General features: G+C 61.5%; 21 protein-coding genes. 7 read left to right on the top strand and 14 right to left on the bottom strand.

Going from position 1 to position 47,836, the window contains the following annotated elements:
• Positions 1-209 precede the first annotated feature (209 nt).
• The 8 genes from RYB09_RS02480 to RYB09_RS02445 are packed head-to-tail and all read right to left on the bottom strand — an operon-like array spanning position 210 to position 6,413.
• Entirely contained in the window at positions 210-1,127 is a 918-nt protein-coding gene (locus tag RYB09_RS02480) for a metal ABC transporter substrate-binding protein (RefSeq protein ID WP_058402052.1), read from the bottom strand.
• Positions 1,128-2,027: a metal ABC transporter permease gene (locus RYB09_RS02475; protein ID WP_122258989.1), complete on the bottom strand. Its 900-nt coding sequence runs from the start codon at positions 2,025-2,027 to the stop codon at positions 1,128-1,130.
• On the bottom strand, positions 2,027-2,791 hold the full coding sequence (locus tag RYB09_RS02470) for a metal ABC transporter ATP-binding protein (RefSeq protein ID WP_058409697.1): 765 nt from the start codon (positions 2,789-2,791) through the stop codon (positions 2,027-2,029). The genes RYB09_RS02475 and RYB09_RS02470 overlap by 1 nt, the downstream gene beginning before the upstream one ends.
• Positions 2,788-3,720: a metal ABC transporter substrate-binding protein gene (locus tag RYB09_RS02465; protein ID WP_054071452.1), complete on the bottom strand. Its 933-nt coding sequence runs from the start codon at positions 3,718-3,720 to the stop codon at positions 2,788-2,790. The genes RYB09_RS02470 and RYB09_RS02465 overlap by 4 nt, the downstream gene beginning before the upstream one ends.
• Before the next feature lie 35 nt (positions 3,721-3,755).
• A complete protein-coding gene (locus RYB09_RS02460) occupies positions 3,756-4,322 on the bottom strand; it encodes a DUF6162 family protein (protein ID WP_316887354.1) in 567 nt (188 codons plus the stop codon).
• A complete protein-coding gene (locus tag RYB09_RS02455) occupies positions 4,319-4,651 on the bottom strand; it encodes a hypothetical protein (RefSeq protein ID WP_004664615.1) in 333 nt (110 codons plus the stop codon). The genes RYB09_RS02460 and RYB09_RS02455 overlap by 4 nt, the downstream gene beginning before the upstream one ends.
• Positions 4,648-5,190, bottom strand: a complete 543-nt coding sequence (locus tag RYB09_RS02450; protein WP_316887352.1) for a thiamine pyrophosphate-binding protein — start codon at positions 5,188-5,190, stop codon at positions 4,648-4,650. Before RYB09_RS02450 ends, RYB09_RS02455 begins: the two co-directional genes overlap by 4 nt.
• A complete protein-coding gene (locus RYB09_RS02445; RefSeq protein ID WP_002552924.1) occupies positions 5,187-6,413 on the bottom strand; it encodes a PepSY-associated TM helix domain-containing protein in 1,227 nt (408 codons plus the stop codon). The genes RYB09_RS02450 and RYB09_RS02445 overlap by 4 nt, the downstream gene beginning before the upstream one ends.
• Positions 6,414-6,709: 296 nt before the next feature.
• On the opposite strand from RYB09_RS02445, the gene RYB09_RS02440 reads away from it, so the two are divergent.
• From RYB09_RS02440 to RYB09_RS02420, 5 genes are all read left to right on the top strand, one after another.
• Positions 6,710-7,687, top strand: a complete 978-nt coding sequence (locus tag RYB09_RS02440; RefSeq protein ID WP_316887350.1) for a TauD/TfdA family dioxygenase — start codon at positions 6,710-6,712, stop codon at positions 7,685-7,687.
• A 355-nt stretch (positions 7,688-8,042) separates the two neighbouring features.
• Positions 8,043-11,453 (top strand): non-ribosomal peptide synthetase, encoded by a 3,411-nt coding sequence (locus tag RYB09_RS02435; RefSeq protein ID WP_058402059.1) that lies wholly within the window; start codon positions 8,043-8,045, stop codon positions 11,451-11,453.
• Positions 11,450-19,390, top strand: a complete 7,941-nt coding sequence (locus tag RYB09_RS02430) for a non-ribosomal peptide synthetase (protein WP_316887348.1) — start codon at positions 11,450-11,452, stop codon at positions 19,388-19,390. The genes RYB09_RS02435 and RYB09_RS02430 overlap by 4 nt, the downstream gene beginning before the upstream one ends.
• Before the next feature lie 14 nt (positions 19,391-19,404).
• Positions 19,405-25,860: a non-ribosomal peptide synthetase gene (locus RYB09_RS02425; RefSeq protein ID WP_316887345.1), complete on the top strand. Its 6,456-nt coding sequence runs from the start codon at positions 19,405-19,407 to the stop codon at positions 25,858-25,860.
• A gap of 1 nt (position 25,861) precedes the next feature.
• Entirely contained in the window at positions 25,862-34,489 is an 8,628-nt protein-coding gene (locus RYB09_RS02420; protein ID WP_316887343.1) for a non-ribosomal peptide synthetase, read from the top strand.
• A gap of 699 nt (positions 34,490-35,188) precedes the next feature.
• Here RYB09_RS02420 and RYB09_RS02415 read toward each other — a convergent pair.
• Both RYB09_RS02415 and RYB09_RS02410 read right to left on the bottom strand, forming a co-directional pair.
• The gene (locus RYB09_RS02415; protein ID WP_316887341.1) at positions 35,189-37,594 is read right to left on the bottom strand and encodes a TonB-dependent siderophore receptor; all 2,406 of its coding nucleotides are present in this window, start codon (positions 37,592-37,594) and stop codon (positions 35,189-35,191) included.
• A 478-nt stretch (positions 37,595-38,072) separates the two neighbouring features.
• Positions 38,073-40,313, bottom strand: a complete 2,241-nt coding sequence (locus RYB09_RS02410; protein ID WP_316887339.1) for a TonB-dependent siderophore receptor — start codon at positions 40,311-40,313, stop codon at positions 38,073-38,075.
• Between the two features lie 89 nt (positions 40,314-40,402).
• Between RYB09_RS02410 and RYB09_RS02405 the strand changes: the two genes are divergently transcribed.
• Positions 40,403-40,645 (top strand): hypothetical protein, encoded by a 243-nt coding sequence (locus RYB09_RS02405; RefSeq protein WP_160329167.1) that lies wholly within the window; start codon positions 40,403-40,405, stop codon positions 40,643-40,645.
• On the opposite strand, the gene RYB09_RS02400 is transcribed toward RYB09_RS02405, so the two are convergent.
• From RYB09_RS02400 to pvdM, 4 genes are all read right to left on the bottom strand, one after another.
• A complete protein-coding gene (locus RYB09_RS02400; protein WP_316887336.1) occupies positions 40,621-42,297 on the bottom strand; it encodes a cyclic peptide export ABC transporter in 1,677 nt (558 codons plus the stop codon). The two genes, RYB09_RS02405 and RYB09_RS02400, sit on opposite strands and share 25 nt — an antisense overlap.
• Positions 42,298-42,366: 69 nt before the next feature.
• Positions 42,367-43,233 carry a formylglycine-generating enzyme family protein gene (locus RYB09_RS02395; protein WP_316887334.1) on the bottom strand — a complete coding sequence of 289 codons (867 nt, stop codon included), beginning with the start codon at positions 43,231-43,233 and terminating at the stop codon, positions 42,367-42,369.
• A 48-nt stretch (positions 43,234-43,281) separates the two neighbouring features.
• Positions 43,282-44,562: an aminotransferase class V-fold PLP-dependent enzyme gene (locus RYB09_RS02390; RefSeq protein ID WP_316887332.1), complete on the bottom strand. Its 1,281-nt coding sequence runs from the start codon at positions 44,560-44,562 to the stop codon at positions 43,282-43,284.
• Positions 44,555-45,949 (bottom strand): pyoverdine-tailoring dipeptidase-like protein PvdM, encoded by a 1,395-nt coding sequence (gene pvdM / locus RYB09_RS02385; RefSeq protein ID WP_122258706.1) that lies wholly within the window; start codon positions 45,947-45,949, stop codon positions 44,555-44,557. The genes RYB09_RS02390 and pvdM overlap by 8 nt, the downstream gene beginning before the upstream one ends.
• Before the next feature lie 183 nt (positions 45,950-46,132).
• Here pvdM and RYB09_RS02380 point away from each other — a divergent pair, with 183 nt between their 5' ends.
• Positions 46,133-47,767, top strand: a complete 1,635-nt coding sequence (locus tag RYB09_RS02380; RefSeq protein ID WP_316887328.1) for a PvdJ/PvdD/PvdP-like protein — start codon at positions 46,133-46,135, stop codon at positions 47,765-47,767.
• Positions 47,768-47,836: the final 69 nt, after the last annotated feature.

The following is a 47,836-nucleotide window of genomic DNA, read 5'->3' as shown; positions in this document are numbered from 1 at the left end:
TAACTGACTATCGTGCGACGCTCCGCGTCGTCATGCCGTTCTGGACGCTCCGCGTCCTCTTGCGACGCAGAGCGTCGCAACCTGCATTCCCACGCTGTAGCGTGCGCAACGATAATCTCAACTATCGTGCCGATGCTCCGCGCGGCTATCGTGCGACGCAGAGCGTCGCGACCTGCATTCCCCACGCTGGAGCGTGAGCAACGATAAGCTCACCCCTTGCCAGCCAGCACCTCGATAACCCCCTGAATATCCCCCTGCAACTCCGCCAGCGGATCAGCGCCATCAATCCCCAACACCAGCAACGTGCTGCCTGCCGCTTCAATTGCAGACTTCACCGCTTCTGGCGGCTGACGATGATCAAGCACCAGCGCCACGTCGTTATCCTTGAGGGTCGCGCTCAGTTTGCTCAATGCCTCGGGCGTCCACTGTTCGTCGGTTAGTACCTGGCTGTCGATCAGCTCCAGATTCAGCCCGCTGATCAGGTAGCCGAAGCGGTCTGACAAACTCACCACACTCAAATTGTCGGCACCGGCCAGTGCCGCTTCGCTGCTGGCACTCAGCTTGAGCAGTTGCTGCTTGAACGCCGCCAGATTGGCCTCGATCTTCGGCTTTGCGCTCGGCGCCAGGCGCACAAGGTCCGCCGCCAGCACATCGGCCATGCGCCCCATGTTGTTGCTCGCCAGCCACGGCTGACTGTTCAGCCCGTCAGTGCCCTGGCCCGGCTGCACGGCAATCCCCGGTAAACCACCGTCCACCGGGCGGGCTGCATCAATTTCGACGATGCGAATATTACTGCGGCGTGCGTTCGGGTAAAGCGGGTCATCGGCCCAGATCGACCGCAAGCCGATTACCGCGTCGGCGTTGTTCGCCAAGCCGCGCAATGCGTCGGCACCGCGCCCTGTAAAGTAAGCAGTCTGGCGCGAGCCGGGCAGGTTGGCCGCGGCAGCGCGTTCCAGCATGACACCGCTGTCCTTGAGCAGAATTTCCCCCAGCCCGTAGGTAATCGGCAGGCTGGCCAGCACCCGTACCGGTTGAGCGCTGTCAGCTTTGGCGTCGGCGGCATACAGGCCGTTGCTGAACAGGCCGGTCATGGCCAGCGCCAGGGTCAATGTACGTAAAGTAGGCATTTATCCAATATTCCCTTTCAGGGCGGGCAGCGTGCCGCGGGCGATGGCGGCCAGGGCAAAGGCAATGCCAGCCACCAGAATGATCGCCGCGCCGGACGGCACAGGCAGGTCGAAGACGATAGGCAGCAGAATGCCGCACAGGGTGCTGACGGTAGCAATCGCCACCGATATCCAGAAAAAGCCTTTCAGCGACTGGCTCAACAGACGTGCCGCTGCCGCCGGAATCACCAGCAACGCTCCGACCAGAATCGCACCGATGACTTTCACGGCTGCAACAGTGATCAGCGTGACCAGAATCACGAACAGGTAATCCAGCGTCTTCACTGCCACACCGCGCACCGCAGCCAGTTGTGGATTAAAACTGGCCAGCATGATGCGGTTGTAAAGCGGCAGGCTCAGGCCCATGACCAGCGAACCGACGATCAGCAGCACCAGCAGGTCATTGCCGTTGACAGTCAGTACCGAGCCGAACAGCACGTTTTCCAGAATGTGTACGTTGATCTTGCCCGCCAGTACCAGCAGCAGGCTTGCGCCGAGCGCCAGCGACACCGAGAGGAACACACCGATCAGCGTGTCCGGTGCCAGTCCGGTGCGGTTGCGTAGGTAGTTGAGGACGATACCGAACAGCAGGCAATAGCCGAACAGCGCGCCATAAGGCCCGGTGTACGGTTCACCGAGCAGAATGCCGATGGCCACGCCGGTCAGTGCCGCATGGCCCACCGCTTCGGAGAAGAACGCAAAGCGCTTGACCACCACCAGCGTGCCCAGACCGCCCAGCACCGGGCCAATCAACAGGCCCGCAAGCAGGGCGTTGACCACAAAGCCATAGGCCAGCGCCTCCGGCAGATAGCCGGATGAAGCGAGGCCCTGAATGAACAGGCGAAACGTTTCGTAATCCATCACACGGCGCTCCCGTTAACGGCATCGGCAGTGCGCGGATGAGCAGAAAACAACGTCAGCAGGCGTTCCGGCGTCAGTGCCGTGGCGGCAGGCTCGTCGAACAATACGCGGCGATTGAGCCCGGTCACCTGATCCGCCAGACGCCGCACCGCATCCAGATCGTGCTCGATCCACAGCACCGTTATACCGCTTCGGCGCCAGTCACCAAGCAGGCGCTCGAAGACTTGAATCCCTGCTTCATCCAGAGCCGACATCGGCTCATCCAGCACCAGCAATTGCGGCGCAGGAATCAGCCCTTGCGCCAGCAGCACGCGCTGCCGTTCGCCACCGGACAGCGCGCCCATGCGCCGCTTGCGCTTGTCCTGCATGCCGACCCGTTCCAGCGCATCGCCAATCGCGGCCGCATAGTGTTTCGACAAGCCCAGAAACGCCGGCCGTCGCTGGCACATGGCAGCCATAAAATCGTCGACGGTCATCGGCAGGCCACGGTCGAACTCCAGCGCCTGCGGCACATAGCCAATCAGGCCCGGCGCGGCAGGCCATTGCAGGCTCAATTGGCCTTGATGCGGTGTCTGCCCGAGCAGGGTCTTGATCAGCGAGCTTTTGCCGCCGCCGTTCGGCCCTACCAGCGCGTGTACGCTGCCAGCGCGCACGTTGAAATGCACGCGGTCGAGAATCGTTGTGCGGCCCAGGGTCAGGCTCACCTGGTTGAACTCGATGCCTGGCCCCTGGCTGACGATGTCGAGGTTCTGCGCGACAGTCATGTGCCCGACTCCTGAATGGCCCGCACCACGGTGTCGAGGTTGCCGGCCATTTCCTTCTCGTACTTGTCTGCGGTGTATTCGCCATAGGAAATGTGCGACAGCGGGTACAGCTTGACCCCGGATTCACGCTGGATGGTGTCGACGTAGGTGGACGGGAAGTCCATCTCCGAGAAGATCACCTTCACGTCCAGTTCGCGCAGTTGGTCGATGGTCTTTTTCAACTGGCTCGGGCTGGGCTCGATGCCATGTGCCGGTTCCACCACTGCTGTCACTTCCAGGCCGAATTCGCGCAGCAGGTAGTCGTAGGCGGCATGTACCGTGGCCACGCGCAGGTCGGCGTTGGGGGCCTTGGTCAGTTTGGCGAGGGCGTCGGCGCGCATCTGCCGCAGGCGCTTGCCATAGGCGCGGGCGTTGGCGGTGTAGGTTTTGGCGTTGTCCGGGTCCAGCTTGCCCAGCTCGCGGGCGATGTTGTTGACCTGGGCGATGGACGCGCTGATCGATAGAAAGGTGTGCGGGTTGACCACCTTGCCTGCGCCACGCGCGGCAACCCCGGTGGCGGCCAGCAACGGCACGTCAGCGTTGGCTTCGATGGTCTTGATGTTTGGCGTTTCACTGGCGGCAATCATGCGGTCGGCGAAATCGTCGTGGCCGACGCCATTGAGCACAATCACGTCCAGCGAACCGATGCGCTTGATGTCCTCGGCGCGTGGCTCGTAGGCATGCGGGTTGAAGCCGGCCGGGATGAGCGGCACGACGTCGGCCTTGTCGCCGACAATATTGCTCACGTAGCTGTAATACGGGTGCAGGGTGATGCCGATGCGCAGGCGCTTGGCCGGGTCGGCGGCGTAGCTGGACGGTGCCAGCAGGGCGGCAAACAACCCCACCAGCAGGACGCGCAGCAAGGGACGGCGTTTGAATGAAATAGGCATGGGCAAGCGGTCTTCTTTCAAAGGAATGCGAAGTTTCAGTGCAGGTGCTGACGGGTTACGCCAGCATCGAATTGCGCGACGACCTGTTTCCAGCCCGCGTCGACCAGAGTCTTGTCGCCGAGGTCGCTGACAGGCGCGATCGAGGCGTTGCGGTTGATCCAGATGTCGGGCTGGTTGTCCGAATCGACACGCATCAGAAACGAACCGGCGACGCTCGGCGTCTGGCTCAGGCCCAGATAGGACTGCTCAACCATCTGCCAGACATGACCGCCACGGCTCACCGAACTGGCGTCCTGGGCGAACGGCGCAAAGCCCTCGTCACCCAGTTGCTGCGGGGTAACGGGCGTTTGCTGTTCAGTTGCCAGCAGGTGAATTTCGTCGAGGGTCACGCGCAGGTCGGCGTAGATGCCTTGTTCGGCAGCGGTCAGATCACGTCGCGCATCAAGTTGATGGCTGGCAAGGCTGTGTGTTTCCTGAGTATCACGGTGCAGGCTGACCACCCCGGCCGCGACGCCGAGGATCAGCAGGCACAGCAGCAGGACGTACAGGGTTTCATGCCCGGCGCCGGCCGGGCGGACGATTTGTCGGGTTGGCGCACTCATGGGCTGGGGATGTCCGCCTGATCGATTTCCACCACATGACCGGGGCCGGCATCGAACAGCACGTAGAACTCGGACGCCGGGCGCTTGAAGGTCACGGTCGAATCCTCACCCAGCTTGCCGGGCACCAGAATGGTTTCATCGTAGCCGATTACATCCAGGGTCACGCCCGGCGCGCCACTGCCGTCGGAAAAACCGCCGGTGCAGCGAATCTGCTCGTTGTCGATCTGTTTGCATTCGCACATCGGGTTGTGCGCCAGTGCGTTGCCGCTCAAGCCAAGCAGGCACAGGGCGCTGGCCGTCAGCCAGCGCAGGGAAGGGCGGGCACTCATGGTTTGGCTCCTTGTTTTTTCAGCCACGCCACGGTGGTGGGCGAAGCCTGTTGCAGCGTGATGGAAGTCTGATGCACAGCGCCGTCCCAGCCTTCCATGGTGATCCACAGGTCTGAGTCGGGGCTGGTGTTTTCGGGAATCTGCATGAACGCACTCATGCGGTAGCCACCGCCGAAGAAAATAACCCCGGCTGTGCGCAGGCTGCGTGGTTTGCCGATGCGCAGGTAAGTGGCCTTGACCCGGTCGATGCAGGCGTTGCACAGCGCGGCGTTGAAGCTTTTCATGTAGCCCGACGGACCGGACAGGCGCGGGGCTTCGTTACGGTCTTCGGCCAGACGCAGGCTCCACGGGCCGACCTGAATCTCGCCGACGTCGCGTTGGCCAAGGCCCTGATCGCCGCGATCCAACGCGTTGTCGGAGAAATACTTGGGCATGAAACCCAGCGGAATCAACACCAGCAACACGTTGATGTGGAAGCGCCACTTGTACCAGAAACGACTCAGCGACGACGCAGGTTTTGCAACAGCGGCCTTGCTCACAGGCTGTTCTCCGGGGTGCGGGTCGCCAGTGGCGAGCGGGTGGTGTCCGGAGTCGATGCCGGGGTGAAGGTAGCCGGGCTGGTTCTGGACTCACGCTTGAGGGCATTGAGCGTCGCCAGCGCGGTGCGCTTGCTCCAGATCAGCAGCCCGCTGAGCACCATCATGCTCAACAGCAGGCCGAAGAACGCCCAGATCAGCTTGATCCAGATACCGCCGAAGTCGCCGGTGTGCAGCGGGCGCATGGATTCGGTGACGAACTCCAGCTTGTTGCGGTCCGACAACAGGTGTGACGCTGCGATTTCGCCACTGTACGGGTTGATTTCGGCGGTCTGGAACATCAGTGGATACCAGCTGCGCCCGCCAACCTGCATGTTGCTGTAGGCATTGAAGGGCGGAGTGATGAAGCTGGCTTCAAGGCCTGGAATACGCTCCTTGGCGATTTCCACGGCCTTTTCCAGGCTGATGGTCGGTGCCGGGCGGCCGTCAGCGGTCAGCGGCACAGCGCTGTGTGGAATGATCGAGGCGACCTGGGATTTGCTCGAGATACTGATCTGGTTATCGCCAAGAATCGCCTGAATCAGAAACCATGTGCCGGTGATGGAAATCACCGCAATGAACCAGATCGACCACACGCCGCTGAGTCGATGCAGGTCGCCCCAGAAAATCCGCGGGCCCTGGCTGAAGCGTACCGGCTTGAAAAAACCACGCCAGAATTTCTTGTAGACCACCAGCCCGGTCACCAGCGACGCGAGCAGGGGCAGGCCGAGAATCGACACCAGGTACCAGCCCCACGAATAGCCATTGGTGAACGGCACCAGCCACCAGCCGTGCAGTGCGCGGGTGAAGCGGCGGAAGTCGAACGACGGCGTGAGGCCCTGAATCACCCCCGTGTAAGGGTTGACGTAAGCCGGCACCGAGCGGCCGTCCGGGTAGGTGACGAACACGCTCAGGGCGAAGTAATCGCCGTCAGGCTGCATGATCGTACCGACGATGAGGTCCGGCTCGTTGCGCTCGATGGTTGCGCGAATCTGCTCGAAGCTCATGCGTTGGGCGTCGTCGGAGGGGCGGTTGTCACGCATCTCCGGGTTGGCCAGCCACATGATTTCCTTGCTGATGACCGCCAGCGTGCCGGTCACACAGACGATCAGCACAAAGAACCAGATGGGCAGGGCAAGCCAGCTGTGGACGAGAAACCAGATTTTTGAACGGGACTTCTTCGACATGGATAAACAATCTCGATTCACGATGTAAAGCAGCCGCAAAGCGACTCCTTCTGTCTGTACGCGCGGGCGATATAAAGCCTCGCATTCAGTTAAAGACGAATGAGAACGAGATTCCTGTAGGAATATTTTGCGTTTAAATGAAAAAAATTGTTTCAGAGCTACCGGAAACCCCCGTATTGCGCAGGAAAAGGGCCTGGGCGGCTAATTTTCTCGTGGCGAAGTACGTTCAATCTGGACATTGGTGTTGCGCCAGGCCGCAGGGGCTCGGGCGCTTTTGCCATCAAGGGAGAGACATCATGAGTCACGCGTTGAGTTTGGATATCCGGCCGCTGCTTGCAGGGGCGGGCAGCTTGCCCATGTTGGTACAGGCGCCCGAGCCCGGTCTGGACTTGATGGAAGCGCTGGGCGAACTCAAGCCATTGGTGGCCGGGCACTTGTACAGTGCTGGCGGGATTCTGTTTCGCGGCTTCGAGGTCGGCGGTGCGGAAGCGTTTCGTGAGTTCGCCGCCGGTTTCGGTGATCCGCTGCTCAATTACGAGTTTGGCTCCACGCCGCGCAGCAATGTAACCAAGGGTGTGTACACCTCCACCGAATACCCGGCGCATCAGAGCATCCCGTTGCACAACGAGCAGGCCTACACGCTGGACTGGCCGATGAAGATCTGGTTCTACAGCATGATCGCGGCGCAGACCGGCGGCGAAACGCCGATTGCCGACAGCCGCGAGATCTACCGGCGCATTCCGGCGCGCATCCGTGAGCGCTTCATCGAAAAGAAGCTGATGTACGTGCGTAACTACGGCAACGGGCTCGATGTGGAATGGAGCCAGGTGTTCAACACCGAAGATGAAAGCGTGGTCGAGGCCTACTGCCGCGCGCACAACATCGAGTGCGAATGGAAAGACGACGGCGAACTGCGCACCCGGCAGATCTGCCAGGCCGTGTCCCGCCATCCAGTGACCGGCGATACCGTCTGGTTCAATCAGGCGCACCTGTTTCACATCTCCAACCTGCAACCGGAAGTGCGCGAAACCCTGCTGGATGTCGTGGATGAAGAAGACCTGCCGCGCAATGTCTACTACGGCGATGGTTCACCCCTCGAAGAAAGCCTGCTGGACGAGATTCGTGGCGTGCTTGACGACTGCACCGTCAGCTTCCCGTGGCTGGAAAACGACGTACTGATGCTCGACAACATGCTCGCCGCCCACTCCCGCGCACCGTTCACCGGCAAACGCAAAGTCGTGGTGGCGATGGCACAGGGGCATTCGGATAAGTAGCTGTTTATTGATTTCCGTGCCAACGCTCCGCGCCAGCGTTATACCCCGGTCCTGCAGAACTCAAGTAATCGTGCTTTTGTGGGAGCGGACTTGTCCGCGAAGACGGTAGTTCAGCCGGTACATTTTTGGAGAATGTACCTGCCCTTTCGCGAACAAGTTCGCTCCCACAAGATTTCAACTACCGTGCGATGCTCCGCGTAGGCATGCAATTCTGGACGCTCTGCGTCCTCGCTTGAGCGTGCGGTGCAATGCAGAGCACCAGCCTCGAGAAACCTTTCTAAATATTTCCCCGCCAATTCGTTCTTGTTGATACGACCCCGCCCGACGGTCAGCCCCATTCAGCAAGGATCGACCCATGAACCCCGAACACGCCCAGAAACTCGCTCGTCGTTTTGTCGAGTTGCCCCTTGAAAAACGTCGTCTGTTTCTCGATGGCATGCGCAAGGAGAACATGGATTTCTCGCTGTTCCCGATCCCTTCCTGCGCAGGGCTGGCCGAGCGTGACGGGCTGTCTTATGCCCAGCAACGCATGTGGTTTCTCTGGCAACTGGACCCGCACAGCACAGCCTACAACCTGCCGATGTCGGTGTGCCTGAATGGCCCGCTGGAGCTGCCGTTGCTGGAGCGAGCCTTCAGTGCGCTGGTCGAGCGGCATGAAAGCCTGCGCACCACCTTCGGTCAGGAAGGCGACCGGGCGTTTCAGCGTGTTGCGCCGCCGACACCCGTCAGCATCCGTGTGATCGACCTGAGCCAGCAGCCTCGCGAACAGCGCTGGGCGAGTGCGCGGCAGGCGATGGCCGAACAGTCGGCGCAGACCTTCGACCTGCAGCGCGGGCCGCTGTTTACCGTGCAGGTATTGCGCCTCGCCGAACAGGAACACCTACTGCTGCTCAACCTGCACCACATCATCACCGACGGCTGGTCAATGAACGTGCTGATCGACGAATGGCTGCGCGGCTATGACGCGCTGCTGGCCGGCAAACCGCTGCCTTTTCAGCCGCTGCTCGTGCAGTACCGCGACTATGCGTTGTGGCAACGCAGCTGGCTGGAGGCGGGCGAACAAGAGCGTCAGCTGGAATACTGGCGCAGCCATCTGGGCGAAGAACACCCGGTACTGGAACTGCCCACAGACCGCCCGTACCCGGCGCTGCCCAGCCACGAGGGCGCGCGTCTGGAACTGGCGCTGGAGCCCGAGCTGCTGCGCAACCTGAAAACCCTCGCGCAACGTCAGGGCGTGACCCTTTTCGTGGTCCTGCTGGCAACCTTCAAAAGCCTGCTGCATCGCTACAGCGGGCAGACCGACATTCGTGTCGGCGGCTTGATCGCCAACCGCACCCGCAGCGAAACCGAAGGGCTGATTGGCTGCTTTATCAACACCCAAGTGCTGCGCAGTGAAGTGACGGCGCAAACACGTTTTGTCGATCTATTGCACACCGTGCGCAATGCTTCGACCGGTGCTCAGGCGCATCAGGAGTTGCCGTTCGACGCGATCATCGACGCCTTGCAACCCGAGCGCAGCCAGAGCCACAACCCGCTGTTTCAAGTGATGTTCAATCACCAGCCGGTGGTTGCCGACCTGCTGGACAAACAATTGAGTGGTGGCCTGCGTGTGGCTAATCTGCCTGCCGAGCAACAGGCACTGGCCCAGCGTTCTCACGCCGCGGCCAGTGATCTGATGCTTGCCACCAGCGGCGAGGGCGAGCAACTGAATGCCGCTTTCACCTACGCCACCGATATTTTCGATCAGGCGACCATCACTCGTCTGGCTGATCACTGGCGTAACCTCTTGGCCTCGGTCTGCGTCGATCCGCTGCAAACCATCGGCGAACTGTCGATGCTCTCGACCGATGAGCGCGCGCACCTGCTGGATGTCGACAGCGCCATCAAGGCCGACACCACAACCCCCGCGCATCGCCAATTCGAAGCGCAAGTGCAGCGCACACCGGACGCCCCGGCATTGATCCTCGCCGGTGAAGGCCAGGCACCCAGCCTGAGCTACGCCGAACTGAATGAGCGCAGCAACCGTCTGGCCTGGCAACTGCGTGAGCAAGGCGTCGGCCCGGACGTACTGGTCGGCGTGGCGATGGGTCGTTCGCTGGACATGCCCGTCGCGCTGCTGGCCGTGCTCAAGGCAGGCGGTGCCTATGTGCCGCTGGACCTGAGCGCGCCGAGCGAGCGTCTACGTCATGTGCTGCAGGACAGCGGCCTGAAACTGCTGCTGACCCACAGCCAGCAAAAGACGACGCTGCCTGAGCTGGCGGGTATTCAGTGCCTGTGCATCGATCAGATGAGCAGTGCGGCAGCCAGCCCGCAAAACCCGGACATTGCCGTTGATCCGGCCAATCTGGCCTACGTGATCTACACCTCGGGCTCGACCGGCCGGCCAAAAGGCGTGGCGATCAGTCATGGCGCGCTGGCCGAATTTGTAACGTTGGGCGCGAACTACAGCGACCTGCGCGAAGGCGACCGGGTCCTGCAATTTGCCACCCATAGCTTCGACGGTTTCGTCGAGCAGTTCTACCCACCGCTGTGTCGCGGCGCGGCCGTGGTCTTGCGTGACGAGCGTTTGTGGGACAGCGCCACCTTCTATCAGGCTGTCGTCGAGCACGGCGTAACCCTGGCTGACCTGCCTGCGGCCTACTGGCTGACACTGGTTCAGGATTTCGCCGCCAGCCCGCCTGCGCATTACGGCGCGCTGCGGCAGATTCACGTCGGCGGCGAAGCGATGGCCGTCGAAGGCCTGCGCTTGTGGCAGCAGGCCGGGCTCGGGCATGTGCGCCTGCTCAACACCTACGGACCGACCGAAGCCACAGTGGTATCGAGCATTCACGATTGCAGCGCGCTGACCCCGGAGCAGGTGTCGTGGCGCGGCGTGCCGATCGGCAAAGGCCTGGCGGGGCGTCGTTTGTACGTGCTCGACGACCAACTGAACCTGCTGCCACAAGGCGCGGTGGGCGAGCTGTACATCGGTGGCCCCGGTCTGGCGCGGGGTTATCACGCCCAGCCCGGCCTGAGCGCCGAGCGTTTCGTGGCTGATCCGTTCGTGCCCGGTGAGCGCCTGTACCGCACCGGCGACCGCGCCCGACTGCGCGCTGATGGCGCTGTCGAGTACATCGGGCGGGTCGATCATCAGGTGAAAATTCGCGGTTTCCGTATTGAGCTGGGTGAAATCGAATCGCGCCTTCAGCAATGCACGGGCGTGCGCGAAGCGGTGGTACTGGCCGTCGAGCTGGCGGGCAGTACGCAACTGGTCGCCTACGTGGTGCCGCAGGTCATGGCGAACGGCGATGCCGAGCAACTGGCACTGCGCCAGGGCATCAAAGCCCAGCTGCAAGCCAGCCTGCCGGATTACATGGTGCCGACGCATTTATTGCTGCTCCCGGAACTGCCACTCACGCCCAGCGGCAAACTGGACCGCAAGGCACTGCCAGCGCCCGACGCAAGCCAGTTGCAGGCGTGTTATCGCGCGCCGCACAGCGAGGTGGAAATCTGCCTCGCTGCTATCTGGCAAGAAGTCCTGCACGCACCGCAGGTCGGCCTCGACGATCACTTTTTCGAGTTGGGTGGCCATTCGTTGCTGGCCGCGCAAGTCATCGCCCGGATCAAAACGCGACTGGGCATCAGCCTGCCGTTGCGCACCCTGTTTGAAAAACCGCTGCTCAGCGACCTTGCCGTCGAAGTGGCCGCGCTGACCGACAACACAACGGATAACGACTGGAGCGACATGGACCAGTTCATGGACTCACTGGAGGAATTTGGCGCATGACCGGGACCACCGCTGCACGTATCGCGAAACGTTTTGTCGGCCTGTCGCTGGAACAACGCCAACAGTTCCTCGCCCGCTTGCGCCAGGAAGGCAAGGATTTCAGCCTGCTGCCGGTGCCGGTCAGCCGTCATGATTTCAGCACGATTCCGCTGTCGTTCGCCCAGCAACGCCTGCTGTTCCTCTGGCAGCTCGACCCGCTGAGCGACGCCTACAAGATGACCACCGGCCTGCGTCTGCAAGGCCCGCTGAACGAGCCGGCCTTGCGCCGCGCCTTTGATCATCTGATCGAACGCCATGAAGTGCTGCGTACCGTGTTCCACACCGACGGTGATCAGGCGCAGCAAGTGCTGCTGCATGATCAGACCGTGGCGCTGGACAGCATTGATTTGTCCGGTCTGGCTGATGTCGAACTGCGCGATGCCGAACTGGCGTTGCGAGTTGCCACCGTCACCAGCCAGCCGTTTGATTTGCGCACAGGCCCGTTGCTGCGTGCGCACCTGTTCCGTCTTGCCAGTGACGAGCATGTGCTGGTGGTGAGCATGCACCACATCGTCTCCGACGGTTGGTCGATGGACGTCATGATTCAGGAGTTCGTGCACTGCTATCAGGCGTATTGCGAAGGTCGCGAACCTGCGCTGCCGGAGCTGCCGCTGCAATACGCCGACTACGCTATCTGGCAACGCAGCTGGCTGGAGGCGGGCGAGGGCGCGCGGCAACTGGATTACTGGCGCAGCCAGTTGGGTGACGAACAACCTTTGCTGGACGCCGCGCAGGATTTCCCACGCCCGGTGACACAAAGCTATCAGGGCGAGCACCTGCGCTTTGATTTCGGTGCTGATCTGTCGCGCCAGCTCAACGCCTTTGCGCGCACGCAGGGCATGACCCTGTTCATGCTGGTGCTGGCCGGTTTTTCGCTGTTTCTGTCGCGCAAGGCCGGGCAACGCGATATCCGCATCGGTGTGCCTAACGCCAACCGCGGTCGCGCTGAAACCGAAGGGCTGATCGGTTTCTTCATCAATACTCAGGTTTTGCGCTGCCAGGTGGACGAGCGCCTCAGCTACCTTGACCTGCTGGCGCAGATCCGTGACACCTCGTTCGGCGCGCAGGCCCATCAGGACGTACCGTTCGAGCAACTTGTCGATCAACTGGCGCCAGAGCGCAGCCTGGGCCACAACCCTTTGTTTCAGGCCAAGTTCAACCAGAACGTAATCCTCAAACAGAAAACCGCGCTCAAGCTGGCCGGGCTGGAAGTCAGCGAATACGCCTTCGACAAGCAGGGCGCGCATTTCGATCTGGCGCTGGATATCACCGACGACGGCACGCTGATTCATGGCGACATGGCCTACGCCAGCGACCTTTATCGACGCGCCACCGTCGAAGGGTTCATTCCCGAAATGCTTGCGCTGTTCAAAACCCTGCTCGATGCGCCGCAGGCGCCGTTGTTCAGCCTCGGTGCACTGGCAATCGAGCCACCACGCGAAGTGCGCGAACCCGCGCCGCACATGCTTCAGCTCTGGGGCCAACAGGTTGAACACCAGCCGCATGCACTGGCCGCCCGGTGTCTGGATCGCAGCCTGACGACGCTGGAACTGGATCAGGCCGCCAATCAACTGGCCCATCATCTGATCCGGATGGGTATTGGCGAAGGCCAGCCGGTTGCGGTGTTGATGGAGCGTTCGCTGGACTGGCTAACGGCGGTGCTGGCGATCTTCAAGGCCGGTGGTGTGTACATGCCGCTGGACGTCAAAGCCCCGGATGCGCGCCTGCAACAGATGCTGAGCAACGCCCAGGCCAAAGTGCTGCTGTGTGCCGAAGGCGATGTGCGCCAGACGTCACTGGATGTTGCCGGCTGTGAGGGCCTGGCCTGGACGCCTGCGCTGTGGCAGGCCTTGCCGGTCAGTCGTCCTGATATCACGCTGTCAGCCGATTCAGCGGCTTACATTATTCATACCTCCGGTTCCACCGGTCAGCCCAAGGGCGTATTGGTCAGCCAGGGCGCGCTGGCCTCTTACGTGCGTGGTCTGCTGGAGCAGTTGCAACTGGCTCCCCAGGCGAGCATGGCGCTGGTCTCGACCATCGCCGCCGACCTTGGTCATACCGTGCTGTTCGGCGCGCTGTGTTCAGGACGCACGCTGCATGTGCTGACCGAGGCGCTGGGTTTCGACCCGGATGCCTTCGCGGCTTACATGGCCGAGCATCAGGTTGGCGTGCTGAAGATCGTGCCCGGTCATCTGGCCGCGCTGTTACAGGCCAGCCATCCTGCCGATGTGTTGCCGCAGCATGCACTGATCGTCGGCGGCGAAGCCTGTTCGCCTGCGCTGGTCGAGCAGGTGCGTCAGCTCAAACCCGATTGCCGGGTGATCAACCACTACGGCCCGAGCGAAACCACGGTCGGCGTACTGACCCATGAGGTGCCTGCTTCACTATCACAATGTGGGAGCGAGCTTGCTCGCGAAAGCAATAGTCCAGCTTCCCCATTTTGCAAGACTGTAAAGGCCTCTTCGCGAGCAAGCGAAGCGTCGCCCGGCTCGCTCCCACAAGGTCTATATCTATCCACTACGGTGCCGGTCGGTGCGCCGTTGCCGGGGGCCAGCGCTTATGTGCTGGATGATGTGCTGAACCCCGTTGGCACTCAGGTGGCGGGCGAGCTGTACATCGGTGGCGACAGTGTCGCGCTGGGCTACATCGGTCAGCCTGCGCTGACCGCCGAGCGTTTCGTGCCGGACCCGTTTGCAGAGAATGGCGCACGCGCCTATCGCAGCGGCGACCGCATGCGTCGCAATCATCAGGGCTTGCTGGAATTCATCGGCCGTGCCGACGATCAAGTCAAAGTGCGCGGTTATCGTGTCGAGCCTGCCGAAGTGGCGCGGGTGCTGCTGAACCTGCCTTCGGTTGCGCAAGCCAGCGTGCTGGCATTGCCTGTCGATGAAGACGAATCGCGCCTGCAACTGGTGGCCTATTGCGTCGCGGCAGCCGGTGCGGATCTGACCGTCGACAGCCTGCGCGAGCAGTTGGCTGCACGCTTGCCCGACTACATGGTGCCCGCTCAGATCATGCTGCTGGACAGCCTGCCGCTGACCGCCAACGGCAAGCTCGACAAGCGCGCCTTGCCCAAACCGGGCGTGGTCAAACAGCGCTACACCGCGCCGGTCGGCGAGATCGAGGAAAAGCTCGCCGCCGTGTGGGCGGACGTACTGAAACTGGAACAAGTCGGCAGCACCGACAACTTCTTCGAACTGGGCGGCGACTCGATCCTCAGCCTGCAGATCATCGCCCGCGCCAAGCGTCAGGGTATCAAGCTCAGCCCCAAGCAGTTGTTTGAAAAGCAGACCATCAGCCAGTTGGCCTCGGTGGCAAAACTGATCCAGAAAAAGCCTGCTGCGCTGGTCGAACAGGTCAGTGGCTCGCTGCCGTTGCTGCCGATTCAGGCGCGCTTCTTCGAACTGGACATTCCCGAGCGTCAGCACTGGAATCAGGCGCTGATGCTCAAGCCCCTGCAAACGCTGGATGCAATCCATCTTCAAGCTGCACTGACCGCGCTGATCGAACAGCACGACGCGCTGCGTCTGGGTTTTGCTCTGCAAGACGGCCAGTGGCAAGCCACGTTCGGCGCGCTGAACACTCGCGACCTGCTGTGGGTTCATGAGCTGGACAGCATCGAGCGCTTGCCTGAACTGGCCGACGAGACGCAGCGCAGTCTGGACCTGAAAAACGGTCCGCTGCTACGGGCGCTGTTGGTCAACCTGCCGCAGGGCGAGCAGCGTTTGTTGCTGGTGATTCATCATTTGGCCGTCGACGGCGTGTCGTGGCGGGTGCTGCTGGAAGACCTGCAGCAGGCTTACGTCGCCCTGACGAAGGGCCAGCCTGTGGCGTTGGCAGCGAAAAGCACGTCGCTCAAGCATTGGGCCGAGCAATTGCAACAGTATGCGACCGGCGAAACGCTGAGCGCCGAGCGCGATTACTGGCTGCACGCTTTACAGGGCGCAGATCAACCGTTGCCACGCGACAAGCCCGAAGGTTCGATGCGCAATCGCGATGCGGCCCATGCCTCATCCTGGTTGAGCAAGGACCTGACCCACAAGCTGCTGAAAGTCGCACCTGCCGCGTACCGTACGCAGGTCAACGACCTGCTGTTGACCGCGCTGGCGCAAGTATTGTGCGAGTGGAGTCAGCAGCCGTCGGTGCTGATCCAGCTGGAAGGGCATGGCCGCGAAGACTTGTTTGACGACACCGATCTCAGCCGTACCGTCGGCTGGTTCAGCAGCCTGTTTCCGGTTCGCCTCACGCCGCAAATCGCGCCGGGTGCAAGCCTGTGCGGGATCAAGGAACAACTGCGTGCCGTGCCGAACAAAGGTATTGGTTACGGCGTACTACGTCATCTCGGCGAGCCGTCGTTTAAGCAACAATTGGCCGCCTTGCCGCAGGCGCGGGTCACGTTCAATTACCTGGGCCAGTTCGACGGCAGCTTCAACGAACAACAAGGCGCGTTGTTCGTGCCGAGTGCCGACAAAACTGGCACTGCGCTGTGCGAAGACGGCCCGCTGGGCAACTGGCTGAGCCTCAATGGTCAGGTGTTCGACGGCCAGCTGCAACTGGACTGGAGCTTCAGCCGCGAGGTGTATCACGCTTCGACCATCGACACCCTGGCGCGTCGCTACGAGCAGGCGCTGACCACGCTGATCGACCACTGCACCGCCGGGCATCAGGGCGTCACGCCGTCGGACTTTATGCTGGCGCGCCTCACTCAAACGCAACTCGACGGCTTGCCGATTGCTGCGGGCGAGATCGAAGACATCTACCCGCTGTCGCCGATGCAGCAGGGCATGCTGTTCCACTCGTTGTTCGATGAGGGCGCCGGCAACTACATCAACCAGATGCGCGTGAGCATCAGCGGCCTGGATGTGCCGCGTTTCCATAACGCATGGCAATCAGCGGTGAACAACCACGAAGTGCTGCGCAGTTGTTTTATCAGCCAGAGCGAACAGTCGCTGCAAGTCGTGCAACGTCAGGTCACACTGCCCTTTGTCGAGCTGGATGCTCGTGGCAAGCCGCAAAACTGGCTCGACGACTGGGCGCAGGCCGACCGTCAGCAGGGTTTTGATCTGGCGCACGGTCCGCTGTTGCGCCTCGCGGTAGTGCGCACTGACGACGACGCGTGGCAACTGGTCTACACCAGCCACCACATTTTGATGGACGGCTGGAGCAGCTCGCGGCTGCTGGGCGAAGTGCTGCAACGCTACAGCGGTCAGACGCCGCCGAAACAGGCGGGACGTTATCGCGATTACATCCAGTGGCTACAGGATCAGGACGCTGATGTCAGCGAGCGCTTCTGGACCGCAGAACTGGCCGAACTGGACGAGCCGACCCGCTTGCTGCAAGCCTTCAAAACATCAACCGATGAGCAGGGCTATGGCGATTACATTCAGCTGATCGATGCCGACGGCACCCGCCGCTTGAGCGAGTTTGCCCGCGAACAGCACGTCACCCTCAACACGCTGGTGCAATCGGCCTGGCTGTTGCTGCTGCAACGCTATACCGGCCAGTCCAGCGTGACCTTTGGTGCGACGGTGGCCGGGCGTCCGGCTGAATTGCCGGGCGTCGAGGAGCAACTGGGCCTGTTCATCAACACCTTGCCGGTGATCGCCAGCCCGCGTTCGGAACAGACTGTCGGTGACTGGGTGCAGCAGGTGCAGGGAAAAAACATCGCCCTGCGCGAGCATGAGCACACGCCGCTGTATGACATCCAGCGCTGGGCACGTAACAGTGGCGAGGCGCTGTTCGACAACATACTGGTATTCGAAAACTACCCGGTGTCCGAAGCCTTGCAGCGCGCGCCGGAAGGTCTGACGTTCAGTGACCTGCGCAATCAGGAGCAAGCGCATTATCCGCTGACCCTGGTGGTCGAGGCCAACGACGTGCTGTCCGTACGTTTCAGTTACGACCGGCAACACTTCAGTGCAGAAGGCATTCTGCAACTGGCGGCGCATTTCGATCACTTGCTGCAAAACCTCAGTGCGTCCGCAACGGCGCGTCTCGGCGAGCTGACCCTGCCGACTGCCTGGACGCAAAGCGTGCAGCATTACCCGACCGGGCAGTGCGCCCATCAGCGTATCGAAACCCAAGCCGAGCGCACGCCACATGCCATTGCCCTGACTTTTGCTGGCGAGCAATTGAGCTATCAACAGCTCAACAGCCGCGCCAACCAGCTGGCTCATAAACTGCGCAAGCAGGGCGTCGGCCCGGATGTTCGCGTGGGGCTGGCCGCTGAACGCAGTCTGCAGATGATCGTGGGAATGCTGGCGATCCTCAAGGCCGGTGGTGCATACGTGCCGCTGGACCCGGATTACCCGCAGGATCGCCTGAGCTTTCTGATGTACGACAGCGGTATCGAACTGTTGCTGACCCAGGCGCATTTGCTTGGGCAACTGCCTATTCCTGCACATGTTCAGACACAGGATCTGACTGATTCGCTGGACGGTTACAGCACGGAAAACCCGGTCAACCAGACCTCGCCAGACAACCTGGCCTACGTGATCTACACCTCCGGCTCGACCGGAAAACCGAAAGGCACCTTGCTCGCCCATCACAACCTGATGCGCCTGTTTGCTGCCACGGATGACTGGTTCAAATTCAGCGAAAAGGACGTGTGGACGCTGTTCCATTCCTTCGCCTTCGACTTCTCGGTGTGGGAGATTTTCGGCGCGCTGCTGCATGGCGGCCGACTGGTGATCGTGCCGCGCGAAGTGACCCGTTCGCCGGAAGAGTTCCATGCGCTGCTGATTGAACAGCGCGTCACATTGCTTAACCAGACGCCGTCGGCGTTCAAGCAGTTGATGCGTGTGGCGTGTGATTCGCCTGTGTCGATGTCGCTGGAGAAAGTCATCTTTGGTGGCGAAGCGCTGGACGTCGCCAGCCTGAAGCCCTGGTTCGACCGTTTTGGCGATCATGCACCGCAACTGATCAATATGTACGGCATCACTGAAACCACCGTGCATGTTACTTACCGACCGATAACCGAGGCCGACACGCAAAACCCGGCCAGCCCGATTGGCGAGGCGATCCCGGATTTGTCGTGGTACGTGTTGGACGCGGATTTCAACCCGGTCGCCCAAGGCTGCAGCGGCGAACTGCACATCGGCCATGCGGGTCTGGCGCGGGGTTATCACAACCGCGCGGCGCTGACTGCCGAACGCTTCGTGCCGGACCCGTTCTCCAGCGACGGCGGTCGCCTGTACCGCACCGGCGACCTGGCCCGTTATCGCGCTGCCGGAGTGATCGAATACGCCGGGCGTATCGACCATCAGGTGAAGATCCGCGGTTTCCGTATCGAACTGGGCGAAATCGAAGCGCGGCTGCAAGCGCACCCGACGGTGCGCGAAGTGATCGTGCTGGCCGTGGATGGGCAATTGGCCGCGTATCTAGTGCCAGCCCAGCTTGACCACGACCAGCAAAGCCTGCGCGAAGCCCTGAAAACCGAAATCCGCGCGCACCTGCCGGATTACATGGTGCCGACGCATTTCATCGTCCTCGACAAGATGCCGCTGACCGCCAACGGCAAGCTGGACCGCAAGGCGCTGCCTGCGCCGGATGCCGGTCAGTTGCAGGTGGCCTATGTCGCGCCGCAAGGCGAGCTGGAAGAACAATTGGCGGCGGTCTGGAGTGACGTGCTCAAGGTCGGGCAGGTCGGGCGCAGCGACAACTTCTTCGAACTCGGCGGCCACTCGCTGCTGGCGGTACAGATGCTGGTGCGAGTACGTGAGCAGTTGCAGCGCGAGGTCGGCCTCAAGGACCTGTTCGAACAGCCGGTGTTGGCGGACTTCTGCGCCACGCTGCAAGAAAAAAATGGTGAAAGTGACCATGCGCTGGACGAATTGACTAAATCACTGGAGGCACTCAAACGTTTATCAGCGGAGGAAATTGATAATTTGATTGCTTAGCAGGAGAGACCCCAGTGCAACAGTTGCTTGACTCCGTTAAATCGCTGTCCGCCCGTGAACGCAAGGCGCTGGCGGTCCTGCTCAAGCGCCAGGGGGTGAATCTCTACGGGGTCACGCCGATCGCTGTAAGGGAGACGCAGGCCCCGTCTGCGCTCTCCTATGCGCAGCAGCGGCAATGGATCATCTGGCAACTGGAACCGCACAGCGCGGCCTACAACATTCCGCTGGCGCTGCGCCTGCATGGCGCGCTGGATGTCGAGGCATTACGGCGTAGCGTCGAACACCTGATCGAGCGTCACGAAACCCTGCGCACCACGTTTGAACAGCAGGGCGACGACGCGTTGCAGGTGGTGCATCCGGCGTCGCCGTTTGCATTGCATGTCGACCAACTGGCGGCTGGCGAAACGGTCGAGCGTTACGTCGATCAGGAAGTGCAGCAGCCCTTCGATCTGCAACATGGGCCGCTGTTGCGGGTCAGGCTGCTCAAACTGAGCGAGCAGGAGCACGTGCTGGTGTTGACCCAGCACCACATCGTCTCCGATGGCTGGTCGATGCCGATCATGGTTGACGAGCTGATGCAGTGCTATCAGGCCGCCACGCTGGGCCGCGAAGCCGAATTGCCACCCTTGCCGATCCAGTACGCCGACTACGCCCTCTGGCAGCGCAACTGGCTGGAAATGGGCGAGCAGGAACGCCAGCTTGCGTACTGGAAGCAACAGCTGGGCGAGCAGCAGCCGATTCTGGAGCTGCCCACCGATCGACCGCGCCCGGCGCTGCGCAGCTACGACGGAGCGCGACTGAATGTCGAGCTGGATGCCGCGCTGCTCAACGACCTCAAGACTCTGGCGCGGCAGCAAGGCATCACCCTGTTCATGCTGTTGCTGGCGTCGTTGCAGACCTTGTTGCACCGCTACAGCGGTCAGGCCGATATACGCGTCGGTGTGCCCGTCGCTAACCGCACCCGCAGCGAAACCCAGGGGCTGATCGGCTTCTTCGTCAACACTCAGGTGCTCAAGTCCGACTTCGATACGCAAACCACCGTGGCCGGGTTGCTGCAGCAGATCAAACACACGGCTGTGCAGGCCCAGGCTCATCAAGACCTGCCGTTCGAACAACTGGTCGAAGCCCTGCAACCGCAGCGCGATCTGAGCCGCAGCCCACTGTTTCAGGTGGCCTACAACCACCAGAGCGAAGGCCACAACGAGGCCCGCGAACTGGCCGGTCTGCGCCTGGAATATCAGCTGTCCGACAAACACACCGCGCAGTTCGACCTGACCCTGGACACCTGCGAACGCCCGAACGGCCTGGCCGCTTCGTTCACCTACGCCACCGACCTGTTCGACGCCGCAACCATCGAGCGCATGGCCGGGCACTGGTGCAACCTGCTGAGCGGCATGTGCCGCGACGTCAACCAGCGCATCGCCGACCTGCCGCTGTTGAGCGTCGATGAGCGGCAAGACACCCTGCGCGACTGGAACCGCGACCTTGCGGTTTATCCAAGTGAATATTGCGCCCATCAACGCATTGAAACTCAGGCCGAGCGCTCGCCGCTGGCCATCGCTCTGAGCTTCGGTGCCGAGCAACTGAGCTATCAACAGCTCAACAGCCGAGCCAACCAGCTGGCTCATAAACTGCGCGAGCAGGGCGTTGGCCCGGATGTTCGCGTGGGGCTGGCCGCTGAACGCAGTCTGCAGATGATCGTCGGAATGCTGGCGATCCTCAAGGCCGGTGGCGCGTACGTGCCGCTGGATCCGGACTACCCGCAGGATCGCCTGAGCTTTCTGATGTACGACAGCGGTATCGAACTGTTGCTGACCCAGGCGCATTTGCTTGGGCAACTGCCTATTCCTGCACATGTTCAGACACTGGATCTGACTGATTCGCTGGACGGTTACAGCACGGAAAACCCGGTCAACCAGACCTCGCCAGACAATCTGGCCTACGTCATCTACACCTCGGGCTCAACCGGCAAACCGAAAGGCACCTTGCTCGCCCATCACAACCTGATGCGCCTGTTTGCTGCCACGGATGACTGGTTTAAATTCAGCGAAAAAGACGTGTGGACGCTGTTCCATTCCTTCGCCTTCGACTTCTCGGTGTGGGAGATTTTCGGCGCGCTGCTGCATGGCGGCCGACTGGTGATCGTGCCGCGCGAAGTGACCCGTTCGCCGGAAGACTTCCATGCGCTGCTGGTTGAACAGCGCGTCACAGTGCTCAACCAGACGCCGTCGGCGTTCAAGCAGTTGATGCGTGTGGCGTGTGATTCGCCTGTGTCGATGTCGCTGGAGAAAGTCATCTTTGGTGGCGAAGCGCTGGACGTCGCCAGCCTGAAGCTCTGGTTCGACCGTTTTGGCGATCATGCACCGCAACTGATCAACATGTACGGCATCACTGAAACCACCGTGCATGTCACTTACCGACCGATAACCGAGGCCGACACGCAAAACCCGGCCAGCCCGATTGGCGAGGCGATCCCGGATTTGTCGTGGTACGTGCTGGACGCTGATTTCAACCCGGTCGCCCAAGGCTGCTGCGGCGAACTGCACATCGGCCATGCGGGTCTGGCGCGGGGTTATCACAACCGCGCGGCGCTGACTGCCGAACGCTTTGTGCCGGACCCGTTCTCCAGCGACGGCGGTCGCCTGTACCGCACCGGCGACCTGGCCCGTTATCGCGCTGCTGGAGTGATCGAGTACGCCGGGCGTATCGACCATCAGGTGAAGATTCGCGGCTTCCGCATCGAACTGGGCGAAATCGAAGCGCGACTGCAAGCGCACCCGGCCGTGCGCGAAGTGATCGTGCTGGCCGTGGATGGGCAATTGGCCGCGTATCTGGTGCCAGCCCAGCCTGATCAGGATCAGCAAAGCCTGCGCGAAACCCTGAAGACCGAACTCCGCGCGCACCTGCCGGATTACATGGTGCCGACGCATTTCATCGTCCTCGACAAGATGCCGCTGACCGCCAACGGCAAGCTGGACCGCAAGGCGCTGCCCGCACCGGATGTCAGCCAGTTGCAAGCGACCTACATTGCGCCGCAAGGCGAGCTGGAGCAGCAACTGGCGGCGATCTGGGCCGATGTGCTGAAAGTCGAGCAGGTCGGGCGTAGCGACAACTTTTTTGAGCTGGGCGGGCATTCGTTGCTGGCCACTCAGGTGATCTCGCGCATCCGTCAGCAACTGGACGTCGAACTGTCGTTGCGCGACCTGTTTGAAACGCGTGATCTGGCAGCCTTTGCGCTGGCGGCGGGCAACGGGCAGGGCAATGCTGCGCCACGCTTTATCAAGGCCGACCGCAGCCAGCCGCTGGGCTTGTCTTACGCGCAGCAGCGCCAGTGGTTTCTCTGGCAGCTTGATCCTGAAAGCACTGCTTACACTATTCCTGCGGCCCTGCGTCTGAGCGGCTCGCTGGACATTGCCGCGCTGGAGCACAGTTTCAGCGCATTGATTGCCCGCCACGAAACCCTGCGCACTACCTTCCGTCAGCAGGGCGAACAGGCTGTGCAGATCATCCATGCGCCGCGTGCCTTGACCCTGATGGTCGAGTCCGTGCCTGCCGGCCAAACCCTTGAAGCCTGCGTGGAGCAGGAAATGCAGCGCCCGTTCGATCTGGAACAGGGCCCGCTGTTGCGCGTCCGCTTGCTGAATCTTGCTGCTGACGAACACGTGCTGATCCTGACCCAGCACCACATCGTTTCCGATGGCTGGTCGATGCCGATCATGGTCGATGAACTGGTGCGCCTGTACGAAGGCTACAGCCAGGGCCGTGAGGTGGAGTTGACCGCGCTGGACATGCAATACGCCGACTACGCGCTGTGGCAGCGCAACTGGATGGACGCCGGAGAACAGGCGCGGCAGCTGGATTACTGGAAGCAGCAACTGGGCGACCAGCAGCCGATTCTTGAATTGCCCGCCGATCATCCGCGCCCGGTGGTGCAAAGCCACGCCGGTGCGCGGCTGGCGGTCGAGCTGGCACCAGCGTTGATCGACGACTTGAAACAGGTCGCGCGGCAGCAGGGCGTCACACTGTTCATGCTGTTGCTGGCGTCGTTCCAGACCTTGCTGCATCGCCACAGCGGCCAGCCTGACATTCGTGTCGGCGTGCCGATTGCCAACCGCACCCGCGCGGAAACCGAAGGCCTGATCGGTTTCTTCGTCAACACCCAGGTGCTACGCGCCGAATTCGGCCTGCACACCACGTTCAGCGAGCTGCTGCAACAGGTCAAACATGCGGCCCTGCAAGCCCAGGCGCATCAGGAACTGCCGTTCGAACAGCTGGTCGAGGCACTGCAACCTCAACGCAGCCTCAGTCACAGCCCGCTGTTCCAGGTGATGTTCAACCACCAAAGCCAGGCCAGTGCTGAGGTGCGCGCACTGCCCGGTTTGCAGGTCGAAGCGCTGACGTCCGAGAGCTATCCGGCACAGTTCGACCTGACCCTCAATACCGCCGAACACGATGGCGCTTTGAGCGCAGGCCTGACCTATGCCACCGCGCTGTTCGAGCGCAGCACCATCGAGCGCGTGGCCGGGCACTGGCTCGCGCTGTTGCAGGCCATTTGCGCCAATGCGGGTCAGCGCATTGCTGAAGTGCCGATGCTTGACGCTGCCGAACAGCAGCAGATTGTTCGCGACTGGAACGCCACGGCTGCCGATTTCCCTGGCGAGCACTGCCTGCACAGCCTGATCGAAGCCCAGGTACAGGCCACGCCGGACGCTCCGGCACTGATTTTTGCGGCTGAACAACTGAGCTATGCGCAACTTAACGTCCGTGCTAATCAGCTTGCTCATCGCTTGCGCGAGTTGGGCGTCGGCCCCGATGTGCTGGTGGGTATCTGTGTCGAGCGCAGCGTGGAAATGGTCATCGGCCTGCTGGCGATCATCAAGGCCGGTGGCGCTTACGTGCCGCTGGACCCGGATTACCCCGAGGACCGTCTGGCTTACATGATGCAGGACAGCGGGATTGGTTTGTTGTTGACCCAGAGTGCGCTGATACAGCGTTTGCCGGTTCAGGTGCAGAGCATTTGTCTGGATCAGGACGGCGATTGGCTGGCCGGTTACAACACTGCCAACCCGGTCAACCTCAGCCATCCGCTGAATCTGGCGTATGTGATTTACACCTCGGGTTCGACCGGCAAGCCAAAAGGCGCAGGCAACAGCCATCGCGCCCTGGTCAACCGTTTGCACTGGATGCAGAAGGCCTACGGGCTGGATGGCAGCGATACGGTATTGCAGAAAACCCCGTTCAGCTTCGACGTGTCGGTGTGGGAATTCTTCTGGCCGCTGCTGACCGGCGCACGTCTGGCAGTAGCGCTGCCGGGCGATCATCGCGACCCGGAGCGGCTGGTGCAGACCATCCGCGAACATCAGGTCACGACGCTGCACTTTGTCCCGTCGATGCTCCAGGCGTTTCTGACTCATCCGCAGGTGGAAAGCTGTAACAGCCTGCGGCGTGTGGTGTGCAGTGGTGAAGCATTACCTGCCGAACTGGCCGCTCAGGTGCTCAAACGTCTGCCGCAAGTGGGCTTGTACAACCTGTATGGCCCGACCGAAGCGGCTATCGACGTGACGCATTGGACTTGCACTACGGACGACGTGCTCAGCGTGCCGATTGGTCGACCCATTGATAACCTGAAAACCCACATTCTGGATGACGGCTTGCTGCCCGCCGCGCAAGGCGTTGCGGCAGAGCTGTACCTGGGCGGTGCGGGTCTGGCGCGGGGTTATCACAACCGCGCGGCGCTGACGGCTGAGCGCTTTGTGCCGGACCCGTTCGACGAGCAGGGCGGGCGTCTTTACCGCACCGGCGATCTGGCGCGTTATCGCGATGAAGGCGTTATCGAATACGCCGGGCGTATCGACCATCAGGTGAAGATTCGCGGCCTGCGTATCGAACTGGGCGAGATCGAAGCCAGCCTGCTGGAACACGAAAACGTTCAGGAAGCTGTAGTTGTCGACGTTGACGGCCCATTCGGCAAACAACTGGCAGCCTACCTGGTGGCTGAGCACAGTGGCGATCACCTGCGGGATGCACTCAAGGCGTATCTCAAAGAAACACTGCCAGATTATATGGTGCCGACCCACTTCGTCTGGCTGGCAAGCATGCCGCTGAGCGCCAACGGCAAGCTGGATCGCAAAGCCCTGCCAGCACCAGACGCCAGCCAGTTGCAGCGCCAGTACGTTGCGCCGTCGACTGAGCAGGAGCAGCAAATGGCTGCGATCTGGGCCGACGTGCTTAAAGTCGAGCGCGTCGGGTTGAGCGACGATTTCTTTGAGCTGGGCGGCCATTCGCTGCTGGCCACACAACTGATTTCCAGAATTCACACGGGCCTGGGGATCGACATCCCGCTGCGCCTGATTTTCGAGAAACCGCAATTGAACGAATTTATTCAGGCTTTCGCCAGCAGCGGCTTGTCGCTGACCGACGACGGCTTGTCCGATATTGAAAAAATGATGAATGAAATGGCGGGTATCTGACATGGACAAGTCTGCAGCAGAGCGTATCGCCCAGCGTTTCGTTGGTTTGCCCGTCGAACAGCGCCGCCAGATTCTGAACAAGATGCACGAGACCGGGCAGAGCTTCAAACTGCTGCCCATCGCTGTAACCCGGCATGATGTAGCGCGTATCCCGCTGTCCTACGCCCAGCAGCGCATGCTGTTTCTCTGGCAGATGGAACCGGGCAACGCCGCGTACAACGTGCCTATGGCAGTGCGTCTGAATGGCCCGCTGGACCGCCAGGCATTGAGCGCAGCGCTGGACAGGCTGGTGCAGCGCCACGAAACCCTGCGCACCCGGTTTGTTTCCGAGGACGGCGCGTTTTATCAGGAGATTCTTCAGCAGGCGACCGTTGCCCTTGAGTTTGCCTCGGTTGCGCCAGCCGACATCGAAAACCAGGTGCGCGCCGAGCTGCAAAAGCCCTTCGATTTGCTCAGCGGTACATTACTGCGGGTCAGGCTGTTTCAATTGGGCGAAGCCGAGCACGTCCTGACCGTGTGCATGCATCACATCGTCTCCGATGGCTGGTCCGGCGAAGTGCTGATTCGTGAGTTTGTGCAGTTGTATCAGGCGCAGGTCTCCGGGCAGCCAGCGCAATTGCCTGCGCTGGCCATTCAATATGCCGACTACGCGATCTGGCAGCGCGCATGGCTGGAAGCCGGGGAGGGCGAGCGGCAGTTGAACTACTGGAAGCAGCAGTTGGGCACTGAGCATCCGCTATTGAGCCTGCCGCTGGATCATCAGCGTCCGCTGCAACCGAGCCAGCGTGGCGCGACGGTGCGCGTCGATGTGCCGGAACAATTGTCTACGCAGCTGAAAAGCCTGGCGCGCAATAGCGGCCAGACCTTGTTCATGCTGACTCTGGCGGCACTGTCGGTGGTGCTGTCGCGTTTCAGTGGTCAGGCCGACATTCGCATTGGTGCGCCCAACGCCGGGCGCACCCGTAGCGAGCTGGAAGGCCTGATCGGCTTCTTCATCAACACTCAGGTCCTGCGTGTGCAGGTGGATGAGCAGCAGAGCTTTGCGCAGTTGCTGGATCAGGTGAAACAGGTCGTGACCGGTGCCCAGTCGCATCAGGAGCTGCCCTTTGAACATCTGGTGGACGCACTGGCACCCGAGCGTAATCTGGGTCACAACCCGTTGTTCCAGTTCAAGATCAATCAGCATGTGCTGGCGGCCGAAGACAGCGGGCAACGTGTGTCGGGCCTGACCGTCGATGAGTTTCCGATTGGCAGCAGCGATGCACGCTTTGATCTGGCCTTCGACTTCACCGACACGCCGCGCGGCATACGCGGTTATTTTACTTACGCCACCGACCTGTTCGAGCCATCGACCATCGAGCGCATGGCCGACGCGCTGCGTGCCGTGATGCAAGCACTGGTCGTGGACACTGACCAGCGTCTGGCTGATCAGCCGCAAGCAGTATGGTTGCCGGTCGCTGAGCAGAGCGCCGATTTTGCCTGCGATGACTTCCTCAGCCTGTGGCAACAGGGCCTGCGCATCGGACGGGGCAAGACCGCGTTGCGCGTTGGCCAGCAGGTGTTGAGCTTTGATGAACTTGAACAACGCAGTAACCAGTTCGCCCGCTACCTGCATGCGCAGCACATCAAGCCGGGCATGACCGTTGCGCTGTGCCTGGACCGCTCTGTGGAATGGGTGGTCAGCCTGCTGGCGGTGCTCAAACTCGGTGCCGTTTACCTGCCGCTGGACAGCGCACAACCTGCCGAGCGTTTGCAGCAACTGGTTCGTGACAGCGGCGCGGCGTTGTTGATTCACGCGTCCGGCGACGACAAGGCCGCGCAACTGGGTGTGTGCCCGGTACTGGCCTTCGATGCTGCGCTATGGTCCGCGGTGGATGGCAGTGCGCTGAATGTGCGTGTCATCGCCGAGCAACCGGCTTACATCATCTACACCTCCGGCTCCACCGGGCAGCCGAAGGGCGTGGTAATCAGCCACGGCGCGCTGGCCAACTACGTGCAGGGCGTGCTTGAGCGCCTGTCGCTGGATGACGGGGCGAGCATGGCGATGGTGTCGACTGTCGCGGCAGATCTGGGCCATACACTGCTGTTCGGTGCGCTGGCGTCCGGTCGGCCGCTGCATCTGCTGTCTCATGAGCAGGCGTTCGACCCTGATGGCTTCGCGCGTTACATGGCTGAGCATCAGGTTGCAGTGCTGAAAATCGTACCCAGCCATTTGCAGGGGCTGCTGCAAGCCGCCAACCCGACCGACGTGCTGCCGGGCCAATTGCTGATTCTGGGTGGCGAGGCCAGTTCCTGGGCGTTGATCGAGCAAATCCGCGCGCTCAAACCGGGCTGCCGGATCGTCAACCACTACGGCCCGACGGAAACCACGGTCGGCATCCTCACCCATGAAGTCGCCGAGCGCGTTGACGCTTGCCGCAGTGTGCCGGTCGGTCAACCACTGGCCAATGGCAAAGCGCGGGTGCTGGACGCCTATCTCAACCCGGTTGCCGAACGCGTGGCGGGCGAGCTGTATCTGGGCGGTCACGGTCTGGCGCAGGGCTATCTGGGCCGTGCGGCGATGACCGCCGAACGCTTCGTGCCGGACCCGCATGCCGATGGTCAGCGCCTGTACCGTGCGGGTGACCGCGCGCGTTGGGTGGACGGCGTGCTGGAGTACCTGGGGCGCGCGGATGATCAGGTGAAAATTCGCGGTTATCGGGTCGAGCCGGGGGAAGTCGGCCAGTTGCTGCAAACCCTGGAAAACGTCGCCGAAGCCGTGGTGCTGGCGCAGCCGCTGGAAAGCGACGAAACACGCCTGCAACTGGTGGCGTACTGTGTTGCGGCGGCTGGTGCGAGCCTCAGTGTCGACAGCCTGCGCGAGCAACTGGCTGCGCGTTTGCCCGAGTATCTGGTGCCCGCGCAGATCATGCTGCTGGACAGGTTGCCCGTGACCGCCAACGGCAAGCTCGACAAGCGCGCCTTGCCTAAACCCGGCGTGGTCAAACAGCGCTACACCGCGCCAGTCGGCGAGATCGAGGAAAAGCTCGCCGCCGTGTGGGCTGACGTACTGAAACTGGAACAGGTCGGCAGCACTGACAACTTCTTCGAACTGGGCGGCGACTCGATCCTAAGCCTGCAGATCATCGCTCGCGCCAAGCGTCAGGGCATCAAGCTCAGCCCCAAGCAGTTGTTCGAAAAGCAGACCATCGGCCAGTTAGCCTCGGTGGCAAAACTGATCCAGAAAAAGCCAGCTGCGGCGGTCGAACAGGTCAGTGGGTCGCTGCCGTTGCTGCCGATCCAGGCACGATTCTTTGAACAGGATATTCCCGAGCGTCAGCACTGGAATCAGGCGCTGACGCTCAAGCCCCTGCAAACGCTGGATGCAATCCATCTTCAAGCTGCACTGACTGCACTGATCGAACAGCACGATGCGCTGCGTCTGGGTTTTGCTCAGCAAGACGGCCAATGGCGAGCCACGTTCGGCGCGCTGAACACTCGCGACCTGCTGTGGACCCACGAACTGGACAGTGCCGAGCGCTTGTCTGAATTGGCCGACGAAGCACAACGCAGTCTGGACCTGAAAAACGGCCCGTTGCTGCGTGCGGTGCTGATCGACTTGCCGCAGGGCGAGCAGCGTTTGTTGCTGGTGATTCATCACCTGGTGGTGGATGGCGTGTCGTGGCGGGTGCTGCTGGAAGATCTGCAACAGGCGTATATCGCCATCGCAGCAGGCCAGCCATTGGCGCTGCCTACGAAGACCAGCTCGCTGCAAAGCTGGGCCGAGCACTTGCAGGCCTACGCGCAAAGCCCTGTGCTGGCGCAGGAACTGGACTATTGGCAGATGCAGTTGCAGGACGTCAGCGACGCCTTGCCCTGCGATTACCCGCACGGCGGTCAGCAACAGAAGCACGCGCTGTCGGTGGTTACGCACTTGAATGGCGAGCAGACCCGGCAACTGCTGCAAGATGCTCCGGCGGCCTATCGCACCCAGATTAACGACCTGCTACTGACCGCGTTGGCGCGGGTGGTCAGTCGCTGGACCGCGCAGCCGCATGCGCTGATTCGTCTGGAAGGGCACGGCCGCGAAGACCTCTTCGACGCGCTGGACATCACCCGTACGGTCGGCTGGTTCAGCAACCTCTACCCGGTCCGGCTCACGCCGCAGGCCACGCTGGCTGATTCGCTCATGGCCATCAAGGAACAGCTGCGCGCAGTGCCTGACAAGGGCATTGGTTACGGTGCCCTGCGTTATCTGGGCAGCGAATCTGCGCGGCAGGCCCTGCAAGCGTTACCGCTGGGCAGTATCGTGTTCAATTACCTCGGGCAGTTCGACGGCAGCTTCGACGCACAAGGCGCGCTGTTCACGCCCTCGGCCGAGAGCAGCGGCGCGTCGCAGAGCGCCGATGCGCCGCTGAGTGCGCCGCTCAGCATCAATGGTCAGGTGTATGGCGGCGAATTGCGCCTGAGCTGGACCTTCAGCGGTGCGGTGTTTGAACGTGACACCGTGCAGCGGCTGGCCGATGAATACGCGGTTGAACTGCAACAATTGATTGCGCATTGCACCCGCGAAGGCGTAGCCGGCGTGACGCCGTCGGACTTCCCGCTGGCACGCCTGAGCCAGTCGCAGTTGAGCCGTTTGCCAATCCCTGCGGCGCAGATCGAAGATATCTACCCGCTGGCACCGATGCAGCAGGGCATGTTGTTCCACACCCTGTTCGAGCAGGAAGCGGGCAATTACATCAACCAGATGCGCGTCGAGGTCAGTGGCCTGGACGTGCCGCGTTTCCGCGCCGCCTGGCAGGCCACGCTGGATGCTCATGAAGTACTGCGCAGCGGCTTTGTCAGCCATCTTGAGCAGTCGCTGCAAGTGGTGTTGCGCGATGTCAGCATGCCGTTCGTCGAACTGGATGCTCGTGCGCAATCAGGCGAATGGATCGACGCTTGGGCGAATGCCGATCGCCAGCAGGGCTTCGACCTGGCTCGGGGGCCGCTTCTGCGCCTGGCCGTATTGCGCACTGGCGAGCAGACGCATCAACTGATCTACACCAGCCATCACATTCTCATGGACGGCTGGAGCAGCTCGCGGCTGCTGGGTGAAGTGCTGCAACGCTACAGCGGCCACACACTGCCGAGGCAAGTCAGCCGTTATCGCGATTACATCGAATGGCTGCAGCGTCAGGATGCTGCGCTCAGCGAACGTTTCTGGACCGGCCAACTGGCCGAGCTGGACGAGCCGACCCGGTTGGTTCAGGCCTTCAAAGCGTCCGGGAGCGAGCAGGGGCATGGTGATTACCTGCAACTGATCGATGCCGATGGCACCCGCCAGTTGAGCGAGTTTGCCCGCGAGCAGCGCGTCACCCTCAACACGCTGGTGCAATCGGCCTGGCTGTTGGTGCTGCAACGCTACACCGGGCAGTCGAGCGTGACCTTTGGCGCTACCGTGGCCGGGCGTCCGGCTGACCTGCCGGGCGTCGAGGAGCAACTGGGGCTGTTCATCAACACCTTGCCGGTGATCGCCAGCCCGCGCCCGGAACAGCGGGTGGCGGACTGGGTACAGCAGGTGCAGACGAAAAACATCGCCTTGCGTGAGCATGAACACACACCGTTGTACGAGATTCAACGCTGGGCACGCAGCGCTGGCGAGGCGCTGTTCGACAACATTCTGGTGTTCGAAAACTATCCGGTGTCCGAAGCGCTGCAACAGTCCGCACCGCCGGGGCTGGTGTTCGGCGGCCTGCACACCCAGGAGCAGACTCATTACCCGCTGACTCTGGTGGTCAATCTGGGCGAAACCCTGTCGATGCGTTTCAGCTATGCCCGCCAGCATTTCAGCGAGCAGCACATGGCGCAGTTGTCGGCGCATCTGCGCCAGGTTTTGCAGGCATTGGTGCGCGATCCGCAGGCTGCGATTGGTGAGCTGGCGCTGTTGGATGATCATGAACAGCAGCAGATTGTCCGCGACTGGAACGCTACCGCCGCCGATTTCCCGAGCGAGCACTGCCTGCACAGCCTGATCGAAGCCCAGGTGCTGGCCACCCCGGACGCTCCGGCGCTGATTTTTGCGGCAGAACAACTTAGCTACGCGCAGCTCAATGCCCGCGCTAATCAGCTTGCCCATCGCTTGCGTGAGGCGGGTGTTGGCCCGGACGTACTCGTGGGGATTTGTGTCGAGCGCAGTCTGGAACTGGTCATCGGCCTGCTGGCAATCATCAAGGCCGGTGGCGCTTACGTGCCGCTGGACCCGGATTACCCTGAAGATCGGCTGGCGTACATGATGCAGGACAGCGGCATTGGTTTGTTGTTGACCCAGACTTTGTTGCTGGAACGCCTGCCGGTTCCTGCGCAGTTACAAAGCCTGTGCCTGGATCAGGACGGCGACTGGCTTGACGGTTACAGCACTGCCAACCCGGAAAACCTAAGCCATCCGCTGAATCTGGCGTATGTGATTTACACCTCGGGTTCGACCGGCAAGCCAAAAGGCGCTGGCAACAGCCATCGCGCCCTGGTCAACCGTTTGCACTGGATGCAGAAGGCCTACGGGCTGGGTGGCAGCGATACGGTATTGCAGAAAACCCCGTTCAGCTTCGACGTGTCGGTGTGGGAATTCTTCTGGCCGCTGCTGACCGGCGCACGTCTCGCATTAGCGCTGTCGGGCGATCATCGCGACCCGGAGCGGCTGGTGCAGACCATTCGCCAGCATCAGGTCACGACCCTGCACTTTGTCCCGTCGATGCTCCAGGCGTTTCTGACTCATCCGCAGGTGGAAAGCTGTAACAGCCTGCGTCGTGTGGTGTGCAGTGGTGAAGCATTGCCTGCCGAACTGGCTGGCCAGGTGCTCACGCGTCTGCCGCAGGCGGGCTTGTACAACCTGTACGGCCCGACCGAAGCGGCTATCGACGTGACGCATTGGACCTGCACCCCGGACGACGTGCTCAGCGTGCCGATTGGTCGACCTATCGATAACCTGAAAACCCACATTCTGGATGACGGTTTGTTGCCTGCCGCGCAGGGCGTTGCGGCAGAGCTGTATCTGGGCGGTGTGGGTCTGGCACGGGGTTATCACAATCGCGCGGCGCTGACGGCTGAACGTTTTGTGCCGGACCCGTTCGACGAGCAGGGCGGGCGTCTTTACCGCACCGGGGATCTGGCGCGTTATCGCGATGAAGGCGTTATCGAATACGCCGGGCGTATCGACCATCAGGTGAAGATTCGCGGCCTGCGTATCGAACTGGGCGAAATCGAAGCGCGTCTGCATGAGCATGCCGGTGTGCGAGAAGCCAATGTGATCGACATTGACGGGCCTTCCGGCAAGCAGCTTGTGGCGTATCTGGTGCGCACTGATGCTGCTCAGGAGCCTGACGCTCTGCGCGAAACCCTGAAAACGCACCTCAAGGCTCACGTGCCGGATTACATGGTGCCGACATACTTTGTCTTCATCGAGGTGATGCCGCTGACCGCCAACGGCAAGCTGGATCGTCGGGCACTGCCCAAACCGGACGTGGCTCGTTCACAGCAAGGCCACGTCGCGCCACGCACGGAATTCGAACAACGTCTTGCCGCGTTGTGGGAGCAGGTGCTGCAGGTCGAACGGGTAGGGCTCAACGACAACTTCTTCGCCCTGGGCGGCCACTCGCTGCTGGCGGTTTCGCTGGCAGGCAGGATTCGCGAGACGTTTGATGTCTCCATCAAACTGCATGATTTCCTGTTGATGCAGACCCTCGGTGAACTGGCCGATTTCATGCGTAGCGATGAGGCTAAGGTCAAATCGGCAGTCATCGCCATGAACGCCAGTCGATCAGACAACGCGCCATTATTCTGCCTGCCACCGGGCGGCGGCGGCACGTACTCGTATTACCCGCTGGCGGGTCAATTGAGCGACAGCCGACCGGTTTACGGGCTGGTCAACAAGGCTTACGTGGTGCCGGGCTGGTTTGATACGTCGTGGCAGGAAATGGTCGATTACTACGTCGAGCAAATCCGTATGACTCAACCGCACGGGCCTTACAACCTGCTTGGCTGGTCGATGGGTGGTGCGCTGGCCATCGAGGTGGCGCATGTGCTTGAGCGTGAGGGCGACGCGGTGAGTTTCCTTGGGCTGGTGGACACCCAGCTGCCTGCCTCGGTCGGGATGGAGTGGGTCGAAGAAGCTCCGGAGGTCACCACGCAGAAACAGGGCGAAAATTACTATCGCAGCCTGATCAAGAGCCTGCAGGCGTTTGTGCCGGGCTTGCAGGAAGCGTCGATTGTGGGGCTGATCGAAACCGCCCGGCAGTCGCTGTCCAGCGAGGGCGAGGTGATTGACTGGGTAGTCGACCATGTCGCGCTGGAGGCCGGCATGAACGCCGACAACCTGCGCAGCATATTCCAGGACATCGCCGTGCAGGACGAGATCGAAACCGGTTACAAGCTACTGGAAGCCAACGCACAGCTGAGCCAGACATTTACCCTGAAAACGCTTAACGTGCAGGCCGATTGCTGGTGGGCCGGGCAGAGCCGTGCGCCAGGGCAGATTGCCCGGGCTGAAGCGGTGTTGCTTGAACAGTGCTCGGTCAACGGGCTGCGCAGCTCGACAACGGTTGATCAGCGGCATGACAACGTGGTGCTCGCGGAAGTGTTCCTGCAGGGGCTTGCCGAGCGGCTTGTGTGACGCAGAGCGTCACGAACGGCATTCCCACGCGGAGCGTGCGGAACGATAGGTGTCTGGTCCGGCGACTATCGTGCGGCGCTCTGCGTCGCATGCAGTTCTGGACGCTCTGCGTCCGGTCTTGATTGTGTGGGGCGGCGCAGATCTGTGGTGCGAAGCGTCACGCACGACATTCCCACGCGGAGCGTGCGGAACGATAATCCCAGCTATCGTGCGGCGCTCCGCGTCGCATGCAGTTCTGGACGCTCTGCGTCCGGTCTTGAGGTTGCGGCGCGGCGCAGATCTGTGACGCGGAGCGTCACGAACGGCATTCCCACGCGGAGCGTGCGGAACGATAATCTCGACTATCGTGCGGCGCTCTGCGTCGCATGCAGTTCTGGACGCTCTGCGTCCGGTCTTGAGGTTGCGGCGCGGCACAGATCTGTGACGCGGAGCGTCACGCACGGCATTCCCACACTGGAGCGTGCGGAACGATAATCTTGACTATCGTGCGGCGCTCCGCGTCGCATGCAGTTCTGGACGCTCTGCGTCCGGTCTTGAGGTTGCGGTGCGGCGCAGATCTGTGACGCGGAGCGTCACGCACGGCATTCCCTCGCTGGAGCGTGCGGAACGATAATCTCGACTATCGTGCGGCGCTCCGCGTCGCATGCAGTTCTGGACGCTCTGCGTCCGGTCTTGATTGTGAGGTGCGAGCGCGGGCTTCTAAAAATCACCGCGCAACGTCAGGACGTAGTTGCGCGGGTCGCCGTAGTAGTTGCCGCGGTCGATGTCGCCGGTTGCCTTGTAGTATTTGCGATCCAGCAGGTTGTTGCCGTTGAGGGCCACCGACCAGTGTTCGTCGATCTTCCATGAGGCGCGTGCGTCCCAGATGGCGCGGCCAGGGTTGTCGATGGGCTGGGTCGACTCGTGCTCCGAGTAGCCGCTTTGCGCCGATACACCGCCGCCGACGGTCAGTCGACGCCAGGTGCCGGGCAGGTTGTAGCTGCTGGACAAGCGCAGCATGTGCCGGGGTGTTTCTGCTGAAATCGATTTCCCGTCGCTGCCGCGCGTGAGGTTGAAGGTGTAGCCAGCCAGGGTCTGCAAGCCCGGTAACGGCTCACCACTGATCTCCATGTCGATACCCTTGCTGCGCCGGATGTCGCCATTCACATAGCAGGTGCCGTAAGCGTCGTTGCTCAGGCACTGGCCCGCATTGGCATCGTCCTCGACCGCTACGTCTTTCTGTTTCACATAGAACAGCGCAAAAGACACGTTCAGACGCTTGTCGAACAACTCACCCTTGATACCGGTTTCATGGCTGGCACCGATGGCCGGGTCGAGGAATGCGCCGGATGCCGTTCGATAACCGCTCTGCGGCAGAAAGATATCGGTGTAGCTGGCGTACCACGACCAGTCGCGGTTCAGATCGTAGATCACACCCACGAATGGCGTGACCTGGTTCTTCTCCTGTGCGCGAGTGGTCACGCCTGCGGATTGGCTCTGATAGTCATACCAACTGACCCGGCCGCCCATGACCAGGCTCAACGACTCGCTCAGGCTCAGGCGCAGGTTGCTGTAAACGCCATAACGCTTGTCGCTGTAGTCGGTACTGCGCCAGGCCGGACGCGCAGGTTCGGCAATCGCGTCGTGATCGGGATTGAAGATGTCCAGCGGCCGATTGCTGTTGACGGTGGCATAGCGCGAATCACGTTTTTGCTCAGACCAGTTGCCGCCGATGGTCAACTGGTGGGTCAGGCCAAAGGCGTCAAAACGACCGTCCAGATGGCTGTCGAAGCCGTCGCTTTGCAGCGTATCCGAGCGAAACAGGGTTCTGACCAGCCGCGAACCGCTTTGGGTCGCAGGGTCTATGGCGCCTTGTGCGTAGGCGACTTTCTGATCGAAAGCGCCATCGGAGTGAGTGGCAGACAGTGTGCCGCTCCAGTTCTCGTCAAAGCGGGTTTCCAGTTCGCTGAACACCTCGTCCGTCCGGGTCTGATGACGGTTCCAGTCCTGGGCCAAGGAGGTAGAGCGCGGCAGATCGATGGCTTTGCCGTTGCTGTAGCGGGGCAGGCCGAAAATCGAATAGCCGTGGGTATCCGCGCTCTGATGGCGCAGGCCCAGTGTGAGCGTAGTGTCTTCGCTCAGGTCGGTTTCCAGAATGCCGTACAACAACGGCGCAGTCTTTTTCAGACCGTCGATGAAGTATCCCCGGTCTTCGTAAGACGTGACAAAACGCCCGCGCACGCTGCCCGAGTCGTTGAGCTTGCTGCTGCCATCCAGATCGACCCGGTACTGGTCCCAACTGCCAGCGCGGGTGGTGATCGAGAACTGCGCTAAGGCGGTCGGCCGCTTGCGCACCAGATTGACCGCGCCACCGGGGTTGCCCGCACCGATCAGCAGCCCGGCCGCACCGCGCAACACTTCGACACGGTCGTAGATCTCCATGTCCGGGGTCATCCAGCCGGTCACGCTGTAACCCTGGCCGGCCACGCCATCGATGGTGTAGCTCTCGTCTTCCAGCGCAAAACCCCGCGAGCTGAACACATGAGAGCCAAAGTTGCGTTGCGAAAAGGTGATGCCAGGCGTCTGCGCCATCACTTCGTCGAGGCCGTTGAGGTTTTTGTCGTTCATCAACTGACGGGTCATGACCGTGACCGATTGCGGGGTTTCGCGCAGCGATTGTGATGTCTTGTTGATGCTCACGCCGGTCGCTGCGTACGAGCCGCTGCCCTCGGTGGTGATACCGAACGGGTCGCCTTTGATCGCCACCGGCCCAAGGTTCATGGGCTGCGCTGACGCCGCGCTGCCGAGGGTCAGGGTATCGGCCTCGAGGTTGTGCGTTACGCCAGCCTGTTTCAGCAGATCCGCGACCGCCTGTTCAGGCGTCAACCTGCCATGCACCGGGCTGCTGAACTTGCCGTTCACATCATCGGGGTTGTAAAGAATTTGCAGGTCGCCCTGGCGCCCCAGCTCTTTAAGGGCGCTGTTCAGGGGTTGCGCGGGGATATCGAACTCGAACTCTTCAGCCAGTGCCTCGCCCTGAAAAGCCAATGCCAGCACCAGCCCGCCCAGACGCAAGCCAAGCGTTTTCACGCGGCCTGTGCGCAGACGGCTGGAAGATGTTTGCATGGAGGGGATGACTCGTTGAAAGCGATGGCGAAGAATAATGCATTTGCGCAGTTTGGTCGTGGGCACAGCTCTGCATTACCAGCCGACAACGCGTCGCACATCAAAACCGGACGCAGAGCGTCCAGAAAGGCATGCCAACGCGGAGCATTGGCACAATAGGTGTTCTTACGGACACCTATCGTTCCGCACGCTCCAGCGTGGGAATGCCCCGCGTGAAGCTCTGCATCACAAGCCGACAACGCGTCGCACATCAAAACCGGACGCAGAGCGTCCAGAAAGGCATGCCAACGCGGAGCATTGGCACGATAGGTGTTCTTACGGACACCTATCGTTCCGCACGCTCCAGCGTGGGAATGCCTTGGGTGACGCTCCGCGTCACAAATCTACGCCGCGCCGCGTATTCAAGAACGGACGCAGAACGTCCACAAAGGCATGCCAGCGCGGAGCATTTGCACAAGAGTCAAAGCCTGGACTCAGATCAGAAATCCCCCCGCAAGGTCAGGACATAGCTGCGCGGTTCGCCGTAGACGTTGGAGCGGTCGGTGGCGATCGAGGTGCTGTAGTACTTGCGGTCGAAAAGGTTTTCGGCGTTGAGCGACACCTTCCAGTTCTCGTCCAGTTTCCACGAAGCTCGCGCATCCCAGATGGCCTTGCCAGAAACGCCCAGCTGTTTGTTGGACGGCACTTCATAGCCCGAATCTGCCGACACGCCGGTGCCCAGGGTCAGGCGGTTCCATGCGCCCGGCAGGTTGTAGCTGGTGTTGAGGCGCAGCATGTGTTTCGGCGTTTCGTAAGCGACATCCGCATCGCCGTTGTTGCGCAGCATGTTGAAGGTATAGCCGCCGAATACTTGCAAGCCTGGCAACACTTCACCGCTGGCTTCGACGTCGACACCCTTGCTGCGGCTGATGCCGTCCTGCAGGTAGCAGGAGCCGTCGGAGCTGGTCGGGCAAGTCGTAAGACTGTCCTGGGCCGCCAGATCGAGAGCGGCGACATCTTTCTGCTTGATGTAGAACAGTGCCATCGACAGGTTCATGCGCTTGTCGAACAGTTCACCCTTGAAGCCCGTTTCGTAGTTGGAACCGATGGCCGGGTCCAGCGGCGAGCCGCCTGAGGTTACGTAGTTGGCCTGCGGTGTGAAGATGTCGGCATAGCTGGCATACCAGGACCAGTTGTCGTTGATGTCGTAGATGACGCCTGCGAACGGGGTGAATTCCTGAGTCTGCTTGGATTCATAATCCTTGGCCGCACCGGTTTTGACGTCGTACTTGTAGTCATACCAGCTCAGGCGGCTGCCCAGAACCACGCTCAACGGCTCGCTCAGGTGAATACGCGTGTTGGCGTACAGGCCTGCGCGTTCTTCGGTGGTGTCGATGTCGGTTTGCCAGGCCGGACGAGCTGGTTTGGCGAAAGCGCTCTGATCGACATCGAAGACGTTGACTGCGGTGCGTCTCGTCACGGTCGCCTGATGCGTATTGGCGTCCTGCTTCGACCAGTCAGCCCCCAGGGTTACCTGATGCTCAAGGCCGAACGCGTTGAAGTTACCTTCCAGTTGACTGTTCAGACCGACGCTGTCGACCTCGTCCTTGCGAAACAGTGTGCCCTGAAAATTGGAACCCGCCAGTGTCGTTGGGTTTACTGCGCCTCTTGCATAGGCAATGTTCTGATCAAAACCGCCCTGCGAGTAAGTAAGCGACGTGCGGCTGGTCCAGTCTTCATTGAAGCGATGCGCGACTTCGGTAAAGACCTCGGTCATGTCGCTTTCGAGACGGTTCCACTTCTGCGCCAGGTTGGTCGAGCGCGACAGGCCCAATGACTGACCGTTGCTGTAGCGCGGCAGGCCGTAGATCGAGTAGCCATTGATGACCTGTTCCTGGCGACGCAGGCTCATGGTCAGCGTGGTGTCATCGCTCAGGTCGGCTTCGACGATGCCGTACAGCAGCGGGGTGCGGCTGTCGCGCCCGTCCAGGTACGAACCGCTGTCATCGTAGGCTGCGACCATGCGCCCGCGCAGCGTACCCGAATCGTTGAGCTTGCCGCTGCCGTCCAGATCGACGCGGTACTGATCCCACGAACCTGCGCGAGTGGTGATCGAAAATTTGTTGTCGGCGGTCGGGCGTTTGCGCACTAGATTGACCGCGCCACCAGGCTGACCGGCACCGACCAGCAGACCGGAAGCGCCGCGCAATACTTCCACACGGTCGTAGATGGCCATATCCGGCTGCATCCAGCCGGTGATCTGATAGCCCTGCCCGCCAATGCCGTCGACCAGAAAGCTCTCCGCCAGCAGCGAGAAGCCGCGCGAGGTGTACACGTGACCGCCGAAATTACGGTACTGGAAGGTGATACCCGGGGTGTCCTCTAACACCTTGCTCAGGCTGTTGAGGTTGTTGTCATCCATGACTTGCCGAGTCACCACGCTTACAGACTGCGGTGTTTCACGCAGCGACTGTGGCGCGCCCTTGCCGATACTTACCGCGCCGGTGGTGTAAGAGCCAGTGCCGTCAGTGGCGGTGCCCAGGTACTGCGAGTCGATTGCAGTTGGCGCCAGGTTGACCGTGGCTGTCTGGGTCGAACCGTCTGCGGCGGTTTCCTGTGCCTGGCTGGCCACCGGCATGCAGAGCGCAAGGCCCATGACCGCCATGGATGGCCGGGAGCGGAACATCTGACTGAGCATCAACGCTTTGCTGAGCGGGGTAAGTCGTGACGGGTTGTGCATGAATTGGCTCTTTCCAGTGGGTATCGGCAAGGAGATTGAGAGCGTTGGTCAGGTCTGCGCAGTCGGGTTCAGCCGTCGACGGGGCAGGCGTGAGCAACTTTTTTATAGGGCGTTGCGCGGGAGATGGCTGTGCACGCAATTCGCTGTTAATGAGAACGAAAGCGAATAACGTTTATTTAATGAATTTTTCACAATTCCGGAAAAAAGATGGCGCTTGGCTATCTGGCTGGGGCGGGCATGGCTTCGCCGGGCAACAAAAAGCCCCGCTCGCGGACTGGCCGGGCGGGGCTTTCGAGGCATGGATGAATCAGGCCGGAATGGTTTTGCCGTAAGTGTCGTTCTGCACCTGCTCGACCTGAATCTGCCCTGTCTGCATGCGCACCAGTTGATCGGCGATGTAAAAATAGCGGTCGTCATGGGAGATGACGATGATGGTCTTGCCTTGCTGCTTCAGCTCCGGCAGCAGTTCGGTGTAGAACACGCGCCGGAACGCCGGGTCCTGATCAGCGGCCCACTCGTCGAAGACCAGCACCTGACGCTCGTCCAGCCAAGCGTTGATCAGTGCCAGACGCTTGCGCTGACCGGTCGACAGGTCGGTGGTGGTGAAGGCACCGTCCTTGATGTTGACCTTGTGCGCGATGTCCAGCCGCTCCAGGTATTTGCCGGCGTCTTGCGGCAGCGCGGCCTGTCCCTGCAACGGCTCATCAAACAGGTAGTAATCGGCAAAGATCGTAGTGAATAACTGGCGGTAGTCATCCAGGTTTTCCGGGGTGACGGTCTGCCCATTCAGGCGGATTTCGCCCTGTTGCGGCGTGTACAGACCCAGCAGCAGCTTGATCAGCGTGGTCTTGCCACAGCCGTTTTCGCCGACGATGAATACGATATCGCCCTGTTTGATGCTCAAATCGACCGGGCCGAGATGAAAGGCGTCGCTGCCCTCGACCGGCGGGTAGTCATAACGCAGGTTGTGCAATTCCAGGGTTTGCATATTGGCCAACGAATTGGGGCGGTCGCTGACCAGCAAGTGGGGTTCGGGGCTGGAAAACTTCCACGACAGTTCGGCGATGCGGCGCATGGCGATCTGTGCGCGGCTGATGCCGGGCAGGGCGGTGATCAGGCGTTCCAGCGGGCCTTTCATGTACAGCATCACCAGCACGAAGCCGCCCAGCACGGTTTTTTCAGTGGTCGGCCACATGGTCTGGAAGGCGATGGCGATGCCGATTACGGCAAAGAACAGCATCGAACCGAAGGTTTCCGCGCTGACGAAAATGTTGGCGGCGCGAATGTTCGAGCGGCAGATGTGCTCGGTGGCACCATGAATCTTCTCGTCGAGCATGTGCTGACGACGCTTGCGCTGAATGCGCAGCTCCTTGGCACCCGCAGACAGCGCCTGATAGTGCTTCTGCAATTCGTCTTCGCTGTTGCGCGCCGCCAGAATGCTGCGCATGCCGTACGCATGGGCCAGGTACTGCGCGCCGGTGCCGAGCACCACGGTGAGCACGGTCAGCGCCAGAATCTGCCAGGACAGCAGCGCCAGATAGGTCAGACAGCCCAGGGTGACAGTGAACGAGATGACCATCGGTGCGACCGACAGGGCGAAGGTGCTGATGGTGTTGACGTCGTTGAGCAGCACCGGAATCAGGCGGTGCGAGCGATAACGCTCCAGTTGCTCGATGGGTGCCACCAGCACCTTGGCAGCCAGCTCGCGGCGCAGGTTGGCGACCACGCGCTGGCCAACGTAGTTGGTCGACAGGTTGGACAATGTCGAGCAGGCCAGGGTCAGCACACACAACCCGGCGAACAGCAGCGCGGTCTGCGTGTCCGGACCGCCGGGCATGTTCATCGCATTGTTGATGGTGGCCAGCAGGCCGGTGACGCTCAGACCGCTGACAATCCCCAGCACGGTCGACAGCGCCACCAGCCACCAGAAGGGCTTGAGGATTCTCAGGGTTTCCCGGGCGAGGCTTTCAGTTTTGCGGGTCATGGTGTGTCTCGTCAGTGTCCGTGAGTGCGGCCCGCGTCTGTCGCAGGCCGCAGGCGCGCATGAAGTCCGTTACAGGTCGCGGGCGACCCGAAAACCCAGCCAGTCGCCACGCACATCCGGCTGACGGCTGTTGCGGTTGCCGGAGCGGGAGAAGATCGGCGCTTCGGTCCAGTCATTGCCGCGAATCATTTTCCAGGTGCAATCGCCAGCCAGCCACGCGCTGCCGTCAGTGGGCGCGCCGTTGTAGTTGCTGGTCTCGCAATCGGCGGTCCATTCGTAGACATTGCCGTGGGCGTCGTAAATGCCGAAATCGTTGGGGCTGTAGCTGCCAGCGGGTGCGGTGTAGCTGAAGCCGTCTTCCGGGCCGTAGGTGTTGGCGTGTTTGGCGATGCTGTAAGGCTTGCCTTCGTCCATCGGGAACGGGAAAGAGCCCTTGCTGCCGCCACGTGCCGCGTATTCGCGTTGCGCTTCGCTGACCATGTGATAGGACTTGCCGGTCTTCTTCGACAGCCATTCGACATAGGCCTTGGCTTCGTTCCAGTCCATGCACACGGCGGGCTGACGCGGGCTCAGTGGGTAGCGCGGCTTGCCGGCCTTGCACTCGCGGCCTGGCCGGGTATCGCCATCCGGCATCTTGTAGCCGGAGCTCTTGATATAGGCATTCCACTCGCCGCTCAGCACCTGAAAACGGCTGATGGCGAACGGTTTGGCGAAGGTCACGTCGTGCAGCGGGCCTTCGTCCGGCTGGCGACCCAATTCTTCCTCGGGTGCGCCCATGGTGAAAGTGCCCGCAGGCAGCACGACCATTTCCGGGCAATCCTTGCAGTCCTTGAACACTTTTCCGGGCGCGGGCACCGCCGCAGGCGTGGCGGCGAGGGTGGAGCCGCAGAGCAACAGACCGAGCAGGGCGGAAAGGGGCAGCAGTGTTTTTTTCATGACGGGTCTCGATGGAAAACGGAAAACAGTGGATTCAGTGCACGCACGTCAGCTGCGCTGGCTGAGCAGGGCCATGAATCGATCAATTTCGGCCTCGTTGTTCAGCAATCCCGGCGCGGTACGCACCACCGGGCCGACATCGCGGCTCACGGCGTCCACGACCATGCGTTGCTTCATCAGCCAGGCGGCCACCTCGTCGCTTTCCTGGCCCTTGAGCCGGAAGAAGCTGAAACCCGCTGACAGTGCAGGGTCCATCGGTGTCACCAGTTCGACGTTGGGCTGCGCCTTGAGGCGCTGCTTGAGGTAGCTGTTGAGCTCGTGAATGCGCGCCTGCACGTCGGCTTTGCCCAGCTGCAGGTGCAGCTTGAATGCCTCGTTCAGTGCCCAGCGGTGTTCAAACGAGTGATAACCGCCGGGCGTCATGATCGTGCTGAAACCGGTGGCTTCCGAGAACGTCGGGATCAGTGGGGTGAGGTCTTTGACCTGCTCCGAGCGGGCGCAGACAATGCCTGTACCGCGCGGGCCGAACATCCACTTGTGAGTGCCGGCGACATAGAAGTCGCACTTCATGTCCGGGAAATCCAGGTTCTCGACGCCAAACCCGTGTACGCCGTCGACCACATACAGAATGCGGTCTTTGTCGTCACGGTTGCGGTTGTGTTCCTCGACCAGATCACCGATGGCCCCGATAGGCAGTTTCACACCGCTGCCGGACTGCACCCAGGTCATGCCCAGCACTCGCGTCTTCGGCTGAATACTGCGCGCAATGGAGCCGATGATTTCGTCCGCCGACACGGTCGCAGGGTCTTTGAACAGGCGAATCTTGCGCACCTGTGTGCCTTCGCGCTGCTGGCGGAATTTGAGGATGTCGCGGGCGCAGGAATGCTCGTGCTCGGTGGTCAGGATCTCCTGATCCGGGCGCACATGCAGACCGCCGTAGATGATCGCCAGCCCTTCGGTGGTGCTGCCGGTCAGGGCGATCTGGCCTGGCTGGGCATTCAGGTACTTGCCCGCCCAGACGCGAACTTCATGTTCGCGGCGCTCGGTTTCCCCCAGGTCCCAGTCCATCGCCAGGCCAGGGTTGCGGTCGATGTGCGCGCGATGCTGCTCGATGGCTTCGCGAACCGGAGTGGGGTGCGAGGTGACCAGAAAGTTGGAAAGGTGGACGTAATCCGGGTCCTGATTGAACAGCTGTTTCAGGCGCACCCATTTGTCTGTGGATGTTGGTGCAGGTGCGGACGCCATTGCTGTTGACGCAAGACCGGAGCCCAGTGGCAAGGCTGCGGCCAGCACTCCGGCCTGTTTGAGGAAGGTTCTGCGGTCAGTCATGAGCGGTTGCGCCTGATGTTCGGTTAGCGGCATTCGAGAGGTTGGTTTGTTTCGCATCCGGACGCGCCGAAGCCTGCACCTGCTCCCAGACGCGCAGGAAATTGCCGCCCCAGAGCTTGGTGATATCCGCTTCGGCGTAACCGCGCTCGATCAGCTCGGCGGTCACGTTGCGAATCTCGCTGACATCGTTGAAGCCTTTTACGCCGCCGCCATCATTGAAGTCGGAGCTGATGCCGACATGGTCGATACCGATCTTTCTCACCGTGTAATCGATGGCGTCGACGAAATCCTTGACCGTGGCCTTGGGCTCTTCTTCAAGGATCGCGTACAGCTTGCTGGCGTAGGCACCGAAGCGCTGTTCCGGCCAGACCGTGATAATCGCGTCGCCGGGCATCAGCGCCATGGCCAGGTTGGGCAGCGGCGGCAGGTCGAAGTCCTTGCGCAGGGCGTTGAGCTTGTCCTGAGTCTTCTGGGTCAGCGGCTTCAAATAGGCCGGGAACGCCACGATCTGCACCACGCCGCCACTGCGCTTGATGAGCTGCATTTCCTCGTCGCTGAGGTTGCGCGGGATGTCCACCAGCGCACGCGGGGCCGAGTGCGAGGCGACCATTGGCGTACGGCTCAACTGGCTGACTTGCTCCAGTGCCTTGCTCGACATTTGCGAGACATCAATGATCACGCCCAGGTCGTTGAGGCGCTGCACTGCCTGCTTGCCGATTTCCGACAGGCCGCCCAGCGCGTCGGGCGTGTCGTTTAGAAAGGGCAGGGGGCGTGAAGAGTCGGCCCAGCTGTTATTACCGACGTAACTGAAGCCGAACATGCGCATGCCGCGCGCTGTCCAGTGGTCCAGCAGGCTCAGGTCATTGCCCAGCGGGTAGGCGTTGAGCATGCTGATGAAGATCGCAAACTTGCCCTCGCCGTGCAGGCGGCGCATGTCGTCGGGGGTATAGGCGATGCCGACCTGATTGGGGAAATCCCGAACCATGCCGGTGATGATCTTGTAGCGCACTTCCTGCTGGTGGCGCGCCTCGTCGACAAAGCCGGGTGTCGGACGATGCGGGGCATTGTCGCCGTTCCAGATTTCCGGCCAGCCGAATACCGTGAGTGCTGCGCCGGACAAGCGCCCGCGTGCGGTTTTCACCAGGTCGAACTGGCCCGAACCGTCCTTGTCGGCTTCATTGCCCTCGCTGCCGAATTTCATCGGCACGGTGATGTGACTGTCGAAGGAAATGATCCGCTCTTGCAGGTCGTCAGCCTGCTTCATGACCTTGACCGGGTAACCGGCAGGCGACCAGTAATTCCAGGCCAGAAAACCCGCGCCTGCACTGATGGCCAGGGCCAGCGGCAGGCCGATGAAGAGAGCCTTTTTCCAACGCGGTCTTGTCATTTCCGTCTCGTTCAGATTAACCGTTGCGCAGCCTGCAAGGGCTGTTGCTATCTGGTGGAGAACGAGCGGATGGGCGAAAAATTTAGCGCTCGAAGATGGATCAGGTCAGCCAGCTAAATTTAATCATCGGGTTTACGTTCTAGCTTGGATAACGGCTGTCTCGGTGCTGGAACAGGTAGGGTAATGACGATTTCTCGACGAGGGTTCATAGCAGGGCTGGCGCTGACCGGCGCGGCAGTTCCGGCTGCCTATTACGCACATCGGGAACTCACCCGTGTCGAGGAACCCGTGACACCGGGCGAGGCCACGGCCGGGCCCGCAGATACGTCTACCCAGCGCCTGGCCGACAAGCTGCGCGGGGTATGGACGTTGCGTTTCGAGGGGCGCGATGCCGGGCTGGCCGATGCGCCGCTTGAAGGTCTGGAAATGTTTCTCGACATTGCCCCGCGCGGTCGTGGCCTGCGCGGTTATATCGATACGCCGGAGCAATTGCGCAGCGACGCACAGCCACGCTTCCGGGTGATTGGCGACCTGCAACCGGCCAACGCGGCAAAACTGTATCTGCGGGTGATGGACGGCCATGCTGGCAATGATCCGCACAGCGACACTCCGGATTACGAATTCAGCCTGACCCTTGATGAAGTCTGGGGCGCGTTCGGCAATGCGGGCAGCGGCACGTTGAGCGGACGTATCGAACGTCTGGACCGGCCGTTGGCCCTGCCGGAGCTGGAAAACCGCCTGATTGCCATCAAGCAGGTGTTCCCTGAGGCGCGCGAGCGGGTCGGCCTGAGTCCGCCGTTTCTGGCCTGGCTGGTTTCCAAGGAGCATCGCTTGTTTCACCAGCTGTGGCATGCCTCTCGGGACAAATGGCACAAGCTGCCCGAAGACAAGCGCAACGCCCTGCGTGGTATCGGCTGGCAGCCGGGGCCGCGCGAGAAAGAGCGTGATGCGCGTGGCCCGCACAAGGACCGCAACGGTTCGGGTGAAGACTTCTTTTACATGCACCGGCACATGCTGATTCAGGCCCGCAAGATTCAGGACCTGCCGTCGTGGCCGCGGTTTCCGTTGCCACAGCCTGAGCTGGAGCGTGACCGGTTGGGTTTCGCACGTTATTTCGATAATCACGACGGTTGTTCGCTGCCGCCCAACTGGCTGGCACAGGGCGATGAGGAATACACGCAACTGGTCGCCGATATCAAAAGCCACGAGACGTTTCACACGCACTTTCAGGTCTGGGAGTCGCAGTACCGCGACCCGCGCTTTCTGTCGAAGCTGACGTTGGGTCAGTTTGGTTCGCAGGTCGAGCTGGAACTGCACGACTGGCTGCACATGCGCTGGGCCTCCGTCGCCCGCGACCCTGCCAACGGCCAGCCGGTGCCGATGGCGCGTCGTTCGGACGACTTCGCCGAGCGCTGGTTCGAGCCGGAAAACGACTTCCTCGCCGATCCGTTTTCATCGCATGTGAACCCGGTGTTCTGGATGTTTCACGGCTGGATCGACGATCGCATCGACGACTGGTTCCGCGCTCACGAGCGCTTTCATCCGGGCGAAGTGAAGCGCCTGGAAGTCAATGGCGTGCCGTGGTTCGCAGCGGGCCGCTGGGTTGAAGTCAGCGACCCGTGGCTGGGGCCGGAAACCCACGGCTGCAGCACCGTGCCCGGGCAGGCGGCAGGCACGACCATGGAAATGGACCCGGAAGTCATGAAGCTTGCGCTGCGTATTACCTTTGCGGCGGATGACAAATTGAGCAACCTGCTACGCCGCGTGCCACGCAGGCCGTGGTATGCAAGGAATCTGTTGCCGGACAGGTGGTTTTAGCGGACGGCAGTGGAGGTTATCGTTCCCAGCGCTCCTGCTTGGGAATGCAGGTCAGGACGCGATGCGTCT

The sequence above is a fragment of the Pseudomonas syringae group sp. J254-4 genome (genome assembly GCF_032586855.1).
GTDB classification, from domain to species: Bacteria; Pseudomonadota; Gammaproteobacteria; order Pseudomonadales; family Pseudomonadaceae; genus Aquipseudomonas; species Aquipseudomonas amygdali.
The sequence above is the reverse complement of the archived record's forward strand: the minus strand, read 5'-3'. Positions and strand labels throughout refer to the sequence as shown.

Excerpts from the sequence above, each read along its gene's own strand:
- RYB09_RS02480 (WP_058402052.1), bottom strand. The coding sequence starts at position 1,127 with ATGCCTACTTTACGTACATTGACCCTGGCGCTGGCCATGACCGGCCTG.
- RYB09_RS02475 (WP_122258989.1), bottom strand. The coding sequence starts at position 2,027 with ATGGATTACGAAACGTTTCGCCTGTTCATTCAGGGCCTCGCTTCATCC.
- RYB09_RS02470 (WP_058409697.1), bottom strand. The coding sequence starts at position 2,791 with ATGACTGTCGCGCAGAACCTCGACATCGTCAGCCAGGGGCCAGGCATC.
- RYB09_RS02465 (WP_054071452.1), bottom strand. The coding sequence starts at position 3,720 with ATGCCTATTTCATTCAAACGCCGTCCCTTGCTGCGCGTCCTGCTGGTG.
- RYB09_RS02460 (WP_316887354.1), bottom strand. The coding sequence starts at position 4,322 with ATGAGTGCGCCAACCCGACAAATCGTCCGCCCGGCCGGCGCCGGGCAT.
- RYB09_RS02455 (WP_004664615.1), bottom strand. The coding sequence starts at position 4,651 with ATGAGTGCCCGCCCTTCCCTGCGCTGGCTGACGGCCAGCGCCCTGTGC.
- RYB09_RS02445 (WP_002552924.1), bottom strand. The coding sequence starts at position 6,413 with ATGTCGAAGAAGTCCCGTTCAAAAATCTGGTTTCTCGTCCACAGCTGG.
- RYB09_RS02440 (WP_316887350.1), top strand. The coding sequence starts at position 6,710 with ATGAGTCACGCGTTGAGTTTGGATATCCGGCCGCTGCTTGCAGGGGCG.
- RYB09_RS02435 (WP_058402059.1), top strand. The coding sequence starts at position 8,043 with ATGAACCCCGAACACGCCCAGAAACTCGCTCGTCGTTTTGTCGAGTTG.
- RYB09_RS02430 (WP_316887348.1), top strand. The coding sequence starts at position 11,450 with ATGACCGGGACCACCGCTGCACGTATCGCGAAACGTTTTGTCGGCCTG.
- RYB09_RS02420 (WP_316887343.1), top strand. The coding sequence starts at position 25,862 with ATGGACAAGTCTGCAGCAGAGCGTATCGCCCAGCGTTTCGTTGGTTTG.
- RYB09_RS02415 (WP_316887341.1), bottom strand. The coding sequence starts at position 37,594 with ATGCAAACATCTTCCAGCCGTCTGCGCACAGGCCGCGTGAAAACGCTT.
- RYB09_RS02410 (WP_316887339.1), bottom strand. The coding sequence starts at position 40,313 with ATGCACAACCCGTCACGACTTACCCCGCTCAGCAAAGCGTTGATGCTC.
- RYB09_RS02400 (WP_316887336.1), bottom strand. The coding sequence starts at position 42,297 with ATGACCCGCAAAACTGAAAGCCTCGCCCGGGAAACCCTGAGAATCCTC.
- RYB09_RS02395 (WP_316887334.1), bottom strand. The coding sequence starts at position 43,233 with ATGAAAAAAACACTGCTGCCCCTTTCCGCCCTGCTCGGTCTGTTGCTC.
- RYB09_RS02390 (WP_316887332.1), bottom strand. The coding sequence starts at position 44,562 with ATGACTGACCGCAGAACCTTCCTCAAACAGGCCGGAGTGCTGGCCGCA.
- pvdM (WP_122258706.1), bottom strand. The coding sequence starts at position 45,949 with ATGACAAGACCGCGTTGGAAAAAGGCTCTCTTCATCGGCCTGCCGCTG.
- RYB09_RS02380 (WP_316887328.1), top strand. The coding sequence starts at position 46,133 with ATGACGATTTCTCGACGAGGGTTCATAGCAGGGCTGGCGCTGACCGGC.